Origin of the sequence: Halomonas getboli (assembly GCF_023094245.1) — a bacterium.
Taxonomy (GTDB): Bacteria; Pseudomonadota; Gammaproteobacteria; order Pseudomonadales; family Halomonadaceae; genus Halomonas; species Halomonas getboli.
Genome location: NZ_JALMEW010000007.1, coordinates 1 through 57,671, shown reverse-complemented (window position 1 = coordinate 57,671; position 57,671 = coordinate 1). Strand labels below are relative to the sequence as shown.

Here is a 57,671-nt window from a genome sequence, read left to right as displayed (position 1 = left end):
CTCGCGCACCACCAGGGCGCGGGCCGCCCGGCCCCGGGCGTCGCCGGCGCTATCCGCCGGGTGGTACTGCATCTCTCGGGCGATCTCGGCGTGGTCGATGGATGCCTCGCCGACCCGGATCGGGGGCGGCGTCGCGCCGCCCGGTACGGTCTCGATATCGATCTTCTGCATGATGTCGCCTCTCCCAGCAGTGTCGCTCAGGCCCGACGGCGCACGATCTGGTAGCGCCGCATCAGGTAGCCCAGCGGCGCGCTCCAGACGTGCACCAGACGGGTGAAGGGGAAGACCAGCACGATGGTCAGCCCCACCAGGATGTGCAGCTGGTAGATCAGGCCGATGCCGACGAGATGCTCGGCGGCGCCGCCCTGGAAGAACACGATGGCCTGGGCCCAGCTGGCGAGCCGGAGCATCACGCCGCCGTCCAGGTGGCCCAGCGCCGGGATGATGGTCAGCAGGCCCAGCGACACCTGCAGCACCAGCAGCAGGATGATGACGGTGTCCATCGGGCCCGATGAGGCCTTGACCCGGGCGTTGGTCAGGCGGCGCCAGGCCAGCATGGCGCCGCCGACCAGGCACATCACGCCGGCGATGCCGCCCACCACGATGGCCACCAGCTGCTTGGTGCCGGCGCTCATGAAGGGGGCATAGACCCAGTGCGGCGTCAGCAGGCCCACCAGGTGCCCGAAGAAGATCACCAGGATGCCGACGTGGAAGAGGTTGCTGGCCAGGCGCATGTTGCGTGAGCTGAGCATCTGGCTGGAGCCGGCCTTCCAGGTGTACTGGCCGTGGTCGAAGCGCAGCAGGCTGCCGATCAGGAAGACGCTGCCGGCGAGATAGGGGTAGAGCCCGAACAGCAGGGTGTGGACATAGCTCATGACGATTCTCCTTGTTGCCGCGGGGCGCCGGACTCGAGGATCCGGACCGCCTCGTCGTGCGTCACCTTCTTGCGTTCGGCCAGCCGCCGGCCCTCGGCCGACTGCAGGGCGCAGTCCTGGTCGGAGGCGGCAGAGAAGCGCACCGCCTCCTCTTCCCAGACGGCGTCCAGGGCCTCGGGGGTGTCGTCGCGCGCCTCGTTCTCCACCGGCTCGCGGTGCTCGGCGACATCGTCCTCGGCGCCGATCAGCGCCAGCAGGGCCAGGGGCGCCAGGGCGTGGTCAGCCTCGCGCTCCTCGAGGCGGGCGGTGAGCCGCGCCAGGATGTGGCGGATCTCGCCCAGCCAGCGGCCGATCTCGGCCTCGGGCCGGGTGGAGAGGTACTCCAGGAACAGCGGCAGGTGATCGGGCAGCTCCCGGGCGTCGAGCTCGAAGCCCGCGGCGCGGTACTCGGCCAGCAGGTCGACCATGGCCTGGCCGCGGTCGCGGGACTCGCCGTGGACGTGCTCGAAGAGCAGCAACGAGGTCGCCCGGCCGCGATCGAACAGCGCCACGTACTCGGCCTGCAGGTCCAGCAGCTCGCCCTCGGCCAGGCGCCGGCACCAGGCCGTCAGGTCGCCACGAAGCCGGGCCGGCAGCCGCCGTTCGGCGTCCAGGACTTCGCCGATCTCGACGGCGGCGGCCTGGAGTTCCTCGCCGGGATAGTCGAGCAGCCGGGCCAGCGCCCGCAGGCTCAACATGTCGTGCATCGTCTCGGGCAGGACTTGCGCCGCATCAGTCATGACGAGCCTCCTCGGCGCTGCCGCCATGCGGGTCGAAGACCTCGACGGGCTGGACCAGGGTGGTGGTGGACTTGCGGCCGCCGAACAGGCTGGCCTCGCTGTCGCCGCCGTGGCAGCCGTCGCCGAAGCTGAAACCGCAGCCGCCACGCTCGGGGAAGGCGTCGACGGCCAGCTCCCGGTGGGCGGTGGGGATCACGAAGCGGTCCTCGTAGTTGGCGATGGCGAGGTAGCGATACATCTCCTCGACCTGGGCCTCGCTGAGCTCGACCTCGTCGAGCACTGCGGCGTCGGCCGCGCCGTCCACGTGCTTGCCGCGCATGTAGAGGCGCATGGCCATCAGCCGCTTGAGGGCCAGCACCACGGGGGCCTCCTCACCGGCGGTGAGCAGGTTGGCCAGGTACTTCACCGGGATGCGCAGCGACTCGATCTTCGGCAGCACGCCGTCGTATTCCACCTGCCCCGCCTCGGCGGCGGACTGGATCGGCGACAGCGGCGGCACGTACCAGACCATCGGCAGGGTGCGGTACTCCGGGTGCAGCGGCAGCGCCAGGCCCCACTCCATGGCCAGCTTGTAGACGGGGCTCTGCTGGGCGGCGGTGATCACGCTGTCGGCGACGCCGTCGCGGCGAGCCTGGGCGATCACCTCGGGATCGTGCGGGTCGAGGAAGACCTCGCGCTGGCGATGATAGAGGTCGCGCTCGTCCGCGGCGCTCGCCACCTCCTCGATGCGGTCGGCGTCGTAGAGCAGCACGCCCAGGTAGCGGATGCGCCCCACGCAGGTCTCGGAGCAGATGGTGGGCTGGCCGGCCTCGATGCGCGGGTAGCAGAAGATGCACTTCTCGGACTTCCCGCTCTTCCAGTTGTAATAGATCTTCTTGTAGGGGCAGCCGGAGATGCACATCCGCCAGCCGCGGCACTTGTCCTGGTCGATCAGCACGATGCCGTCCTCTTCGCGCTTGTAGATCGCGCCGCTGGGGCAGGACGCCACGCAGGTGGGGTTCAGGCAGTGCTCGCACAGCCGCGGCAGGTACATCATGAAGGTGTTCTCGAACTGGCCGTAGATGTCGGCCTGCACCTGCTCGAAGTTGGCGTCGCGGCGGCGCTTGGCGAACTCTGTGCCGAGGATCTCTTCCCAGTTGGGGCCCCACTCGACCTTGTTCATGCGCTGGCCGGAGATCAGCGAGCGCGGCCGCGCGGTGGGCTGGTGCTCGCCCTGCCTGGCGGTATGCAGATGCTGGTAGTCGAAGGTGAACGGCTCGTAGTAGTCGTCGATCTCCGGCAGGTCGGGGTTGGCGAAGATGTTCGCCAGCACCCGCCACTTGCCGCCGATGCGCGGCTCGATGCGGCCGTCGCGGCGACGCAGCCAGCCGCCGTGCCACTTGTTCTGGTTCTCCCACTCCTTGGGATAGCCGATGCCCGGCTTGGTCTCGACGTTGTTGAACCAGGCGTACTCGACGCCCTCGCGGCTGGTCCAGACGTTCTTGCAGGTCACCGAGCAGGTGTGGCAGCCGATGCACTTGTCGAGGTTCAGGACCATCCCGACCTGGGAACGAATCTTCATTTCACGGCCTCCTGCTCGTAGTCGTTGCCTTCGCCGTCCAGCCAGTCGATGCGCTTCATCTTGCGCACGATGACGAACTCGTCGCGGTTGGAGCCGACGGTGCCGTAGTAGTTGAAGCTGTAGGACAGCTGCGCATAGCCGCCGATCATGTGGGTCGGCTTGGGGCACACGCGGGTGACCGAGTTGTGGATGCCGCCCCGGGTGCCGGTGATCTCGGAGCCCGGCATGTTCAGGATCCGCTCCTGGGCGTGGTACATCATCGCCATGCCGTTCTTGACCCGCTGGCTGACCACCGCCCGGGCGGCGATGGCGCCGTTGGCGTTGTAGAGCTCGATCCAGTCGTTGTCCTCGACGCCGATGGACCGGGCGTCGTCCTCGGACAGCCAGACGATGGGCCCGCCCCGGGACAGGGTCTGCATCAGCAGGTTGTCCGAGTAGGTGGAGTGGATGCCCCACTTCTGGTGCGGGGTGATCCAGTTCAGGGCGATCTCCGGGTTGCCGTTGCCCTTGTGCTCGGCGGAACCGGGCTCGGCCACCCTGGCGGCGGCCTTGGTGTCGATGGGCGGGCGGTAGACCAGCAGGCTCTCGCCGAAGGCGCGCATCCAGGCGTGGTCCTGGTAGAACTGCTGGCGGCCGCTGACGGTGCGCCAGGGGATCAGCTCGTGGACGTTGGTGTAGCCGGCGTTGTAGGAGACGTGCTCGTCCTCGAGGCCGGACCAGGTGGGGCTGGAGATGATCTTGCGCGGCTGGGCGACCACGTCGCGGAAGCGGATCTTCTCCTCTTCCTTGGGCTCGGCCAGGTGCCGGTGGTCGCGCCCGGTGATCGTCGACAGCGCGTCCCAGGCCTTCACCGCCACCTGGCCGTTGGTCTCCGGCGCCAGGGTGAGGATCATCTCGGCGGCGTCGATGGCCGACTCGATGCGCGGACGGCCCTTGGCCGGCCCCTCGGTCTTGACGTGGTTGAGCCTGCCGAGCAACTCGACCTCCTTGCCGGTCTGCCAGCCGATGCCCTTGCCGCCGTTGCCCAGCTCGTCGAGCAGCGGCCCCACCGAGGTGAAGCGCTCGTAGGTGGCCGGGTAGTCGCGCTTGACCTCGACCAGCGCCGGCATGGTCTTGCCGGGAATCGGCTCGCACTCGCCCTTCTTCCAGTCCTTCACGTCGGGCTGGGCCAGCTCGGCGGGGGAGTCGTGCTGCAGCGGCAGGGTGACCAGGTCGGTCTCCTCGCCCAGGTGCCCCACGCAGACCTTCGAGAACGCCCTGGCGATGCCCTTGTAGATCTCCCAGTCGCTGCGCGATTCCCAGGCGGGATCGGTGGCCGCGGTCAGCGGATGGATGAAGGGGTGCATGTCCGAGGTGTTGAGGTCGTCCTTCTCGTACCAGGTCGCCGTGGGCAGCACGATGTCCGAGTACAGGCAGGTGGTGGACATGCGGAAGTCCAGCGTCACCAGCAGGTCGAGCTTGCCCTCCGGGGCCTCGTCGCGCCACGTCACCTCCTCCGGCTTCTGGCCGCCAGCCTCGCCCAGGTCCTTGCCCTGGATGCCGTGGCGGGTGCCGAGCAGGTACTTGAGCATGTACTCATGGCCCTTGCCGGAGCTGCCCAGCAGGTTGGAGCGCCAGATGAACAGGTTGCGCGGGAAGTTCTGCGGGTCGTCGGGGTCCTCGGCGGCGAAGCGCAGCCCGCCCTTCTTGAGCTGGTCGACCACGTAGTCCCTGGTGGACTGGCCCGCCTCGGCGGCCTTGCCGGCCAGGCCCAGCGGATTGGTGGCCAGCTGCGGGGCGGAGGGCAACCAGCCCATGCGCTCGGAGCGCACGTTGAAGTCGATCAGGCTGCCCGAATAGTCGGCCGGGTCGGCCAGCGGCGAGAGGATCTCCTTGATCTCGAGCTTCTCGTAGCGCCACTGGCTGGAGTGGTTGTAGAAGAAGGAGGTGGAGTTCATGTGCCGCGGCGGACGCTGCCAGTCGAGGCCGAAGGCCAGCGGCAGCCAGCCGGTCTGCGGGCGCAGCTTCTCCTGGCCCACGTAGTGGGACCAGCCGCCGCCGCTCTGGCCGATGCAGCCGCACATGACCAGCATGTTGATCAGGCCGCGGTAGTTCATGTCCATGTGGTACCAGTGGTTCATCCCGGCACCGACGATGATCATGGAACGCCCGTGGGTCCTGTCGGCGTTGTCGGCGAACTCCCGGGCGATGCGCAGGCACTGCTCGGCGGGCACGCCGGTGATCTTCTCCTGCCAGGCCGGGGTGTAGGGCTTGAGCTCATCGAAGGCGGTGGCGCCGTCGTCCTCGCCCTCTCCACCAAACCCGCGATCGATGCCGTAGTTGGCGCACATCAGGTCGAACACGGTGACCGCCAGGACCTCGCTGCCGTCGGCCTTGGTCAGTCGCTTGGCGGGCAGGCTGTGGAACAGCAGCTCGTCGCTGGCGCCGCCGCTCTTCACGTGATCGAAATGCTCGTGGGCGATGCCGCCGAAGTAGGGGAAGGCGACTCGGGCCACCTCGTCGTGGGCCTCGGCCAGGCTGAGCCTCGGCTGGATCTCGGCGCCGTCGGCGTCGAGGGGTTCGAGGTTCCACTTGCCCTTGCCCTCGTCGCCGTTGTCTCGGGTCGCCTCGCCCCAGCGGAAGCCGATGGAGCCGCGCGGCACCACGAGGCGGTCCGACAGCTCGTCCCAGGCCAGGGTCTTCCACTCGGGATTGTTGGCCTGCCCGAGGTGGTCGGCGAAGTCGCTGGCGCGCAGCTGCCTGCCGGGCACGTGGCTGCCGTCCTCGCGGACCTCGAGCTCGACCAGGCAGGGCATGTCGGTGTAGCGCCGCACGTAGTCGGTGAAGTAGGCGCTGGGCCTGTCGAGGTGGAACTCCTTGAGGATCACGTGGCCCATGGCCATGGCCAGGGCCGCGTCGGTGCCCTGCTTGGCGGACAGCCACTCGTCGGTGAGCTTGGAGACCTCGGCGTAGTCCGGGGTCACCGAGACGGTCTTGGTGCCCTTGTAGCGCACCTCGGTGAAGAAGTGGGCGTCCGGGGTGCGGGTCTGGGGCACGTTGGAGCCCCAGGCGATGATGTAGCCGGAGTTGTACCAGTCGGCGGACTCCGGCACGTCGGTCTGCTCGCCCCAGGTCATCGGCGAGGCCGGCGGCAGGTCGCAGTACCAGTCGTAGAAGCTCATGCAGACCCCGCCGATCAACGACAGGTAGCGGCTGCCGGCGGCGTAGGAGACCATCGACATGGCCGGGATCGGCGAGAAGCCGATGATGCGGTCCGGGCCGTACTGACTGGCGGTATAGACGTTGGAGGCGGCGATCAGGGTGTTGAGCTCGTCCCAGTCGGCGCGCACGAAGCCCCCCATGCCCCGGGCGCGCTTGTACTGCTTGGTCTTGGCCGGGTCCTCGACGATGGACGCCCAGGCGTCCACCGGGTCGCCCTGCTCCTCGAGAGCCTCGCGCCACAGCTTGAGCAGCGGCTTGCGGACCAGCGGATGCTTGAGCCGGTTGGCGCTGTAGATGTACCAGGAGTAGCTGGCTCCCCGCGGGCAGCCGCGGGGCTCGTGGTTGGGCAGATCCGGCCGGGTGCGCGGGTAGTCGGTCTGCTGGGTCTCCCAGGTGACCAGGCCGTTCTTGACGTAGATCTTCCAGCTGCACGACCCGGTGCAGTTCACCCCGTGGGTACTGCGCACGACCTTGTCGTGCTGCCAGCGCTGGCGATAGCCGTCTTCCCAGTCGCGGGTCTCGTCGCGGGTCTCGCCGTGTCCCCCGGCGAAGTCGTCGGGACGGCGGGTCAGGTACTTCAGGCGGTCCAGAAAATGGCTCATGACAGTGCTCTCCTCAGCGGCTCGGCGACGCGGACGATGCCCGGGGCGCGCGCCCGGGGGCCGGCAGGCGGATCTCGGCGTTGGCGCGGTTGTAGTAGAACCAGGTCAGCCCCACGCAGATCGCGTAGAAGGCGATGAAGCCGTACAGCGCCAGCTCGGCCCCGCCGGTCAGGGCGATGGAGCTGCCGAAGGTCTTGGGAATGAAGAAGGCGCCGTAGGCGGCGATCGCCGAGGTGAAGCCGATGGTCGCCGCGGCTTCCTTCTCGCTCTGCTGGCGCTGGGCCGCCTCGTCGAGGGTCGGCATCAGCCGCGCCACCTCCTGACGGAAGATCTCGGGAATCATCTGGAAGGTGCTGGCATTGCCCACGCCGGTGAAGAAGAACAGCAGCAGGAACATGGCGAAGAAGCCCCAGAACGCACCCGGCTGGTCCTTGATCCCGAGGAAGAACAGCACCCCGGCCACGCAGGCGATCATCGCCGCGAACACCCACAGGGTGACCCGGGCGCCGCCGAAGCGGTCGGAGATCCAGCCGGTGCCGGCGCGGGACAGGGCGCCCACCAGCGGCCCCAGGAAGGCGAACTGCAGCACGTCGACCTCCGGGAACTGGTTGGACGCCAGCAGCGGGAAGCCCGCGGAGTAGCCGATGAAGCTGCCGAAGGTGCCGGTGTAGAGCACGCACATCAGCCAGTTGTGCTTGCGCTTGAAGATCACCGCCTGGTCCTTGAACGAGGACCTGGCGCTGGCGATGTCGTTCATGCCGAACCAGGCCGCCACGGCGCCGAGCAGGATGAACGGCACCCAGACGAAACCGGCGTTCTGCAGCCACAGACGCTCGCCGTCGCCCAGCGTCTGCGGCTCGCCGCCCAGGGCGCCGAACACCCCGGCGGTGATCGCCAGCGGGATCAGGAACTGCATGACGCTGACGCCCAGGTTGCCCAGCCCGGCATTGAGCGCCAGGGCGTTGCCCTTCTCGCGCTTGGGATAGAAGAACGAGATGTTGGCCATGCTCGAGGCGAAGTTGCCACCGCCGAAGCCGCACAGCAGCGCCAGGATCAGCATCACCAGGTAGGGGGTGTCGGGATTCTGCACCGCGAAGCCGATCCACAGCGCCGGCAGCGCCAGCGAGGCGGTGGACAGCGCCGTGAAGCGCCGGCCGCCGACGATAGGCACCATGAAGCTGTAGAAGATGCGCAGCGTGGCGCCGGACAGCCCCGGCAGCGCGGCCAGCCAGAACAGCTGGTTGGAGGTGTAGTCGAAGCCCACCTGGGGCAGCTTGGCCACCACCACCGACCACACCATCCACACCGAGAAGGCCAGCAGCAGGTTGGGAATCGAGATCCACAGGTTGCGGGTGGCGATGCGCTTGCCCTTCTCGGCCCAGAAGTCCGGGTCCTCGGGGCGCCAGTCCTGGAGCACGAAGCGGCTGGGGGTGGACAGCTCGGGCAGGTCGGTGACCTCCTGGCCGGCCCGCCACTCCTCGCGGCTGGCGCGCAGGATCGCGTAGTGCATCCAGGCCAGGGCCGCGGCGGAGACGACGAACAGCAGCATGAAGCAGCTCTGCCAGATGCCCACCACGTCGTTGAGCATGCCGAAGGTCAGCGGCAGGAAGAAGCCGCCCAGGCCGCCGATCATGCCCACCACGCCGCCGACCGCGCCGACGTGCTGCGGGTAGTAGCCGGGAATGTGCTTGAACACCGCCGCCTTGCCCAGCGACATGAAGAAGCCTAGCACCATGATCAGCGCGACGAAGCCGACCAGGTTCATGGCGAACGAGAATTCCAGGATGCCGTGCACGCCCTGCACGCGGTAATGGGTCGGCGGGTAGCTGAGCAGGAAGGTGCAGGCCGCCGAGGCGAACAGGGTCCAGTACATCACCCGCCGCGCGCCGTAGCGGTCGGACAGCCAGCCGCCGAGCACGCGGAACAGCGACGCCGGGATGGTGTACAGCGCGGCGACGATGCCGGCGGCGGTGATGCTCAGGCCGTAGACCTCGACCAGGTAATGCGGCAGCCACAGCGCCAGGGCCACGAAGCCGCCGAAGACGAAGAAGTAGTACAGCGAGAAGCGCCACACCCGCAGCTCGACCAGCGGCGCCAGCTGCTGCTTGAGTGGCACGGCCTCGGCCCGGCGCCGCTCGCTCTGCGGATCGGTCCGCGCCAGCAGCAGGAAGGCCACGCCCATGATCGCGATGACCGTGGCGTAGACCAGCGCCGCGCCCTGCCAGCCCAGCGCCAGCAGCAGGAAGGGCGCGCCGAAGTTGGTCACCGCCGCCCCGACGTTGCCGGCGCCGAAGATGCCCAGGGCGGTGCCCTGGCGCTCGGCCTCGAACCAAGCCGAGGTGTAGGCCACGCCGACGATGAAGGAGCCCCCGGCCAGGCCGACGCCCAGGGCGCCGAGCAGCAGCATGGGATAGCTGGTGGCGAAGGTCAGCAGGTAGACGCAGACGGCAGTGGCCAGCATCAGCAGGCTGAACACCCAGCGCCCGCCGAAGCGGTCGGTGAGGATGCCCAGGAACAGCCGGCTGATCGACCCGGTGAGCACCGGCGTCGCCATCAGCAGGCCGAGCTGGGTATCCGACAGGGCGAAGTCCTGCTTGATCTGCAGGCCGAGGATGGAGAACAGCGTCCACACCGCGAAGCACAGGGTGAACGCCAGCGTGGACAGGCTCAGGGCGCGATTCTGGGCGCGCCTCGGCGGATGTGTGGAATTGGCCATGGTCATGCCCTCAGGCTCGGTGAAGGATTCCGGGCGCGTCCGGCGATGCGAATCGCGCAAGCGCGTCGGAAGGAGCACTGAGGAGACCGTGCTACAACGGGACGGGAATCCCGTTGACATGGATCAAGGCATCTCGGCCGGCGATCGCCGACCCTGTGCCGGTCTACCTCTTTCGAGGTAGTACGAGAATATTCATAACCTGCTGATTAAAATCACTTTCCACGCTGCGACTCGGCCCGGCACCGCGCCGGACATCGACGACGATTCATTGGAGGTAGACGGCATCCGTCACGTCACGCCACGCTCCCTGTCATTCCGTGCCGGCCTGACGATGGCCGGCATCGTCCTGCTGGCGCTGACCAGCATGCTGGGCTCGATCATCATCGCCGATACCGCCAGCGGCGACGCGGCGGCGATCAACCGGGCCGGTGCGCTGCGCATGCAGGCCTACCGGCTGCTCGCGACCCGCCTGGGCGACGACGACACCGCCGGGCAGCGCACGGACCGGCTCGCCGAGCTCGACCGCAGCCTGGCCTCGCCGCTGATCACCGAACGCCTGCCCGACGATCCCCGGCATGCGCTGAACCGTCAGTACCGCACGATCGTCGAGCAATGGCGGGAAGCGCTCAGGCCGATGCTGCGGGGCGCGTCAGCGAGCCCGCCGGCCGCCATCGCCGCGCGGGTCGACGACTTCGTCGCGCGGATCGACCGGCTGGTCGGCCTGCTGCAGCGGGAGGCGGAAGCGCGCCTGCAGCGGCTGCGGCTGCTGCAGGGCATCATCCTGTTCCTGACCCTGGGGCTGGTCTTCCTGGCCATGTACCGCCTGGCGACCGAGGTCATCCCCCCGCTGCGCGACCTGCTCGATGTGGTCGACCGTTCGCGGCGCGGCGACTTCAGCGGCCACACCCGCTATGCGGCCGACAACGAGCTGGGGCTGCTGTCGCGCACCATCAACCAGATGAACGACAGCCTGTCGCGGATCTACGGCCAGCTCGAGGCCCGCGTCGAGGCCAAGACCGCCGAGCTCGAACGCAGCAACGAGACCCTCCGGCTCCTCTACCAGGCGGCGCGACGGCTCAACGGCGCACCGCCCGGCGACGCCAGCTATCGCGAGGTCCTCGACGCGCTGGCCGCCGTCACCGGCCTGGGGCCGATCACCCTGTGCCTGGCCCGGGCCGACGCCGAACGCGCCTACCTGCGGCTGTCCACGCACGGCGACGACTGCCCCGACTTCTGCCGGGCACCGGCCTGCAAGCCCTGCCTCGATGGCGGGCAACACGACGCCGCGCCCTGGGTATATCGGGTATCCGTGAGCGAAGCCGGGCGCGACTACGGCGTACTGCTGCTGCAGTACCCGCCCTCGACGCCACCCCAGCGCTGGCAGCGCGACCTGGTGGAAACCATCGCCGGCCTGATCGCCACCTCGATCTCGCTCTCCCAGGGCTACGCCGAACAGCGCCGGCTGGCGCTGATGGACGAGCGCGCGGTGATCGCCCGCGAGCTGCACGACTCGCTGGCCCAGTCGCTCTCCTACCTGAAGATCCAGGTCGCCCGCCTGCAGGCCCGGGCGCGGCAGACCGGCGCCGATGCCGACACCGAGGCGATCGTCGACGAGCTGCGCGGCGGCCTCAACGCCGCCTACCGGCAGCTGCGCGAGCTGCTCGGCACCTTCCGCCTGAAGATGACCGAGGCGGGGCTGGAAGCCGCCCTCGAAGAGACGGTGCGAGAATTCGTCCATCGCGGCGAGCTCGCCATTCGCCTCGACGACCGGCTCGACCACTGCCCGCTGTCGCCCGACGAGGAGGTGCATGTGCTGCAGATCGTGCGCGAGGCGCTGTCCAACGTCGTTCACCACGCCCGGGCGAGCCACTGCGAGGTCGGCCTGACCGCCGACGACGCGGGCCGGGTGACGGTCCGCATCCGCGACGATGGCATCGGGCTCGGCGGCCGGAGCGGCCAGCCCGACCACTACGGCACCATCATCATGCGCGAGCGCGCCGCCGGCCTCGGCGGCCAACTCGAGCTGCTCGAGCCGGCCGGGGGCGGCACCGAGATACGGCTGCGCTTCACGCCACGGCTCCATCGGGAGACGACGACCACCCCACGGCCGGGAGGCACGCCATGAGCAACACGATCCTGATCGTCGACGACCATCCGCTGTTCCGCCGCGGCGTCCGCCAGCTGCTGGAGATGGACCCCGAGCTGGCCATCGCCGGCGAGGCCGCCGACGGCGACGCGGCCCTCGAGGCCGCCACCCGCCTGTCGCCGACGCTGATCCTGATGGACCTGAACATGGCGCGACGCGATGGCCTGAGCGCCCTGCGCACGCTGCGCCAGGAAGGCGTCGAGGCCCGCATCGTCATGCTTACCGTCTCCGACGCCGAGGAGGACGTGGTCGCCGCCCTGCGCGCCGGCGCCGACGGCTACCTGCTCAAGGACATGGAGCCCGAGGACCTGCTGGCGGCGATCAAGGAAGCCGCCGAGGGGCGCATGGCGATCAGCCCGCGGCTCGCCGGCCTGCTGGCGAGGGCCCTGAGCGGCCCGCGAGAGGCACCGGGCGACGACGCGCTGGACGCACTGACCGCCCGCGAAGGCGAGATCCTGCGTGCCCTGGCCCGCGGCCTGAGCAACAAGCAGATCGCCCGTCGGCTGGCGATCAGCGAGGGCACGGTCAAGGTTCACGTCAGGAACCTGCTCAGGAAGCTCGGGCTGCGCTCCCGGGTCGAGGCCGCGGTATGGGCCGTGCAGGCGGGGGTGGACCAGTAGCCCGCCGCTCTCGCTAGCCTGGCCTGCCGTCGAGGCGCGCCGTGCTCAGCGGCACCGCGTAGTGCAGCAGGAAGATCGCATGGGCCAGGCACCACAGAAGGATGGTCAGGCTGTAGGTCAGGTGCGTGATGCCCGGGAACAGCGCCAGCACCGGCGCGCGCAGCAGGCCGGCCACGACCATCATGCCCAGCGCCAAGCCGATGCCCGGTCGGGTCTCGACAGGGCGTCCGGTGTGTCCCAGCGAGACCCGCGCCATCATCGCCAGCATCATGGTGCCCATGGCACCGATGGTCAGCGCATACACCGCCAGCTCGACGCGGAAGGCGCCGAGCGCCGCCAGGGCCCACATGCCCAGGCCCAGCGGGAGGGCGGCATAGCTGGCATGGAGCCCCCAGAGCAATGGCTCTCGCCACGCCTGCCGCCCGCCCCAGCGGGCCAGGCGCAGGGCATTGGCCAGCGCGGCCAGGGCCAGCAGCCCCGCCATCGCCGCGGCAGGCGGAACGGCGCCCAGCAGGGCGGCGAGCTGGGCACTCAGCACCGCCGCCGTGCTCGCCAGCGTCAGCCCCTCCAGCCAGCGCCAAGGCTCGGGCCGGGGGCGGCCCAGGCGGTTGGCGGTGAACAGCGGAATCACCCGCCCGCCCATCACCACCATCACGGCGACGATCAGCAGCACCGCCAGATGCGCCCCTCGCCGCACCAGCTCGCCGTTCCCCCACCAGACGCCCAGATGCATGGCCAGATCGGCCGCCGCCAGCAGCCCCAGCAGGGGCAGGAAGATCAGGTTGCGCCAGCGCCGGGCGGCGATGACCGTCTGCGCCATCACGCCCGCCACCGCGACCGGGAAGCCCGCATCGATCAGCATCGGCACCCAGGGCGGCAGGCCGAGGGGGAAGGCCAGCAGCACGCGCGCGGCGAGCCACAGCGCCACCAGGCCCAGCAGCGGCAGGCCGCTGAGGCCGGGCCGGCCGGTCCAGTTCTGCACCGCGGTGAGCAGGAACCCGGCGATGACGGCAACGGCGACGCCAAACAGCATCTCGTGCCGGTGCCACCACAGCATGCCGCCATGGGGGTGCAGCAGGACATCGCCCTGCCAGAAGCCCAGCCACACCAGCAATGCCGCGATGCCGAACAGGGGTGCCAGCAGGAAGAAGGGGCGAAAGGCCAGGCCCGCCACGGGCAGGCGTGCCGGAAGGGAGCGGGAAGCCGTCATGGTGAGATATCCGAGTGTGATGCTGGGTGATCGGCATGGTGCGTCGGGCCGGCCGGAGCGGACCATGACAGGCATCAAGAAGACGTCCTTATCCGCCGCATGCGTCGCTCTCGACCTGCGCATCGCCCACCGGCGTCTCGCGGTCGTAGTGGAACTTCATATAGGCGATGCCCGGTGCCATCACCAGCCGCCAGGCCAGCTCCTGCTCGTCGCCGCACTCGGGATCGTATTCGCGCAGCGTCACCATCATCGTCTCCAGCCAGCGATCGTAGAGCGCCGGGCGGATATCGAGGTGCCCGCGGCCGTGGCGAATCGCCACCCGCGCCAGGTAGTCGCCGTCGTGGCTGGCCGCATAGAGGCTCAGCAGGTGGTAGAACGACTTCTTGAGCATTGCCTGCTGGCGGTCCATGTCGATGCCGCGGAACTTCCCGGCCACCTCCGTCGAGCCCTCCTGGAAGCGTCGGTAGAAGGCCTCGAAGAAGCCCCGGCCCTCTACCTCATGGGCCATGACGCGCGCATAGCTGGCATCGAAGACCTTGACGATATCCATGCTTCTTCCCCCGCGGCAACGGCCTGTTCCCCAGCCTAGCCGCGCCTATGGGGGGCCCGGCCTTGATCGAGATCAAGCCAAGGCGCGACTGCGACAATATGGACCATCTCCCCGGGTAGTGGGCGGCGTCTTTTAGATGTACTTTAAATGCATCTTCAAGAGACACCGCCCATCGTCACCCAGGAGCCGTCCATGCTGACCCAAACCCAGGAAAGCCTGATCGCCGCCACCGCCCCGGTGGTCGCCGAGCATCTCGACGCCATCACCCAGCGCTTCTATCCGCTGATGTTCGAGCGCTATCCCGAGGTCGCGCCGCTGTTCAACCAGACCCACCAGGCCAGCGGCGGCCAGCCGCGGGCGCTGGCCGCGGCGGTACTGGCCTACGTACAGCTGCGCCAGGATCCCGAACGGGTGCGCGACGTGCTGGCCACGATCGTCAGCAAGCACGTTTCGCTGGATATCCGCCCCGAGCAGTATCCGATCGTCGGCGAGTGCCTGATGGCCGCCATCGGCGAGGTGCTGGGCGATGCCGTGACGCCGGAGATCGCCGACGCCTGGGGCGCCCTCTACGGCGAGCTGGCCGGCCTGCTGATCGAGCTGGAGGAGCAGCGCTACCGAGCCTTCGAGCATCAGGCCGGCGGCTGGCGCGGCCCGCGCGAGTTCCGCATCGCCGAGACGCGCCAGGAGAGCGCGGTGATCCGCTCCTTCGTGTTCGAGCCCTCCGACGGCGGTCCGGTGGCCGAGCATCTGCCCGGCCAGTACATCGGCGTGCGCCTGACCATCGACGGCCAGCCGGTGCATCGCCACTACAGCCTCTCGGCGCTGCCCGACGGCCGCCGCTATCGCATCTCGGTGAAGCGCGAGGCCGATGGCGTGGCCAGCCGCCACCTGCACGACGTCATGGCCGTGGGCGACACCCTCGAGCTGCTGCCGCCCGCCGGCGAACTGACCCTGGTGGCCGGCGACGAGCCGCTGCTGCTGGCCAGCGGCGGCGTCGGCCAGACGCCGATGCTGCCGATCGCCCGCCAGGCCCTGGCCGAGGGCCGCCGGGTGGTCTACCTGCACGCCGCCCAGGACGCCGAGCAGCGCGCCTTCGCCGACGAGCTCGAGGCCCTGGCCGCCGAGCACCCCGAGCGCCTGTCGGCCGTCAGCGTGCTCGAGCAGGGCGACGGCGCCGACCACGTCGACCACGTCGGCCGCGTCGACCGCGACCTGCTGGCCCGCTACCTGCCCGAGGGCGCGCGCTGCTACTTCGTCGGCCCCCAGGGCTTCATGTCCGCCATGGAACGCTTCCTCAAGGAGCTGGGCGTGCCAGACGAGCGTCGCCACTACGAGCACTTCGGCCCGGCGCGTCCCCTCGACGCCGCCTGATCGCTGCGGAAAACCAGAACGGCCCGGACGCCTTGGCGTCCGGGCCGTTGTCGTTGCTGCCCGGGTCTCGCTTAATGACCGAGGATCTGGCTCAGGAACATCTGCGTCCGGTCCGACTGCGGGTGGTTGAAGAAGGTCTCCGGCGGGGCCTGCTCGATGATCTGGCCCTGGTCCATGAAGATGACGCGATCGGCCACGGTCTTGGCGAAGCCCATCTCGTGGGTCACGCAGAGCATGGTCATGCCGTCCCGGGCCAGCTCGACCATGACGTCGAGCACCTCCTTGATCATCTCCGGGTCGAGCGCCGAGGTGGGCTCGTCGAACAGCATCACCTCGGGGCGCATGCACAGCGCCCGGGCGATGGCCACTCGCTGCTGCTGGCCGCCGGAAAGCTGCCCCGGGTACTTGTGCGCCTGGTCGGCGATGCGTACCCGCTCGAGGAACTCCATGGCGGTCTTCTCCGCCTCGGCCCGGGGCTTCTTCTGCACCCAGGTCTGGGAGATGCAGCAGTTGTCGAGCACCGAGAGGTGCGGGAACAGGTTGAAGTGCTGGAAGACCATGCCGACGTTGCGGCGGATCTGCTCGATGCGCTTCACGTCCTGGGTCATGGTCACGCCGTCGACGACGATGCGGCCCTGCTGATGCTCCTCGAGGTGGTTGAGGCAGCGGATCAGGGTCGACTTGCCCGAGCCCGAGGGCCCGCAGATGACGATGCGTTCGCCCTTGGCCACCGTCAGGTCGATGTCGCGCAGGACATGGAAGTCGCCGTACCACTTGTTGAGCCCCTCGACCGAGATCATCGGCTCGTCGGCGGGGGCGCTGGCCGTGTTGGTGGTCGCCATGCCGGTGTTTCCTCGTTCTTGAAAGCGTGTTGTTAGGTGCTTGTTATTCAATGCTTGACGCTCAGTTCCGGTGTCCCGTGTGCAGACGCCGCTCGATATACTGGCTGTAGCGCGACATGCTGAAGCAGAAGACCCAGAACATCAGCGCCGCGAACACGTAGCCCTCGGTGGCGAAGCCCAGCCAGTTGCTGTCGGTGAGCCCGGAGCGGATGATCGCCAGCAGGTCGAACAGGCCGATGATCAGCACCAGCGAGGTGTCCTTGAACAGCGCGATGAAGGTGTTGACGATGCCGGGGATCACCAGCTTCAGCGCCTGGGGCAGCACGATCAGCCCCATGCGCCGCCAGTAGCCCATGCCCAGCGCCTTGGCGGCCTCCTCCTGCCCCTTGGGAATGGCCTGCAGGCCGCCGCGCACCACCTCGGCCATGTAGGCGCTCCAGAAGAACATGATGCCGATCAGCGCCCGCAGCAGCTTGTCGAACTCCACCTCGTTGGGCACGAACAGCGGCAGCATCACCGAGGCCATGAACAGCACCGTGATCAGCGGCACGCCGCGCCAGAACTCGATGAACACCACGCATACGCCGCGCACCAGCGGCATCCGCGAGCGACGCCCCAGCGCCAGCACCACGCCCAGCGGCAGCGAGCCGACGATGCCCACGACGGCCACCGTCAGGGTCAGCATCAGCCCGCCCCACTCGCGAGTCGGCACCGCCATCAGCCCGAAGTGGCCGCCGAGCAGCAGCACGTAGGCCACCACCGGGAAGCCGACCAGGGCGAACAGCCCCACCCAGCGCTTGGCGGGCAGTCGGGGGATCGCCAGCCAGGCGATCAGCAGCCCCAGCATCATGAACACCGTGTCGACCCGCCAGCGGGCGGCCTCGGGGTAGAAGCCGTAGACGATGGTCTCGAAGCGGGCGCTGATGAACACCCAGCAGGCGCCCTCGCCGCTGCACGCCTCGCGGGTCGAGCCCAGCCAGTCGGCGTCGATCAACGCCCACTGCACCAGCGGCCACAGCCCCCAGCCCAGCACCGCCAGCACGCACAGGGTGATGACGCTGTTGCGCGGCCCGTCGAAGAGGTTGGCGCGCAGCCAGCCCAGCACGCCGCGGCGCAGGTCCGGCGGTCGGCGCGCCTCGATCATCTCGATTCGTGTCGCCATCTCGGCCATGTCAGCGCTCCTTCATCAGGGTGCGGGCGTTGTAGAGGTTCATCAGCGCCGACACCACCAGGCTGATCAGCAGGTAGACCGCCATGGTCATAGCGATGATCTCGATGGCCTGGCCGGTCTGGTTGAGGGTGGTGCCGGCGAACACCGCCACCAGGTCCGGATAGCCGATGGCCGTGGCCAGCGAGGAATTCTTGATCAGGTTCAGGTACTGGCTGGTGAGCTGGGGCACGATGACCCGCATCGCCTGGGGAATGACGATCTTGCGCAGGGTGATGTTGCCGGGAAGGCTGATCGCCCGGGCGGCCTCGACCTGCCCGCTCGGTACCGACTGGATGCCCGAGCGCACGATCTCGGCGATGAAGGAGGCGGTGTAGATCGACAGCGCCAGCCACAGCGCCATCAGCTCGGGGATGATCGTCACCCCGCCCTTGAAGTTGAAGCCGGCCAGTGCCGGCACGTCCCAGGCCAGCGGCCGCCCAGTGACCAGGAACACCGCCAGCGGCAGGCCGATCAGGATCAGTGCCCCGAGCCGGTAGACCGGCAGCGCCCGGCCGGTGCGGGCCTGCAGGCGCCGCGCGTAGAGCGAAAGCCCCACCACCGCGGCCACCGCCAGGGCCAGCGCCCAGAGGGTGGCGTCGAATCCCGGCTGGGGCACCGGCGCCGGCATCATCAGCCCACGCACGTTGAGGAACAGCGCCTCGAACAGCGACAGGCTCTGGCGCGGGCTGGGCAGCGCCTGGAGCACGGCGAAGTACCAGAACAGGATCTGCACCAGCAGCGGAATGTTGCGGAAGATTTCCACATAGGCGGCGGCCAGCCGGGCCAACAGCCAGTTGCTGGAGAGACGGGCGATACCCACCGCGAAGCCGATGACCGTCGCCGCGACGATGCCGAGGCCGGACACCAGCAGGGTATTGAGCAGCCCCACCACGAAGGTGCGACCGTAGGTGCTGTCGCCGCTGTAGGCGATCAGCGTCTGGGGAATGGAGAAGCCGGCCCGCTCCTGGAGAAAGCCCAGGCCGGTGGTGATGCCACGAGCCTCGAGGTTGGCCAGGGTGTTGGTCACCAGCATCACGATCAGCGCCGCCAGCCCCAGCAGCAGCAGGGCCTGGATCACCAGCGCGCGCACGGCGGGGTCACGCCACAGCGGCCCCCGCTCGGAAGAGGATGAACGCAGCATGTCGAGCCTCGAATGCGATGAGACGGCCCTCACCCCCGGGCGGGGGTGAGGGGGAACGGAGGGTCGAGGCCGATCAGCGGATGGGCGGCGCGTAGAGGATGCCGCCCTCGTTCCACAGCGCGTTCATGCCGCGGCCGATGGCGAGCGGCGAGTCGTCGCCCACGGTGGCGGAGAACACCTCGCCGTAGTTGCCCACCTGGGCGATGATGTCGTAGGCCCAGTCGTTCTGGAGGCCCATCTGCTCGCCGTAGTTGCCGTCGTCGCCCAGCAGGCGCGCGACCTGGGGATTGGGCGGGTTCTGCTGCATCTCGTCGACGTTGCCGCTGTTCACGCCCAGCTCTTCGGCGTTGACCATGGCGAACACCGTCCACTTGACGATATCCAACCACTGGTCGTCGCCCTGGCGCACCACCGGGCCCAGCGGCTCCTTGGAGATCAGCTCGGTGAGGATCTCGACGCTGTCCGGGTCCGGCAGCTGCAGGCGCAGAGCGCTGAGCTGGGAGGTGTCGGAGGTCAGCACGTCACAGCGGCCGCTGGCGAAGCCCTGGGCCGTCTGGTCCGGGGTATCGAAGGTCACGGTGTTGATGTCGATGCCCTTGGCCGGGAAGTAGTCGGCCAGGTTCAGCTCGTGGGTGGTGCCCGACTGGATGCAGATGGAGGCGCCGTTCAGGTCCTCCAGGCTCTCGATGCCGAGATCCTTGGCGACCATGAAGCCCTGACCGTCGTAGAAGGTGGTGGTGGTGAAGTTGAGGCCCAGGGAGTTGTCGCGGGTGGCGGTCCAGGTGGTGTTGCGCGAGAGCATGTCGATCTCGCCGGACTGCAGCGCGGTGAAGCGCTCCTTGGCGGTCAACGGGGTGAAGACCACCTTCTCCGGGTCGCCGAAGATGGCCGAGGACACCGCGCGGCAGGTCTCGACGTCCAGCCCCTGCCAGGTGCCGTTCTCGTCCGGCGAGGAGAAGCCGGACAGCCCGACGTTGACGCCGCAGCGCAGGTTGCCGCGCTCCTTGACCTCATCGAGGGTGGAAGCCGAGGCGGTGCTGGCCGCCGCCAGGCCGAGGGCCGCGACGGACAGGGCGATCAGCGTCTTGTTGTTGTTGCGCATGATCTTGACTCCATAGCTGTAAGTAGAAGGTTTGTGCTTGTTATTCGAAGGACGAACGTGTTCGCAGGAACGAACATAACAGAGCCGGGAGTCGGCGCACGGGCTTGCATTTAAACGTTCGATTCGCTCTCCCTTGCTGCGCCGCAACAAGGAAAGCCCCGGCATCGGCCGGGGCTGTCGTCTGTGTCGTGCCGGCGGGGGCTCGCCGAGCGTTGACCGGCGTGGCTGGCTAGCCACACTTTGACCAGCCGCAGCCCGAGTAGCAGGTCGGGCAGCCGTCCATCATCACCAGGTCGCCGCCGCACTCGGGGCACTGGCCGACCACGGCGGGGCCGCCCTGGCCGGCCTCGGCCGCGCGCTCGGCGTCGGCCTGTTCCTCGGGGCCGGGCGGCTGCCAGGGCCGGCCGGCCAGGCGCCGGGCGTGACGCGCCACCAGCTCCGCCACCGGCACCTGCAGGCCATCCTGGTCGAGGAAGCCGCGCCGGTAGAGAATCTGCTGGATCGACCAGGCGATGGCGGCAACCTCGGAGTCGTGGAACATCGGCTTGCCCCAGCGGTTCATGCCACAGCGCACCCGGCCCTTGTCCCAGGCCACCTTACGCAGGTCGGCCACCGCCTGGGTGACGTAACCGCCGCGGGCGGCCAGCGACAGGCTGCGCATGGTGGCGGTGATCCACTGGTGCTCGCTGGACAGCTGGCCGGAGGGCAGGAAGAACTCCACCGGCCGTTCGATGACCACCCGCTCGCCATTGAGCACGCCCTCCACCGGCATGAAGGACACCAGCAGGTAGACCTTGCGCCGGCCCTCGGCGCCGACATAGGAGATCTTCTCCGACACCGCCTCCAGAGTGCCCTCGGGGCGCGAGGGAATGCGCCGCGTCAGCGGGTCTTCGTCGGCCGGCGGCGGCACGTCCCGGGCCTGGCGGACGCGGGAGGAAACGATCTTCGAGGTGATCTCGACGCTCATGACAGGGCTCCTGTGAAAGAGGGTGGCATCGCATCTGATATCTGTGGTTTCCGCTGCTCGGCGCTGATCCGGCAACAAGTCCCGGGGTGCCGGACCAGCGAGGAGGCGCTGTAAATACCTCCCTGTACGCTACCGGCGCCCTGCGGCGCTCCCGCGTCCTGCTTCGCTTGCAGGGCCTGGGTTGGCCTTCCCTGGCCAACCCGTTCGGAGCAGTGCTCCTCACCCATGGCGCAGGACCTCCTCTTCGACTTGCCCCCGGCGCGCCTCGCAACAGGCAACTGAGCGAGCATCGGCCTACCACTTGCCATAGGTGCCTTCCTTGAGCGCCTCGTGCAGGTTCGCCGCGGTGTGCTCCTCGCCCTCGTAGATGACCGTCTCGTCGCCGGACAGCTCCAGGCGCTCGCCGTTCTCCAGCTCGAAGACGTAGACGGTGTTCTTGAGGTCGTCTTCACGCACCAGCACGCCCTGGAAGGCCTCGGGGTTGAAGCGAAAGGTGGTGCAGCCCTTGAGCCGGCTGTCGTAGGCCGTCAGGTAAAGGTTCTGGAAGTCCTCGTAGGCGAAGTCGGTGGGCACGTTGACGGTCTTGGAGATCGCCGAGTCGATCCAGGCCTGGGCCGCGGCCTGCACCGCCACGTGCTGCTCCGGCGAGACGCCGTCGGCGGTGACGAAGTAGTCCGGCAGGTCGCTCTCCACCGCCTCGGGCGCGACGACATGTCGATAGGCGGCCAGCTCGAAGGAGACCACCTCGATCTGCTCCTTGGTCTTGCGTCCGGCGCGGATGACGTTGCGGAAGTAGCGGTGCGAGAAGGACGGCTCGATGCCGTTGGAGGCGTTGTTGCCCAGCGACAGCGAGATGGTGCCGGTGGGCGCGATGGAGCTGTGATGGGTGAAGCGCGCGCCGTGCTCGGCGAGCTCGGCCACCAGCTCGGGCTCGACCTCGGCGACCTTCTGCATGTAGCGGCTGTAGCGGGCGTGCAGGATCCGCCCCGGCACCCGGTCGCCGGCCTGATAGCCGTCCTGCTTGAGCTCCGGCCGCTCGCGCAGCATGCGCGGCGTCAGCTCGAACGACTCGGCCAGCACCGGCGCCATGCCTTTTTCCTTGGCCAGCGCCAGGGCCTGCTTCCAGCCCTCGACCGCCAGCACCCGGCTGACCTCCTCGGTGAAGGCCAGCGACTCCGGCGAGCCGTAGGGCAGCTTGAGCATGGTCAACGCCGAGCCCAGCCCCAGGAAGCCCATGCCGTGGCGGCGCTTGGCCTCGATCTCGCGGCGCTGGCCGTCGAGCGGCAGGCCGCTGATCTCCACCACGTTGTCGAGCATGCGGGTGAAGATCGCCACCACCCGGCGGTAGCGCTCCCAGTCGAAGCGCGGCGCCTCGCCGAAGGGCTCGAGCACGAAGCGCGTCAGGTTGATCGAGCCCAGCAAGCAGGCGCCCTCGGGCGGTAATGGCTGTTCGCCGCACTGCCCTGTGACCAACCCATTGAAGATGACCGCATTCCTGTCGACCTGGGTGGTGTCGTAGACGTCTTCACGGCCCACGTGCTCGATGTCGGCGACCGTGGCCATGAAGCTCTGGGTCTTGAGCAGCCGCTTGTCCTTCACCCAGCTCCGGTACTTTTCGTTCTTGTCGTCGAGCAGGAAGCCCACGTCCTGCATGAAGCGTTCTCGCGACTGCCCGTCGATGATCAGCTCATGATCGGCCTGGCACTCATATTCCCGAGTGCCTCCCTTGCCATCCGGCAGCACGCGAGTCCCCGCCTCACGCCGCTGATGAATGCGGCTGAACACGCCCAGATTGGCGAGCAGGGCCTGGACGTCCTTCAGCAGGCTCGCCTGACTCGAGGCGAGCCGGATCGAGCAGCTGTTGCTCCTGGCAGAGATATTGACGGTGCCATCCGCCTGAAAGAGGCCTCTCAGATAGCCCTTGACGCATTCCTCGGTGCCTCGCCAGACCACTTCCGGCACCTTAAGCTTGGTATCGCGCGTGAAACCGTAATGCGCCAGCAGGCGCGCCAGAATCACCGAGCGAATGAAGACGTGGCGGCGTTCGGCCACGGCGACCGGCGCCACGCGATAGCGACGCGAGGTCTTGGCGGAGTCCGCGATCAGCTCGTTGATGTAGTCGGCCGTGATATCGGCCAGCGTGCGATCACTTTCCCAGAAATTGACGATCACCGCCTCGTGGCCGTTGCCACGATGCGTAAAGTGGCCGTCGCCGGCGATCAGGCCGAGCAGAACACCGAGGCGCTCGTCGCCCTGATCGCCGAACTGGCCCTTGCCGGACTGCACCCACAGCCGATCCTCGACCCTCAGGTCCTTCAACGGAATCTTGCCGCGCTGGGTATAGAACTCGTGCCATTCGGTGGCCTTGATCTCGTACCCCTCACGCGTCGTGACCCGGTAGACATCGGCCTGCCTCGCAGTCATGAAGGCCGGCACCGCCGGACGCGTCTCGACGCCTCGATCGCCGGTACATAGCGCTCGCTTGTCGACCGTCACCTGCAGGTCATCGCCGCGTCGGTACAGATCGCCGATGGGCACCTGGCCGAACTGGGTATGCAGCCGCGTATCCGCCGTGACACACGGGTTGGTGGCGCGGATCTCCTCGCAGAACCAGTTATTGTTCATGCGGTTGACCCGGTCGATCAGGATGAAGCCCGGCTCGGCGTAGTCGTAGGTGGAAAGCATGATGGTGTCCCACAGCTCGCGGGCGCGGATCGTCTCGACCACGCGGCAGGCCACCCGCCCCTCGGCGTCGAGGGTGTAGCCCTCCTCGATGGCCGGCCAGTCGCGGTAGACCAGCTCGCTGTCGTCGACGTCGTCCTTCTCGGCGGGATGCAGCGGGAAGGCCAGCGGCCAGTCGGCGTCGGTGCGCACCGCCTCCACGAACTCGTCGGTGATCAGCAGGCTGAGGTTGAACTGGCGCAGCCGGCCGGACTCGCGCTTGGCCTCGATGAAGCTCTGCACGTCCGGATGGCCGACGTCGAAGGTCGCCATCTGGGCGCCACGGCGCCCGCCCGCCGAGGCCACGGTGAAGCACATCCTGTCGTAGATATCCATGAACGCCAGCGGGCCGTTGGTGCCGGCGCCGGCGCCAAACACGAAGGCGCCGCGGGGGCGCAGGGTAGAAAAGTCATAGCCGATGCCGCAGCCCGCCTTGAGGGTCATGCCGGCCTCCACCACGCCCTCGAGGATGTCGCGCATCGAATCGTGGAGGGTGCGCGACACCGTGCAGTTGATCAGGCTGACCGCCGGCTTGACGGCCTCCGCCCCGGCGTTGGCGACGATGCGCCCGGCGGGAATGGCGCCGTTGTCCAGCGCCCAGCGGAACCGGGGCAGCCAGGCCTCGGCGTCTTCCTCCACCGCGGCCAGCGCCCGGGCCACGCGCTCCCGGGTGGCGGCGGGGTCGGCGTCTACCGGCCGGCCGTGTCGATCCTTGAGGCGATACTTGCTGTCCCAGATGTCGAGGGAAGGCGCCTGCATCGGCACCTCGTCGAGGCGGGCGGTTTCCCTGGCAGAGGTGGTGCGCATCGGATCTCTCTCGTGAGGTGAGAACGTTCGCGGTCGCGCGTCATCGGCGCCGCGCTCATGCCGGATCGAAGCTTCACTACCATATATAGAAGAAAACCATTCTCAACACACATGATATAGGTCATGGGCGCGAGCGGCGGGCCAAACGCAAGGCGCCCGACCTCGAGGGTCGGGCGCCACGTTGAACCGCGGGCCGCGCGCGTCAGAAGCCGCCGCCGGCGCCGCCTCCCGGACCACCGCCGGCCCCGGAGCCGGAACCGCCGGGGCCACCGCCCCCGCCGGCACTACCGCCGTTGCCGCCACCTCCGGAACCGCCAGAGCCGCCCCCGCTGCCTCCCCCCGAGCCACCGCCGGAACCGCCCCCGCTACCGCCACCGGAGCCACCGCCTGAGCCGCCTCCGCCCGAACCGCCACCGCTGCCTCCACCTGAGCCGCCGCCACCTCCGCCCGAGCCGCCACCGGAGCCACCTCCGCCACCGGTGGCATCATCGCCGGGATCGTCGCCGCCGTCGTCACCGTCATCCGTCGGCGTGGTGGGCGCGCTCGTCGGCGTGGTCGGAACGGTCGGCGCGGGAATCACCTCTGTCGCCGGCACCGTGACGACGGCATTCAGGAAGACGCCATCGCATCCTTCCAGCAGCCCGCCACCGCAGCCACCGCCGCCACCGCCCGCGGCCGGGGCCGGCAGATCACGGAGCAGCGCATCGAGCTCGTCGTCGGAGACCGCCTGCGGCGCGGCCGGCTCGGTCAGCCGGTCGTTGGCGATGCCCGACATTTCATTCTCCGAGAGTGGGCTGCCCCCGCTCTCGAGCTGCGACTGCGCCTGCACTCCGGCGGCTGACAGGCAGCCCACGGCGACGGCCAGGGCCGCCAACTTGAACCCTTGCATCTCGACCCCCTCCCCCGCCGCCGGCCGAGCCGTCGGCGCTGCATGATGCCAGACAACATTTTGTTACACTCGTCTCTAGCATCGTCACAGGGAGCGGGATTCACCATCGGAAGGCCTGCTGATTATCGGCGCGGCGGCATCAGCCATGTGCATGCCTCGCCGACGGCAGAAAAATCGTACCGGCTGATCACGGCGCCTCGACAAGCGCCTCAGACGGTCCGCGAGTAGCGCACCGCGCCGCTGCCCAGATAGGCGTCGAAGGCCATGGCCAAGTTGCGCAGCATCAGCCGCCCCGCCGGGCGCACCTCGAGGCGACGCTCACCCAGCGTGATCAGGCCGTCGTCGCGCATCGGCGCCAGCGCCTCGAGGGCGTCGGCGAAGTGGGTGGCGAAGTCGATGCCGTGGCACTCCTCGATGGCGTCGATATCGACGCGACCGTGGCACATCAGGGCGTGGATGACGTCGCGGCGCAGGCGATCCTCGTCGTCGAGGCGGTAGCCGCGCACCACCGGCAGCCGATCGGCCTCGAGCCGTTCGCGATAGGCGGCGATCTCCTTGACGTTCTGGCTGTAGCCGTCGCCGACCTTGCCGATGGCGCTGACGCCGAGCCCGATCAGGTCGCAGTCGGCGTGGGTGGAGTAGCCCTGGAAGTTGCGCTGCAGGGTGCCCCCGCGCTGCGCCAGGACCAGCTCGTCGTCGGGCAGCGCGAAGTGGTCCATGCCGATATAGACGTAGCCGGCCGCGGTCAGCCGGCGAATGGTCAACTCCAGCAGCTCGAGCTTGCGCTCGGGCGGCGGCATGTCCTCGTCGCGGATCAGTCGCTGGGCCTTGAAGCGCTCGGGCAGGTGGGCGTAGCTGTAGGTGGCGATGCGATCCGGCCGCAGGGCGACGATCTTGTCGAGGGTGGCAGCGAAGCTGGCCAAGGTCTGGCGCGGCAGGCCGTAGATCAGATCGACGCTCACCGAGTGGAAGCCGGCGTCCCGGGCGGCCGTCATCAGGGCGGCCACCTCGGCCTCGCCCTGGACGCGGTTGACCGCCGCCTGCACCTCGGGATCGAAGTCCTGCACGCCGAAGCTCAGGCGATTGAAGCCCAGCCCACGCAGCTCATGCAGCTGCGCCGGGGTCACGGTGCGCGGGTCCACCTCCAGCGAGAACTCCCGGGCCTCGGGCGGCGCGAAGCGAAAGGCCGCCGCCAGGGCGTCCATCAGCTCGCCGAGCTGGGCATTGTTCAGATAGGTGGGCGTACCGCCGCCCAGGTGCAGCTGGGCCAGCGCGCGCTCACTGTCGAAGAGCGCCGCCTGCAGGGCGATCTCGCGTTTCAGCAGGGCAAGATACTCCGCCGCCCGCTCGCGGCGATGGGTGACGATCTTGTGGCAGGCGCAGTAGTAGCAGAGGCGCTCGCAGAACGGCACGTGCACGTAGACCGACAGCGGCCTGGGCGCGGCGACGCGATGACTCTCCGCGGCCTGATCCCGATAGTCGTCCTCGGCGAAGGCGGCCTGGAACTGCGGTGCCGTGGGATAGGAGGTATAACGCGGCCCGGGGCGGTCGTACTTCTCGACGAGGGGACGGATGAACGGCTGGGGCTCGGACTGGGGCATGATCGGACCTCCGGAAACGCTGGCGACGGCCCGCGCCGTCGCCGCCTGCGCGCATTATGCCAGCCCCGTTCACGGCCGTTGACGCCGTCCGCCGCGATGTTGATGCCGGTCAAGCCGACGCCTCGCCCACGACCCGTTGCGGCAATCGGCCTCGCCGGAACCTCGGCATGGGCGTGATAGAATCACCCTGAAGCCCCTTCTGTCTGTCTCGCCGCGCCCGGAGAATGGTATGCGCCTGACCCACTTCACCGACTATTCCCTGCGCGTGCTGATCTACCTGGCCGTGAAGGGCGAGGAGCGCGCCACCATCGCCGAGATCGCCGAGCGCTTCGCCATCTCCCGCAACCACCTGATGAAGGTGGTGCAGGAGCTCAACCGGCTCGGCTATCTGCACGCCACTCGCGGCAAGCACGGCGGACTGCTGCTGAACCGGGCGCCCGACGAGATCCCCCTGGGCGGGCTGATCCGCGACATCGAGCCCGACCTTGGCCTGGTCGAGTGCTTCCGCGACGACAACGGCTGCGTCATCACCCCCGCCTGCCGGCTGAAGCCGATCCTCGGCGAGGCCCTGGCGGCCTTCGTGGCAGTGCTCGACCGCTACACCCTCGCCGACCTGCTGGGCCAGCAGCGCGCCGAGCTGATCACGCTGCTGAATATCGAGGACGCCGCCTCCTGAATGCGCCAGCGGGCGTCGACGCGCGGCGCGACTTCTCGGACAATGCCAGGCTCCGACACGCCACGGTCAGGGATGTCCGCATGCTCCTCACACGCCTTCTTCGTTCTCATCGGCCGCTCGCCGGCCTGGTCGCCCTGCTGGCCTTCGGCCTCGCCACCTCCGCGCCAGCCGGCAGCTTCAACGTCGGCGACGCCCGGGCCCACGACGACTGGCACTCACTGGTGCTACGGCTGGGCGACGAGCGCCACGCGCGCGCCATCGAGCAGCACAGCTACGCCGACAGCGTGTTCAGCGTCAACGCCACGCCGGGCGCATGCGACCGGCCCTGGCTGGCGCTGCGCGTCGAGCTCGGCGAGGTCCAGGCCGAGTCCGCGACCGTCAACCGGGTGCCGGCGGACCTGCTGATCGACCGGGGCTGGGTCCACCAGGGCCAGGCCGACTTCATCACCGAGCGCGGCGACAGCGGCTTCTACGTGCGCTTCACGCTGCCCGACACCGACGCCGTGCTCGACGAGATCCGCGACGGCGATACGCTTCGCCTGCGCATCCACCGCGCCGAGGACGACTACTGGTTCCTGGTCCTCAGTCTGAACGGCGCCGACGCCGCGCTGACCCGCATGGAGACGCTCTGCCGCGCGGAGTGAGGGCGCTCGGTATCCTGCCACCGATTCCTGCCACCGATGTCCTCTCGCCCAACGCAGAACGCCCGCGCCGCGGTACGGCGAGGGCGTCAGGCACGAACGGCGGGCGATCAGCTGCGGATCAGGTGATCGAAGGCGCCCAGGGCGGCCTTGGAGCCTTCGCCCATGGCGATGACGATCTGCTTGTAGGGCACGGTGGTGACGTCGCCGGCGGCGAAAATGCCCGGCACCGAGGTCATGCCGCGCTCGTCGACCACGATCTCGCCGCGCTCGGAGAGCTCGATGGGCGAATCCTTCAGCCACTCGGTGTTGGGCACCAGGCCGATCTGCACGAAGACGCCCTCGAGGGCCAGCTCGCGCAGCTCGCCGGAGGCGCGCTCCTCATAGGTCAGGCCCGTGACGCGGTTGCCGTCACCGTTGACCTCGGTGGTGCGCGCGCCCTTGATCACCTCGACGTTGGGCAGGCTTGAGAGCTTCTTCTGCAGCACCTCGTCGGCGCGCAGCTCGTCCATGAACTCGATCAGCGTGACCTCGCCGACGATGCCGGCCAGGTCGATGGCCGCCTCGACGCCGGAGTTGCCGCCGCCGATCACCGCCACGCGCTTGCCCTTGAACAGCGGGCCGTCGCAGTGCGGGCAGTAGGCCACGCCCTTGTTGCGGTACTCGGCCTCGCCCGGCACGTTCATCTCGCGCCAACGGGCACCGGTGGCCAGCACCAGGGTCTTGCTCCGGAGGCTGGCACCGGATTCGAAGCGCACCTCGTGCTCGCCGCCCGGCTCGCCCGGGACCAGCTCGACGGCGCGCTGCAGGTTCATGATGTCGACGTCGTATTCCTTGACGTGCTCCTCCAGCGCCGCGGCCAGCTTGGGGCCCTCGGTGTGCGGCACCGAGATCAGGTTCTCGATCGACAGGGTGTCCAGCACCTGGCCGCCGAAGCGCTCGGCGGCCACGCCGGTGCGGATGCCCTTGCGCGCCGCATAGACCGCCGCCGCGGCGCCGGCCGGCCCACCGCCGATCATCAGCGTATCGAAGGCCGGCTTCTCGCTGAGCCTGGCGGCCTCGCGCTCGACGGCGCCGGTGTCGACCTTGGCCAGGATCTGCTCGAGGCTCATGCGGCCCTGATCGAAGGTCTCGCCGTTGAGGAACACGCTCGGCACCGACATCACCTCGCGGGCCTCGACCTCGTCCTGAAACAGGGCGCCGTCAATGGCATCGTGGGAGATGCGCGGGTTCAGGATCGCCATCAGGTTCAGCGCCTGGACCACGTCCGGGCAGTTCTGGCACGACAGCGAGAAATAGGTCTCGAAGTGCAGGTCGGCGTCGAGGGAGCGGATCTGCTCGATGACCTCGTCACTGGCCTTGGGCGGATGGCCGCCCACCTGCAGCAGCGCCAGCACCAGCGAGGTGAACTCGTGTCCCATGGGGATGCCGGCGAAGACCACGCCGGTGGGCTCGCCGTCGCGATGCAGGGCGAAGGACGGAGAACGCTCGTCGCGGCCCTCGGTGGACAGGGTGATCTTGTCGGAAAGGCCCGCGATCTGCTCGAGCAGGGCGTGCAGTTCCTTGGACTTGGCGCCGTCATCCAGGGTGGCGACCAACTCGAAGGGGCGCGTGACCTTGCCGAGATAGGCTTTCAGCTGTTGCTTAAGAGAGTCGTCCAACATAACGGCGGCAATCCTTGATGATAAGTGACTCGTAGACACGACTTCCCCGGGCGGGTCGCGAAGCCTCGCGCCCGGGAGCGTGTCAGGAAAAACCGGAATCGGGCCCCGCCGGGACGATGTCCCGATCTCGCTTGCGCGACTGGTTGGGCGATCGAGGCACAGCGCCTCGGCGGGGTAAAGGGCGCGGAGACAGCTCCGCGTAACATCAATGCGTTTAAGGATGTGCTGATTTATGTCGCGAGCGATGAGAGGCTGGCCGTCGCCGGAGCGCAGGAACCGGAGTGTAGCCTGCTACATGAGGATTCCGAGCACCGCCGGCGGCCAGAATATCGAGCGCAGCAATAAATCGGCGTGTCCTTAGATCTTGCCGACCAGATCCAGCGAAGGAGCCAGGGTCTCTTCGCCTTCTTCCCACTTGGCCGGGCAGACCTCGTTGGGGTTGGCGCGGACGTACTGGGCGGCCTTGACCTTGCGCAGCAGCTCTTCGGCGTTACGGCCGATGTTGCCGGCGTTCAGCTCGATGATCTGGATCTTGCCGTCCGGGTCGACGACGAAGGTGCCGCGGTCGGCGATGCCGGCGTCCTCGATCAGCACCTCGAAGTTGCGCGATACGACGTGGGTCGGGTCGGCCAGCATCGGGTACTGCAGCTTGTTGATGGTCTCGGAGCTGTCGTGCCAGGCCTTGTGGGTGAAGTGGGTGTCGGTGGACACGCCGTAAATCTCGACGCCCAGCGCCTTGAAGGCCTCGTAGTTGTCCTGCAGGTCGCCGAGCTCGGTCGGGCAGACGAAGGTGAAGTCGGCCGGGTAGAAGAAGAAGATGCTCCACTGGCCCTTCAGGCTCTCTTCGCTGACCTCGACGAAATCGCCGTTGTGATAGGCGGTGGCGTTGAACGGTTTGACTTCGGTGTTGAGCAGGGACATCGCGTCTTTCTCCTGATTGAGGGGATGTGTGGTGAAGACGCGATCAGAATACCCAGGCCCCCTTCATTGGTTAAATTGAATAGGGCGATACAAGTGATAGCCAAGGGCTAATCGATGGCCGCCGCACGGTCAGAGATCGCCTCAGGGCCGGGCTCGGGCGCCCGCCATACCAGCTCGACGCGGCGATTGGCGGCCCGCCCCTCGGCGTCGTCGTTGGCCGCCAGGGGCCGGGTATCGGCGTAGCCGATGGCCCGCAGGCTGTCCCGCGCTACGCCCGCTTCAGCCAGCGCGCGCACCACGGCGCTGGCGCGCCCGGTGGAAAGCTCCCAGTTGGAGGGGAAGCGCGAGGTGGCGATCGGCAGGCTGTCGGTGTGGCCCTCCACCGAGATCTCGCCGCCGAGGTCGACCAGCCGCTCGGCCAGGCGCGACAGCACTTGCCGGCCGCCCTCGGTCACCCGGGCGCGGCCGCTGTCGAACAGCAGCCGGTCCTCGATACGCAGCGTCAGCCCCTGATGGGTGCGCTCGACGCTGACGCCGTCCATGCCGAGCCCCTGGAAGCGTGGCTGTAGCCCCGCATGGCGAGGCTTCAGGCCCTCGCCCACGGCCAGCGCGGCGCGCATGGCCGGCGCGGCGACCTCGCCGTCGCCCTCACCGTCGGCCGTGGACAGGCTGCTCATGGACAGCAGCAGCACGAACAGGGTGATCAGCAGGGTCAATACATCGAGATAGCTCATCAGCCAGCTCTCGCCCTCCTCGCCGCCCTGCTCCGGCGGCGCCAGCGCCTGGCGGGTGTCGCGGTCAAGCACGCTGCCCGGCCTCCTCGTCGTCCGGCATGGCCGGCCGCGCCGCATCGCGGATCTCGTCGTGATAATTGGCGACGAAGGAGTTGAGCGTCTCCTCGATGAACGACGGCAGGCGCCGCTTGGTGATCAGCGAGATGCCCTCGAGCACCATGTTCATGGCGATCAGGCGCTCCTCGGTGCGCCGCTCGAGCTTCACCGCGATCGGCTTGAACACCAGGTTGGCCAGCAGGATGCCGTAGAAGGTCGTGAGCAGCGCCACCGCCATGCGCGGGCCGATGACATCGAGGTCGCCGGCCTGCATCACCTCGAGCATGTTCACCAATCCCACCAGGGTGCCGATCATGCCGAAGGCCGGGGCATAGGTGGCCATGGTGCGGAAGATCTGCGCCTCGGCGTGCTCGCGGGCCTTGAGCCGGGCGATGCGCCAGCGCAGCAGGTCGAAGATCTCCTCTTCCTTGGTGTTGGCGATGACCAGCTGGATGCCGGTGCGCAGGAAGGGATTGCGGGCCTGCTCCAGGGCCGCCTCCACGGCCCGCACGTCGCCCTTGAACCACAGCCGCGACATGTCCACCAGCTCCTTGATGTCGTCGCGGATGTAGGTGTTCTCGCGGCGGAAGACGATACCCACCAGGCGCACCACCCGCACCACCTCCTTGAGCGGATAGCTGATGAAGGTCGCGGCCAGGGTGCCGGCCAGCACGATGGCCAGGCCCGGCAGGTTGACGAAGCTCTGCGGCGACTCGGCGGTGAACAGCAGGACGCTCGCCAGCATCACGATGCTGGCCAGGATCCCGATCAGCGTGGACGGATTCATGAAGGCTCCCTGTCGCGTTTCGACGGTTGTAGTAGGTGATGCACAAGCCGGGGCGATGAGCGCCGGGGACAGGCCGATGCGAGGGGTTTTTGCCATGGATGGCAAAAGTTAGCGCCCAGGGAAGGGTTCACAGCGCCCTCGCAGCGGTCTGGCGTCGGGAAAGCTCATCGCCTCCGTGCCGTGTCGCCATCCCGATGGATGGCTATCGGCCCGAGCCGGCCGATATTGATGCGGTCAGTTGTCGCGCAGCTTCCCGCGCAGTCGCCCCACCGCCTGGCTGTGCAGTTGGCAGACCCGGGACTCGGTGACGCCGAGCACGGCGCCGATCTCCTTGAGATTGAGCTCTTCCTGGTAGTAGAGCGCCATCAGCAGCTTCTCGCGCTCCGGCAGCGCCTCGATCGCCTCCACCAGCTGGGTGCGCTGCTGGTGGTCGATCAGCCGGGCGAAGGGCGTCTCGGCGACGCCGTCCTCCAGCAGCCGGCCCTCGCCGCCCTCGGCCATCAGCTCCTCGAAGGGCAACAGCTGGCCGCTGTTGGTATCGCTGAGCAGCCGGCGATAGCTCTCGAGGTCCATCTCCAGGGCCGCGGCGATCTCGCTCTCCTCGGCCGGGCGCCCCAGCTCCTGCTCGAGCCGGCGGGCGGCCTCGTCGGCGGCCCGGGCGTTACGCCGCACGCTGCGCGGCAGCCAGTCGCGGCTGCGCAGCTCGTCGAGCATGGCGCCGCGGATGCGCTGGCTGGCGAAGGTGGCGAAGCTCGCGCCCTGGGCCGAATCGAAGCGCCCCAGCGCCTCCAGCAGGCCCACGGTACCGGCCTGGATCAGGTCGTCCAGCTCGATGCTCGCCGGCAGGCGCACCTGCAGCGCCAGCGCCTGACGGCGCACCAGCGGCAGGTAGTCATTCAGCAGCGCATCCTGTTCGATCTTGCCTTGTGCTGTGTACATGGCTCAGCCTCGCCTCTCTGCTCTCACGGGCCTTCGGCCTTACTGGAAGTTCACGATCACCTGCAGCTCCTCGACCGCCAGCGGGGCCTGCCCCGGCAGCGGCGAGAAGCGAAATCTCAGCGGCTCGCCGGCGGGCAGTCCCGCCAGGACCGAGCTGCGCCCGCGGGCGGCCGGCAGCGCCACGCAGCCGGCCGGGTGACAGAGCCGCGCCTGCCAGCCCTTGCCGGGCGGCGTGCGGAAGCGCCAGCGCACCTCGCGGATGCGGCCCTCGGTGCCGGCGGGCGGCGTCAGCGCCTCGCTGGCGGCCTCGCGGCCGACGATCGCGGCGCGCACCGCGGGCGCCTCGGCTACCCAGCTGCCGCCGGCCCAAGCCGCCGGCGTCAGGTCGGACAGAACGCTCAGCAGCAGACCGGCGAGAAGGCCGGGCGCGGCGCGGCGTCTCATGCCACCACCAGCAGGTCGATGCCGAAGTAGTGCCGGGCGGCCTGGCACAGGTTGTCGAGCAGCCCGCGACGCGGCATCCCCGGCGGATGCACGGCGATCAGCCGCCGCGGCCCACCGCCCTCCGCCAGCCGGCCGAGCACGCCCAGGGCGCGGCGAAAGGCCTCGCCGTCGGGGCCTACCCACAGCGCCCAGCGCGGCTGCTCTTGCGCCAGCACCGCCAGGTGCGGGCTCGAGGCGGCCAGCGGCACCACCTTCCAGCCGCGCGGGTCGCCAACCCAGCGCCGGCCCCGTTCGGCCCAGTGGTCGAGCAGCGCGGTCACGCGCTCGGCCTGTTCCGGCGCGGTGCTCGGCAGCCCCACCACCATCAGGGTGGTCAGCGGCGCCTCGACCGACTCGATCCGAGATGCGCCGATGTCCGATGCCCCTGTGTCTGACGTCACGGCGGTCGCCGGCTCAGGCACGGGGTCGCTTCCGGCCTCGGCGGCCGGGCGCTCGAGACTGGCCGCCCAGGCGCGCAGCCCCGCGGCCTGGTCGCCGGCCATCACCGCAGCCCCTCCAGGCCGGCGGCGCCGACGTGGCGAATGGCATCGCGCGCGGTCAGCAGCTGCAGCAGCGCCTCCAGCAGGGCGCTCTCGCGGCGACGGCGACGGCCGCCCAGCAGCGCCAGCAGGTCGCCGCGGACCTCCTCGGCCTCGTCATCGGAGGACTGGTCGAGATGGCCGGCCGCGGCTGCCAGGCCGGCGGCCAGCAGCTGGCGCACCTCGCGGTCGGTGTCGGCCGGCAGCAGCGTCGTCAGCCGCTCCCAGGCGCGGCGCGCCTGTCGCGGCAGGGCCTCGCCGTGGAGCTGGGCGATCAGCAGCGGCAGCACGTCGGCGGTGGCCGGCAGCGGCGTCAGCCACAGGCGCCGCGCCAGCACGCGGCCGCTTTCCGGGTCCACCAGACCGGCGAACCAGGCGGTCATGGCGCAGGAAGCGGCGGGGCCGCGGCGGCCGCCGGGGCCGCCGGGGCCGCCGGGGCCGGCCTCCACCGCCAGGCGCGCGAAGTGGACGCGCACGGCCTGGCCGCGGAAGCGCGCATCGCGGGTCTCGGCGGCCTCGGCCAGCGGCTCGAGGCTCGACAGCGAGCGACGCTCGCCGTCGTGGACGACACGCTGGGCGGGGCGCACCTGGCCGAGCCAGGGTGCGCGGGCCTCGTCCAGCCACAGCCAGGACTCGGCGTCGGGCAGGCCGGGCAGCAGATGCACGGCCACACCCTGCCGCTCCCGCGCCTGGCCGAGCCGCGCCGGCCAGCCCGCCGGCTGGCGATGCTGCAGGTCGGGCAGCACCACCCAGCCGCCGCGGTCGTCGATGCCCAGGTCGGGCATCGCCCAGTCGGCGCCGGGCAGCGAGCGGCGCGCCGCCCACAGCATGCCGGCGCGCTCCGGCGGCGCGTCCAGCAGGCGCGTGAGGTGGTCCTCCTGCAGGCAGACGGGCAGCGCGCTCAGGTCCCAGGCGGCCTCGAGGGTGGCGAAGCCGGTCAGCCGGCGACGCAGCGTGGCCAGCAGGGCGCCGAGGCGGCGGCCCTGGCCGAGCAGCGCATCGGTGTCGGGGCGAGCGCTCTTCACGCTGGCCGCGGGCAGGTCGTCGCCGGGCCGCGCCGCCGCCAGGGCGGCCTCGACCAGCGGCGCGGCCTCGGCGGGCGCCAGGTCCTCCGGCACCCGCTGGCCGGTGGAGACGTAGCGCAGCCGCAGGCCGTGGCGAATCAGGGTGTCCAGCGCCGGGCCCAGCTGGCCGGCCTCGTCCTGCTTGGTCAGCAGGCAGTCGTCGAGGGCCACGCCCGCGGCCCGGGCGGCCTGTCGATAGTGAGTGACCACTTCCTCCAGCGTGCCCGGCTGGCTGGCGGCGTTGAGCACCAGCAGCATGCGCACCCGCTCGGCGCCGCCCTGCAGCTGGGACGCCTGGGCGATGATGCGGCGGTCGCGCTGGCTCATGCCGACGGTGTCGATGATGATCCAGCGCCGGCCGGCGAGCTCGGCCAGCAGCGCGTCCATGGACTGCTCCGGCGACAGCGCGTGCAGCGGCACCCCGAGCAGCTCGGCGTAGATGCGCAGCTGCTCGTGGGCGCCGACGCGGAAGCCGTCGGTGGTGACCAGGGCGACGTGCTCGGCGCCGTGGCGCTGCACGCAGCGCGCGGCCAGCTTGGCGGTGGTGGTGGTCTTGCCGACCCCGGTGGGGCCGACCAGCGCCAGGATGCCGGGCGCGTCGAGGAAGGTCTCGGGGTCGATGCCCACCGGCAGGCGGCCGGCCAGGCGGCGGCTCAGCCAGGCCTGGGCCTCGGCGGGATCGGCCTCGGCACCGGTCAGCTCGGCCGGCAGGCCCTGGAGCAGCTCGTCGATCACCACGCGGCCGAAGCCGGCATCGCGCAGGGTCCCGGCCAGCGCCTCGCGGCCGGCGGCCGGCGATGTCGCCGGGGCGGCGGGCGGCGCGGATTCTCGGGCCAGCAGCGCACGCATCTCCTGCATCTCGCGCAGCAGCCGCTCGCTCATCGCCTCCAGGCCGCCGCCGCTGCCTTCGGGGGCGGCGGGCGCCGACGCGGGAGCCGGCTCGCTCGCCGGACGGGCCGGCGACGACACCGGTTCGGCCGGCGCCATGGCCTCGACCGTGTCATCGGCCATGGCCAGGATCTCGACGCCCGTCTCGGTGGGCCGGTTGGCCAGGATCAGGGCCTCGTCGCCCAGGGCGCTGCGCACCTTGCGCATCGCCTCACGGCTGGTCTCGCCGACGAATCGCATGACGCTCATGTCGCTCACTGTCCTCCGATCAGGGTGGTGACCCTCAGGGTCCGGTCATCGGGAATCTCGGCCTGGGACATCACCACCAGGTGCGTCAGGCGGCGGCGCAGGAAGCGCGCCAGCACCGGGCGCAGCGAGTGCTGCACCACCAGCACCGGCGGCTCGCCGCTGGCCTCGTGGCGGCTCAGCGCCTGCTCGGCCTGATCCATCAGCGTCTGGGCCAGGCCCGGCTCCAGCGCGCCGCTGCCGTTCATGGCCTGGTGCAGCACCTGCTCGAGCTGGCCGTCCAGGCCCAGGACGTTGAGCGTCTCGTGGCCGGCGAACCACTGCTGGGTGATGGCGCGGCCCAGTGCCACGCGGACCACGGCGGTGAGTTCGCCCGGGTCCTGCTGCTGGGGCGCGTGCTCGGCCAGGGCGTCGAGGATGGTACGCATGTCGCGGATCGAGACGTCCTCGTCGAGCAGGTGTTGGAGGATGCGCTGCAGCACGGTGAGCGAGATCGCCTTGGGCACCACTTCCTCGACCAGCGACTTCTGATCCTCTCCCAGCTTGTCGAGCAGCTTCTGCACCTCCTGGCGGCCGAGCATCTCGGCGGCGTGGCGGTGCAGCAGGTGATTGAGGTGGGTCGCCACCACGGTGCTGGCGTCGACCACGGTGTAGCCGTAGACCTGGGCGTGCTCGCGCTGCTCGGTATCGATCCACACCGCCGGCAGGCCGAAGGCCGGGTCCTGGGTCGGGGTGCCGGACAGCTCGCCGGAGACCTGACCCGGGTCGATGGCCAGCCAGCGGCCCGGATAGGCCTCGGCGCGGCCGATCTCGGCGCCCTTGAGGCTCAGCGAGTAGGCGTTGGGCGCAAGCTCCAGGTTGTCGCGGATGTGCACCACCGGCGGCAGAAAGCCGACCTCCTGGGCGAACTTCTTGCGCACGCTCTTGATGCGGCCGAGCAGCTCGCCCTGCTGTTGGGCATCGACCATGGGAATCAGCCGATGGCCGACCTCGAGGCCCAGGGTGTCGACCAGCTGCACGTCGTCCCAGCTGGCCTCGGGCGCCTCCGGCGCCGGCGGCGGCGCGGCCTGGGTCTGCTCCTCGACCAGCTGGCGCTCCTGCTGGCGGGTCATCCACCAGGCCAGGCCGCCGAGCAGCGCGGTGAACAGCAGGAACACCAGGTTGGGCATGCCGGGTACCAGGCCCAGCAGGCCCATGATGCAGGCGGCCAGGATCATGACCTTGGGATTGACGAACAGCTGGCTGATCATCTGCTGGCCGACGTCCTGGTCGGTGGTGACCCGGGACACGGTCACGCCGGCGGCGGTGGAGATCACCAGCGCCGGGATCTGCGCCACCAGACCGTCGCCGATGGTCAGCAGCACATAGGTGCGGGCGGCGTCGCCGAAGGCCATGTCGTACTGCAGCAGGCCGATCAGCAGGCCGCCGATGACGTTGACTACCATGATCACCAGGCCGGCCATGGCGTCGCCGCGCACGAACTTGCTGGCGCCGTCCATGGAGCCGTAGAAGTCGGCTTCCTGGGAGACGTCGGAACGCCGCTGGCGGGCCTCGTCCTCGCCGATCAGGCCGGCGTTGAGGTCGGCGTCGATGGCCATCTGCTTGCCGGGCATGGCGTCGAGCATGAAGCGAGCGCCCACTTCGGCGATGCGTCCCGCACCCTTGGTGATGACCATGAAGTTGATGATCACCAGGATCGCGAACACCACCAGGCCGACGGCGAAGTTGCCGCCGACCAGGAACTGGCCGAAGGCCTCGATCACCTTGCCGGCGGCGTCGCCGCCCTCGTGGCCGTTCATCAGCACCACCCGGGTCGAGGCCACGTTGAGCGACAGCCGCAGCAGGGTGGTGAACAGCAGCACCGCGGGGAAGGCGGCGAAGTCCAGCGGCTTCTGGGTGAACATGCTGACCAGCAGCACCATCACCGCCATGGCGATGTTGAAGGTGAACAGCAGGTCCAGCGCGAAGGGCGGCAGCGGCAGGATCATCATCGACAGGATCATGATGATCAGCAGCGGGCCGGCCAGCAGCTTCATCGGCACGTCGGCCATCAGGTTGCGTCGCGGCAGGTAGTGGCTCAGGGCCTTCATGCTCGTGCCTCGTCGGTGTCATCGTCCGGCCCCGGCGCCGCCACGGCGTCCGGAATCGGCAGGTTCTCGGGGGTCGGCGGGGCCTCGCCGCCCTCCTCGGCCACGCGCTTGAGGCCGAAGGCCCAGGCCAGCACCTCGGCCACCGCGGTGTAGAGGTCGGCCGGAATCTCGGCCTCCAGGTCCACGTGGTGGTAGAGCGAGCGCGCCAGTGGCGGCGCCTCCAGGCGCGGCACCCCGGCCTCCTCGGCCACCTCGCGGATGCGCGCCGCCACGGCGTCGGTGCCCTTGGCCACCACCCGCGGCGCGCTCATGCCGGTCTGTTCGTACTTCAGCGCCACGGCATAGTGCGTGGGGTTGGTGATCACCACGTCGGCCTCCGGCACCTGGCTCATCATCCGCCCGCGGGCCATGGCCTGCTGCTGCTGGCGGATGCGGCCCTTGACCTGAGGATCGCCCTCGGACTCCTTGTGCTCGCGCTTGACCTCGTCCTTGGACATGCGCAGCTGCTTGGCGTGGTTCCATAGCTGGTAGGGCACGTCGATCAGGATCACCACCAGCAGGGTCAGCACCATCAGCCCGCAGGCCTCGGCGGCCATCCACATGGCCCGCGCCAGGGCCTGGTGGACCGGCATGCTCATCAGCGCCATGAAGTCGCCGCGATGCAGGTAGAGGTAGGCCACGCCCACGCTGCCCACCAGCAGCGCCTTGGCGATGGCCTTGGAGAGCTCCACCAGCGCCTGGACGCCCAGCATGCGCTTGAGTCCCTTGAGCGGGTTGAGCTTGCCGAGCTGGGGCTTGAGCGACTTGGCCGAGATCACCCAGCCGCCGAGCAGCGCCGGCGCCACCAGGGCGATCACCGCCAGCAGCAGCAGCAGCGGCAGCAGGCCGACCAGGGCGCGCTGCCCCAGCGTCAGGGCCTGGACCAGCATCGGTATGGTCTGCATGGCCTGACGGCGCTCGAACAGGAAGGCCTGCTCCATGATGCCGCCGAGCAGCTCGAAGAGCGTGCTGCCCAGGGTGCCGAGACCGATCACGCCGCCGAGCAGCAGCAGGAAGGTGGCCAGCTCCCGGGAACGGGCCACCTGGCCCTCCTCGCGCGCCTTTTCCAGGCGTCGGGGCGTGGCGTCTTCTGTCTTCTCGTCGTCGCTGCTGTCGTCGGCCATGGCCATTCACCGGGCACTCGTGCGCACCCTGGCCATTATCCGGGGAGGAAGGAAGGAACGGTCAGGCGAAAAGGGCCGATTTTCGTGGGCTTATCCACGCGCCTCGGCCGCTTGCCGGAAAGGGGAAGCGGGAAGAAAGCACGGCGGAGGGAGCGCCAGGGCGCTCCCATCACCTACCGGTCATCGGCCGAAAGGCCGGCGCACGCAGGCCTTTTCGGCGATGACTCAGAACCCCAGCTGGTCGAGCAGGTCGTCGACCTGATCCTGGTCGGCCACCACGTCCTCGGCCTCGGGCTTCATCTGCGGGCCGTTGAGCAGGCCGTCCTCGCTGCGCTTGCTGGCCTCGTCACGCTTCCTGGCCTCGGCCTCGCGCTGGCCGTCGGCGCGGCGCTGCATGTCGTCGCGGGTCTCGCCCTGGGGCACGCTGTCGATCAGCACCTGCACCAGCTGGCTCTCGATCTCGCGGATGACGTCCATCATCTTCTTGATCACCTGGCCGGTCAGGTCCTGGAAGTCCTGGGCCATCATGATCTCGAGCAGCTCCTTGTGAGTGGCCTGGACCGTCTGGGGCACCTCGGCCAGGTAGCCGCGGGTGTCCTTGACCAGCTCGCGGGCCTCGTCGAGCTCCTTGGGCTCGGCGAACCACTCCGCCCAGCGCGCATCCAGCGCCTCGGCGCCTTCGCTGAGGCGGTCCTGCAGCGGCTGGGCACGATCGATGGCGTTGAGCGCTCGCTCCGCCGCCTGCTCGGTCATGGTCGCCACATAGCTCAGGCGATCGCGAGCGTCGGGAATCGCGTCCGCGGCCCGCTCGATCTCCTTGTCCAGCCCCAGCTCGCGCATGCTGTCGCGCAGCATGCGCGTCAGGTGGCCGATGCGCTGGACCAGTTCGTCTCCGTTCGCCTGATAGTCGCCAGGCTGCGTCTCGCTGCTCATCATCGCCTCTCCTGCTTGCCGGGCCCGTGCGAGCGGGCCCGGCCGGTATCACATGCCCAGCTTCTCGAAGATCTTGTTGAGCTTTTCCTCGAGGGTCGCCGAGGTGAAGGGCTTGACCACGTAGCCGCTGGCCCCGGCCTGAGCGGCGGCGATGATGTTCTCCTTCTTGGCCTCGGCGGTGACCATCAGCACCGGCAGCTCCTTGAGGCCATCGTCGGCGCGGATCTGCTTGAGCATCTCCAGGCCGTCCAGGTTCGGCATGTTCCAGTCGGAGACCACGAACTCGAAGCCGCCGCCCTTGAGCTTGTTCAGGGCATCCTGACCGTCCTCGGCCTCCTCGACGTTGGTGAAGCCCAGTTCCTTGAGCAGGCTGCGCACGATGCGGCGCATGGTCGGGAAGTCATCCACCACCAGGATGCTCATGTTCTTGTCCGCCATCGGGGATCCTCTCTTGACTCGTCGTGACGATTGCGTTGCGGAGCCGGCGGCTCGCCGCCGGCCGTGATCAGAATTCTTCCCAGTCGTCCTCGGCCGTCGCCGCCGCGCGCGGCGCGGGGCGAGCGGGCTGGGCCTGGGACTGAGGTGCGGCCCCGGCGCGCGGCGCCGGTGTCTGACGGGGCGGTGCGTCCTGGCCGGCCGACGGCAGCGCCGCCGCCTGGCCGCCGCTCAGGCGGAACACCGACACGGCCTGCTCCAGGCGCGTGGCCTGGGCCTCGAGCTCGGCGGCGGCGGAGGCCGCCTCCTGCACCAGGCTGGCGTTCTGCTGGGTGACCTGGTCCATCTGGCCGACGGCCTGGCCGACCTGCTCGATGCCGTCGCTCTGTTCCTGAGAGGCGGCCGAGATCTCGTCCATGATGTCGGTCACCCGGCGCACCGAGGCGACCACTTCCTGCATGGTCGAGCCGGCCTGCTCGACCAGCGCCGAGCCCTCCTGCACCTGGGCCACCGAGCCGTCGATCAGCGCCTTGATCTCCTTGGCGGCGTCGGCGGAGCGGCTGGCCAGCTGGCGCACCTCGCCGGCCACCACGGCGAAGCCGCGGCCCTGTTCGCCGGCCCGCGCCGCCTCCACCGAGGCGTTGAGCGCCAGGATGTTGGTCTGGAAGGCGATCGAGTCGATCACGCCGGTGATGTCGGCGACCTTCTGCGAGCTGCCGGCGATCCCGTGCATGGTCTGCACCACCTGCTGGACCACCTCGCCGCCGCGCTCGGCGGTGCCGGTGGCCTCCTGGGCCAGGCCGCTGGCCTGACGCGAGTTGTCGGCGTTCTGGCGCACCGTGGCGGTGAGCTGTTCCATGCTGGAGGCAGTTTCCTCCAGCGAGGCCGCCTGCTGCTCGGTGCGCGAGGACAGGTCGGCGTTGCCGCGGGAGATCTCCCGGGCCCGGCCGTGGATGGCGCCGCTGCCCTGGCGCACGTCGCCGACGATGGCGGCCAGGTTGCCCTGCATGTCGCGCATGGCGGCGAACAGCTGGCCGATCTCGTTGCGGCCCAGCACCCGGATCTCCGCGGACAGGTCGGCCTCGGCGATGCGTTCGAGGTTGCCGACCGCCTGGCGCAGCGGCAGCACCAGCAGCCGGCGCAGCGCGAGATAGATCAGCCCCAGCATCACCGCGGCCAGCGCCAGGATGGCCAGCCCGATGAGGCTGAAGCGCTGCTCCATGGCGGCATAGTCGGCCATCAGGCTGTTGCCGCGACCGCCGGCGTAGTGGACGAACTCGGTCAGGGACTCTTCCAGCGCCTGCTGGGGCTCGGCCATGCGCTGGCGCAGCTGGGAGAAGCCCTGGGTATCGACCTGGTCCAGGGTCTCGTAGCCCTGGCGAACCAGCGCCAGCACCGCGCCGAAGTTCTCCTCGACGCGCGCGCCGAGGGCCTCGCCCTGGGGCGTGCGCGGCACGCTGGCGTAGTGTTCGTAGCGCGCCTCGGCGCGATCGATCTGATCCCGGGCCGAGGCCAGGCTGTCATCGGCCTGGCTGGTGCGGCCCATCAGGAAGTGGCCGGAGGCCGTCTGCAGGTCGACCAGGGCGCCGGTCAGCAGGGCGTCGGCGCGGTTGATCTCGTTGAGCTGCTCGATGTTGATCCGATCGAGGGTGCTCAGGGTCTCGCTGGCCGAGCGGCTGGCCATCCAGCCCAGCCCGGCCACCACCACCAGCAGCAGCAGGAAGCAGGCCAGCACGCCGTTGACGACCCGGCTGATACGGAAGTTTCGCAGTACGTTGAGCATCGTGACGGCTCCTGTGGCGATGAGTCGTGGAGAATCGGGGTCAGACCCGCTGGGCGCGGCCCGAGGCGGCGACCAGCGTGAGCAGCCGCGGCGCCACCTCGTCCAGGGCGACCACCTCGCCGGCCCCGCCCAGGGCGATGGCCTCCCGCGGCATGCCGAAGACCACGCAGCTGGCCTCGTCCTGGGCCAGGGTCGGCGCGCCGGCCTGGCGCATTTCCAGCAGCCCGGCGGCGCCGTCCTTGCCCATGCCGGTCAGCAGCACGCCGATGGCGTTGCGGCCGGCCTGGGTCGCCGCCGAGTGGAACAGCACGTCCACCGACGGGCGGTGGCGATTGACCGGCGGCCCGTCGTCCAGGCGCGCCACGTAGTTGGCGCCGCTGCGCGCCAGCCTGAGGTGGGTGTCGCCCGGCGCGATGTAGGCGTGCCCGGGCAGGATGCGCTCGCCGTCCTGGGCCTCCTTGACCGTGATCTGGCACAGCCGGTCGAGGCGCTCGGCGAAGGAGCGCGTGAAGCCGCCGGGCATGTGCTGGGTGATCAGGATCGCCGGGCTGCCCGCCGGCAGCGGCTCCAGCACGCTGCGGATCGCCTCGGTGCCGCCGGTGGAGGCGCCGATGATGATCAGCTTCTCGCTCGACACCAGCGGCGCCTTGAGCATCTTCGGCGCCGGCGCATCGCGGCGGCGGGCGCGCTGCGGCCGCGAGCGCGCGGCGGCGCGCAGCTTCTCGGCGATCTCGTCGGCATAGGCCTGCATGCCGTGGCGGATGCCCAGCGACGGCTTGGCCACGAAGTCCAGCGCCCCGAGCTCCAGCGCGCGCAGCGTGACCTCGGAGCCGGCCTGGGTCAGCGACGAGACCATCAGCACCGGCATCGGCCGCAGCCGCATCAGCCGCTCCAGGAAGTCGAGGCCGTCCATGCGCGGCATCTCGACGTCCAGGGTGATGACGTCGGGGTCGTGACGCTTGATCAGGTCGCGGGCCACCAGCGGGTCCGGTGCCACGGCCACCACTTCCATATCGGGCTGCTGGTTGATGATCTCGGTCAGCAGGTCGCGTATCAGCGCCGAATCATCGACGCACAGCACCTTGATCCTGGGTGCACTCAAGGGGCATCTCCTCTCCATGCGGGCGGGCGGCGGATGACGTGCCGCCCGATCGCCTGCCAATGAGCAAAGCTATCGGCCGGCGCGGCGGGTTCTTTAGCGCACGTTCACGGGCGAGGCTGACGCACGTAGACCGTCTGCCCCCGCAGCCGGAAGGCCTGGGTGGTGTAGGAAAAGTTCTCGGAGTGCCCGGCGAACAGCAGGCCGTCGGGCTTGAGCAGCGGGGCGAAGCGCTCGAGGATCCGCGCCTGGGTCTGCTTGTCGAAGTAGATCATCACGTTGCGGCAGAAAATGGCATCGAAGGGCCCCTGCAGCGCCCAGGAAGGCGCCAGCAGGTTGAGCGAGCGGAAGTCGACCATCGTCTTGAGCTCCGGGCGCACCCGAGCCAGGCCCTCGTGGGCGCCGCGGCCGCGCTGGAAGAAACGCTTGATGCGCGCCTCGTCGAGCTTGTGGATCTGCTCCAGCGAATAGACCCCGGCGCGGGCCTTCTCCAGCGCCTCGGTGTCGATGTCCGTGGCCACCACCTCGGCGTCGCCGGCTCGCGAGCCCAGCGCCTCGGTCAGCGTCATGGCGATGGAATAGGGTTCCTCGCCGGTGGACGCCGCCGCGCTCCACACCCGTACCGGCCCGCGCCGCTCGCGCACGTGCTCGGCCAGCAGCGGGAAGTGGTGCGCCTCGCGGAAGAAGGCCGTGAGGTTGGTGGTCAGGGCATTGGTGAAGGCCTCCCACTCGCGGGCATCGGGATGCTGCTCGAGGCGCGCCAGGTAGTCGCTGAAGCGCGTCAGGCCATGATGGCGCAGCCGCTTGGCCAGCCGGCTGTAGACCATCTCCCGCTTGTGCTCGGCCAGCACGATGCCGGCCCGCTGGTAGATGAGCTGGCGGATGCGGCCGAAGTCGGCGTCGGTCAGGTCGAGGTCGCGCTCGAACTGGCCGACGCCCGCCCAGCTTCCCGGCCCCGGCATGGGCAGGTCCTGTGTCACGTCAGAATTCCTCCCATTCCTCCACGGCCGCGTCCTGGGCCGTGGGGGGTTGCGTCGGACGGGCCGGCGCCTCGGCGCGCGACGCGGCAGCCGCCGGCAGCGTCTGGCGCGTGGCCGCGCCGCGACGCTCGGCCAGCGCCGGGGCACGCTCCATGCCGGCGCCGCGTAGGCGGAAGGCGGCCACGGCCTGGGCCAGATCGGCGGCCTGCTGGTCGAGATCGGTGGCGGCCTGGGCGGAGGCCTGCACGCGCTCGGCGTTCTGCTGGGTCACCCGATCCATCTCCATCACCGCCTGGTTGATCTGGCCGATGCCGTTGCTCTGCTCGGTCGAGGCCGAGGTGATCTCGCCCATGATGTCGTTGACCCGGGTCGAGGCCTCGAGCACCTCGGACAGCGCGCTCTCGGCGCGCTTGACCAGCGCCGCGCCGCCCTCGATCTGGCGGGCCGAGCCGTCGATCAGCGCCTTGATCTCCTGGGCGGCGGACGCCGAACGGCTGGCCAGCTGGCGCACCTCGCCGGCCACCACGGCGAAGCCGCGGCCCTGCTCGCCGGCCCGCGCCGCCTCCACCGAGGCGTTGAGCGCCAGGATGTTGGTCTGGAAGGCGATCGAGTCGATGACGTCGATGATCTCGGTCATCTTCTTCGAGCCCGTGGTGATCTCGCCCATGGTGCCCACCAGCTGCTGCATCAACTCGCCGGTCTCGGCGGTCTGGGAGGCGTTGTCCGAGGCCAGGCCGCTGGCCTGCTGGGCGTTGTCGGAGTTGTGCTGCACCGTGGTGGTCATTTCCTCCATGCTGGAGGCGGTCTGCTGCAGCGAGGCGGCCTGCTGCTCGGTGCGCGAGGCCAGCTCCTCGTTGCCGGAGGCGATATCGCGGGCCGCCGGCGCCACGCGCTCGACGCCCTTGCTGACGTCGCCGACGATGCTGCCCAGGCTCTTGCGCATCAGCTCCAGCGCGCCGAGCATGCGCCCGACCTCGTCCCGGCCCCGGCGCGGCGGGGTGGCGGCGAGGTTGCCGGAGGCGATCTGCAGGGTGAACTGCTCGGCCGAGCGCAGCGGCCGGATCAGCGCCCGCAGCTGCAGCCAGCCCAGCGCGATCAGCGCCAGCAGCCCGAGCCCCATCATCACCGCCAGCGTCAGCACCATGCGCCGCTCGGCCGCCTGGGCCTGGTCGGCCAGCGCCGTGGCCGCCTGCTGTTCGGCGGCGATCAGGTCGTTGACCTCGGTCGACAGCCCGTCGCCCCAGTCGCGCATCTCCTTGGCGTGGGGCGGAAGCTCCGAGAACACCTTGAAGTTGTCGTCGGCGTTGAGCAGTTCGATGGCATGATCCAGCCCCGCCTGACGATAGTGGGCGAGGTCTTCGCCGAAGGCCTCGGCGGCCGACGTCGCGTTGCGACCGCCGTCACGATACGCCTGCCACAGCGCGTCGAGCCGCGTCTCGGCCTGCTCGAGGCCGGCGATCACCTCGTCGCGCTGGTTGATCAGCTCGAACGGCTCGCGGCTGGTCAGTTCCTGATGGCTCTGGGTCACCACCTGATCGATCTGCTGCAGCCGCGCCACATCCTGCAGGCCGTCGCGATTCAGGCGCTGCAGGCGCTGGCCGGCATCGTCGATGCCGAACAGCCCCAGGCCGCCGGCCACCGCCAGCAGCATGCCCGCCACCAGCACCATGGCCACCAGCTTGGCGCGCATGCTGCTCAGGTTCAGCCGCGCCAGGCGGCCGCGCAGGCCGCGCCGTACCAGGCGCCCCCTGTCGAGGCGATAGCCGGTCCTGTGGCCCTCGCGCATGCGCGCATAGACGGCCTCGGCCAGCTCGATCTCGGCCGGATCGGCCTTGGTGCGCATGGAGGCGTGGCCCACCACCTCGCCGTCCTCGACGATCGGCGAGACGCTGGCGTCGACCCAGTAGTAGTCGCCGTTCTTGCAGCGGTTCTTGACCAGGCCGTGCCAGGTCTCGCCGGCCGCCAGGGTGTCCCACAGGTCCTGGAAGGCCGCCGGCGGCATATCCGGGTGGCGCACCAGATTGTGCGGCGCGCCCACCAGCTCGTCACGGGGGAAGCCGCTGACCTCGATGAAGGCCGGGTTGGCGTAGGTGATGCGCCCCTTGAGGTCGGTGCGCGAGATCAGGAAGTGATCGTCCTTGAGGACGACTTCCCGCTGGGTGATCGGCTGGTTGTTTCTCATCGTCTGTTCCCTACGGCGTGTCTTGGCGCTGGCCATTTATTGTCGATATGCGGAGCGGCGGTCAGAACGACTCCCACTCCTCGTCCTGGCCTTGATCGTGTCGCTGCCGAGCGCGCGGCGCGTCCTCGGACGCCAGCGACGGCATCCAGCGCGCCAGGTCGGCGTCCTGCCGGCGGGCCGCCGGCGGCGCGAGGCTCGCCGAGGCGTCGCCCTGGCGCAGGCGGAAGCGCCCGGTGGCGTCGCGCAGCCGGCCGGCCTCGGCCTCGAGCTGGGTGGCGGCGCTGGCCGCCTGCTGCACCAGGGCGGCGTTCTGCTGGGTCACCTGGTCCATCTGGGTGACGGCGTCGTTGACCTGGCTGATGCCGTTGCTCTGCTCGCTGGAGGCGGCGGCGATCTCGTCCATGATGTCGCTGACCCGCTGCACGGCGGCGACGATCTCGGTCATGGTCCGGCCGGCCTTGTCGACCCGCTCGGTGCCGGCCTCGACCTGATTCACCGAGGCCTCGATCAGCCCGCGGATCTCGCTGGCGGCGTCCGCCGAGCGGCTGGCCAGGCTGCGCACCTCCTGGGCCACCACCGCGAAGCCGCGACCGTGCTCGCCGGCCCGGGCCGCCTCCACCGAGGCGTTGAGCGCCAGGATGTTGGTCTGGAAGGCGATGGCGTCGATGGTGCCGATGATCTCGGCGACGCGGCGCGAGCTGCCCTGGATCTCGTGCATGGTCGAGACCACCTCGCCGACCACCTGGCCGCCCTCCTCGGCGGTGCGCGTGGCCTCGACGGCGAGCCGGCTGGCCTGCTGGGCGTTGTCGGCGTTCTGCCCCACGGTGGAGGACAGCTCCTCCATGCTCGAGGCGGTCTCCTGCAGCGATGACGCCTGCTGCTCGGTGCGCGACGACAGGTCGTTGTTGCCGCTGGCGATGCTGCGGGAGCCCTCGAAGATCGACTCGCCGCTGGCCCGCACGCTGCCCACCGTCTCGGCCAGGCCCTGCTGCATCTTGTCCAGCGAGCCGTAGAGGCGGCCGATCTCGTTGTTGCCGAGCCGCGGGATCTCCTGGGACAGGTCGCCCTGCTCCATGCGCTCGAAGTAGCCGACCAGCCGGCCGAGCGGGCGGATGACGTTGACCGTCACGCCCCACAGCACCAGCACGATGATCAGGGCGGCGACGACCAGGGCGCCGATCATCAGCCCCTTCAGCAGGCCGGACTTGTCGAAGAAGCCGCTGTAGAGGGCGGCGCCGTTGGCCTCCGAGGCCTCGAAGAAGGCGACGGCGTCGTCATAGAAGGTGGCGGTGAGACGATCGACCTCATCGTTCAGGTCGGCGAAGGCCTGGGCGCTGCCCGAGGCCAGGGCCTGCTGCTGGGGCCTCAGCCCATCGTTCATCAGCGCGGTGAAGCTCTCATCGATCGGCGCGATCAGCGCCGCCTGGCCCTCCTGGGTCGGCAGCGCCAGGAACTCGTCGAAGGACGCCTCGACCCGGTCGAAGGTCTCGCTCAGCGCGGCGGCTTCCTGCTTGACCTCGTCCCGCTCCTCCGGCCATACGGCCTCGGCCAGACGCGCATGCAGGTTGCGCAGCTGCATCTGGGCGAACAGCATCTGGGAGTTGGCGCGGTTGAGGGTGGACTGCTGGTCCACGTTGACCTGGTTGAGCGTGCGCAGCGACGACTCGCTGTAGCGCACCGAGTAGAGACCCAGGGCGCTGAGCACCAGGATCAGCGCGGCGAACACCGCCAGCACCAGGCTCCAGCTGACCCGCACGGTCATGTTGTCGAGAAGCTTCCTCACCACGTACTCCCTTTTTCTGGAGGGGCGATCCCTGCCGCCCCGAATCACGAATATCGCCGTCAGGCCATGGCCGGTTCGGCCTCGCGCGATGACGGCGCGGCCGCCGGCAGCGCGGCGGGCGCCTCGGTGCCGGCTTCCGCCACGAAGCGGAAGTGCGCCACCCGCTCGCGCAGGTGCCGGGCCCGTGCCACCAGCCGCCGCGAGGCGTCGTTGTTGCCCTCGACCAGGCCCGCGTTCTGCTGCGTCATGCGATCCATCTGGGTGACCGCCTCGCCGACCTGCTCGATGCCCTGGCGCTGCTCCCCGGTCGCGGTGGAGATTTCCGCCACCAGGCCGGTGAGGCGGCGGATGTCGGCAACCATCCCGGCGATCACCTCGTCGGTCTCCTTGACCCGGCGGCTGCCCTCGACGACCTGGCCGTCGGCGCGCTCGATCAGCGCCTTGATCTCACCGGTCGCCTCGGCCGAGCGGCTGGCCAGCTGGCGCACCTCCTCGGCCACCACGGCGAAGCCGCGGCCCTGTTCGCCGGCCCGCGCCGCCTCCACCGAGGCGTTGAGCGCCAGGATGTTGGTCTGGAAGGCGATCGCATCGATGGTGTCGACGATGCCGGTCATCTCGCTGGCGCTGGCATTGATCGCCTCGATGGCGTTCACCACCTCGGCCATCGCCTGGCGCCCGCGCTCGGCGCCCTGGGCGGTCTCGCCGGCCACGGCATGCGCCTGCTCGGCGTGTTCGGCGTTGTGGCCCACGGTGGTGGTCAGCTGCTCCATGCTCGAGGCGGTCTCGGCCAGCGCCGCGGCCTGCTGCTCGGTGCGCGTCGCCAGCTCGTCGTTGCCCTCGCCCAGCGACTCCACCTCCTGGTGCACCGCATCGCTGTCGCGATGGATGTCGCCGATGGTGCCGGCCAGGGCCCGACGCATGCGCTCGACGTCGAACAGCAGGCTGTGCTCGTCGCCGCCGCGCAGGCGTACCGTTTGCGTCAGGTCGCCGTCGGCGATGGCCCGCACCGAGGCCGCGGCATAGCGCGGGTCGCCGCCCAGCGCACGGGTCACGCCGCGGATCACCCAGCCCATCAGCAGGCTGACCGGCACGCCGATGATCAGCAGCGCCATCAGGGAGCGGGTCAGGGTGGCCAGGAAGGCGGCGTCGACGTCGTCGATGTAGACGCCGGTACCGATCGTCCAGCCCCAGGGCGCGAAGCGCTCGTGGTAGGACGACTTGGGAATCGGCTCGCTGCCCTCGGTGTGCGGCCACAGGTAGTCGACGTAGCCGTCGTCGTTGGCCACGTCCTCGGCGAACTCGCGGAACAGGGTGCGTCCCTCGACGTTCTGGAAATCGCCGACGTCGGTGCCCGCGGCCAGGCGCGGGTGGCTGATCATCGCGAAGTCGTCGTCGAAGACGTAGAGATAGCCGCGCCCCTCGTCGTACTGCATGCCCTTGATCAGCGCCGCGGCCCGGGCCTTGGCCTCGGCCGGCGTGATCTCGCCGGAAGCGGCTCGCTCGGCCTGGCCGGCGATCAGGCTCTTGGCCAGGTGAACGGTGTCCTGGAGAGCGCCACGGCGCTCCTCCAGCATGGTCTGGCGGTTCTCCCAGGCGCTCCAGGCCATCATCAGGCCCATGGCGAGCCAGATGATGCCCAGGGAAGCCCAGAGTTTTCTTGTCGTTGTCAGCTGGCGCACGCGCTACCTCACGATCGAGTCGTTGTGGTTATCGACTCCGCTCCCTGTCGGTGAACGGGACGCCGTCCCGGCATCCCGCTGTCGGCGCCTTGCCGGCGCTCTTTTCATGACGGGTCGATTCACTCGCTGACGCTGTCGACCAGGGCCATCTCCTGGCTGGTCAGCAGCTTGTCGATGTCGACCAGCACCAGCATGCGGTCCTCGAGGCTGCCGAGGCCGCTGAGGAAGTCGGAGGACAGGGTCACGCCGAACTCCGGCGCCGGCTTGATCTGCTCGGGCGTCAAGGTCATGACGTCGGAGACGCCGTCGACCACGATGCCGACGATGCGCTCGCCGACGTTGAGCACGATCACCACCGTCTGGCCACCGTACTCGACGTTCTCCAGGTGGAACTTGATGCGCAGGTCGACGATCGGCACGATCACGCCGCGCAGGTTGGTCACGCCCTTGATGAACTCGGGCGCGTTGGCGATGCGGGTGACGTTCTCGTAGCCGCGGATCTCCTGCACCTTGAGGATGTCGATGGCGTATTCCTCGTCGCCCAGCGAGAACACCAGGAACTCGCGGTTCTGGGCTTCGGTGGCGGCCAGGGCGGCGTCGGTTGTCTCGATGGTCATGACGGCTCTACCTCCTTGGGATTCGGGGTCGTGGGCGCGGTCGTGCGGGAGTCGCGCCGGGCTTCTTTCTTGGCTCGGTTGAGGCGGTGCAGGTCGGTGATGTCGAGGATCAGCGCCACGCTGCCGTCGCCGAGAATGGTGGCCGCGGACACGCCGGGCACCTTGCGATAGTTGGTCTCGAGGTTCTTCACCACCACCTGCTGCTGGCCGACCAGTTCGTCCACCAGCAGCGCGTAGCGACGCCCCTCGCCCTGGACGATCACGGCGATGGTCTCGGCCAGCTCGGTGCGCGCGCCGGTGACGTCCAGCGCCTCGTGCACCGGCACCACCGGCAGGTATTCGTCGCGCACCTTGAGCACCACGTCGTCGCCGGCCATGGCGTAGAGGTCGTCGGGGCTCGGCTGAAGGGACTCCAGCACCGCGGACAGCGGCAGGATGAACACTTCCGCGCCGACCTTGATCGACATGCCGTCGAGGATCGCCAGGGTCAGCGGCAGCACGATGCGGATGGTGGTGCCCTCGCCGGGCGTGGACATGATCTGGACGTTGCCGCCCATGCCCTGGATGTTGCGCTTGACCACGTCCATGCCGACGCCGCGGCCGGAGACGTCGCTGACCTCCTGGGCGGTGGAGAAGCCGGGCGCGAAGATCAGCTGCCAGACCTCGTCGTCGCTCATGCTGTCGGAGACGTTGAGCTCGCTCTCCCGCGCCTTGGCCAGGATCTTCTCGCGGTTGAGGCCGCCGCCGTCGTCGATCACCTCGATCAGGATGTTGCCGCCCTGGTGCTTGGCCGAGAGGGTCAGCTTGCCGGTGCGCGGCTTGCCGGCGGCCTCGCGGGCGTCCGGCGCCTCGATGCCGTGGTCCAGGCTGTTGCGCACCAGGTGGGTCAGCGGGTCGATGATGCGCTCGGTCAGGCTCTTGTCGAGCTCGGTGGCCGCACCCTCGGTGACCAGCTCGATGTCCTTGCCCAGCTTGCCGGCGGTCTCGCGCACCACGCGGGGGAAGCGGCTGAACACGAAGTCCATGGGGATCATGCGCACCGACATCACCGCTTCCTGCAGGTCGCGGGCGTTGCGCTGCAGCAGGTTCATGCCGTTGTGCAGGCCGCTGTGGTTGACGTTGTCGAGTTCGCTGACGGTCTGGTCGAGCATCGACTGGGTGATGATCAGCTCGCCGACCAGGTTGATGATCTGGTCGACCTTCTCCACCGAGACGCGGATCGAGGAGGACTCGCCACCGGACTTGGCCTTCGGCTTGGGCTTGTCGGCTTTCGCCGCCTTGGCCTTCTCTGCCTTGGGCTTCGCCGCCGGCAGCGGCGCGTCCTGGCCGGAGCCTTCCGGCTCGGCCGCCGCCGGCGTCTCGGAGGCAGCCGGTGCCGTGGGCGCGGGCGCCGACTCGGTCTCCCGCTCGATCTTCAGCTGGTCGGGCTCGACGATGAAGCCCATCACCGCCTCGATGTCCTCGGCGCCGACCGAGGTGGACAGCGTCACCCGATAGCAGGCCTCGTCGCCCGACTGCGCCTCGACGCTGCCGAGCTGCTCGAGCTCCTCGATCAGCAGGGCGCGATCCTTGTCGCCGACGTTGAGCAGCGACACGGTCAGCCGGCTGCTGCCGTCCGCCGGGGCGGCGGCCGATGGCTCTGCGGCCTCCACCTTCAGCTGATCGGGCTCGACGATGAAGCACATCACCGCCTCGATGTCCTCGGCGCCGACCGAGGTGGAAAGCGTCACCCGATAGCAGGCCGCATCGCCCGACTGCGCCTCGACGGTGCCGAGCTGCTCGAGCTCCTCGATCAGCAGGGCGCGATTCTCGTCGCCAACGTTGAGCAGGGAGACCGTCAGGCGGCTCTCGCCCTCGGCGATGGGCGCCTCGGCGGGCGTCGGCTGGGTCTCAGGGGCGGGCTCCGGGGCGGGCTCGGCGGCCTTGGGGGCGGGCTCGCCGCCGTCCAGCGACTGGCCGATCTCCTCCAGCGCCAGGCGCTTGAGGGTCTCGCAGATGCGAGCGAAGGCCTCCTGGTCGGGCTCCTCGCCGTTGCGATAGGCGTCCATCTGGTCGTGCAGCATGTCCTTGGTTTCCAGAAAGGTGTCGACGATGTCGCGGCGCAGCGTCAGCTCGCCCTGGCGGGTGTGATCCAGCAGGTTCTCCAGCAGATGCGTGGTCTGCTGAAGGACGTCGAAGCCGAAGGTGCCGGCGCCGCCCTTGATCGAGTGCGCCGCCCGGAAGATGGCGTTGAGCTGCTCGGCGTCCGGATCATCGACGTCGAGCTCGAGGAGATGGCGCTCCATGTCGGCCAGCAGCTCCTCGGCCTCCTCGAAGAAGGTGTCATAGAAATCGGTGATATCCATGCGGTTCTCTACCCAGGATGTATGGCGCCTCTCAGGGCGATGATGCCGGGCCCAGGGCCTCGTTGAGTCGTTGGTTGAAACGCTCCATCGGCGACTCGGCGGGCGACGACTCGCGGCCGCCCCCCAGCGTCGATGGCAGGCCGATGCCGTCGACCACCCGCGGCGAGCGGATGCGTTCGGCCACGGCCTCGAACAGCACCAGCAGCTCGATGCGGCGGTTGATCGGGTCGCTGGGCACGGTGTCGGGCATCGTCACCTGATCGGCGAAGCCCGCCACCCGCAGCAGCTTGTCGGCGTCCAGGCCGCCGGCCACCAGCTCGCGGCGCGAGGCGTTGGCGCGGGCGGTGGACAGCTCCCAGTTGCCGTAGCCGCGATGGCCGTTGAGATAGGCCAGGCTGTCGGTGTGGCCGCTGATGCTGAGATCGTTGTCCAGTTCGTTGAGCAGCGGCGCGATCAGGCGCAGCAGGTCGCGCATGTAGGGCGCCACCCGGGCGCTGCCGAGCTCGAACATCGGCCGCTGCTCGGTGTCGAGCAGCTGGATGCGCAGCCCCTCGGGGGTCATGTCGAAGCGCAGCTGGTCGCGCAGCTCCTTGAGGTCCGGGTCGGCCTGGATCGCCGCCTCGATGCGCCGCTGCAGGTCGCGAAAGGCGCGCCGCTGCCGCTCGCTGGGGCGGGTCTGCTGGCGCAGGTCGATGCGCGCACGCTCGCCGTCCTGATAGGTCGGGTCCGGCCCGCCACCGGGAATCACGTTCTCGCTCACCGCCGCCCGGTCGCCGCTGGTGATCGCCGCCACCAGCGGGGTGCTGAAGTACTGGGCCACGCCCTCGCGCTGCTCGCGGCTCGAGGTGGAGAGGATCCACATCACCAGGAACAGCGCCATCAGGGCGGTCATGAAGTCCGCCAGGGCGATCTTCCAGCTGCCGCCGTGGTGGCCCTTGACGACCTTCTTGCGCCGAATGATGATCCGCCGGCGGTTGTCCCCCTGGCTCATGCGCTCCCCACACCCGCCTTGGATTCACGCACGTACTCCTCGAGCTCGCTAAAGCCGGGGCGCTCCTGGCTGTGCAGCGCCTTGCGGCCGAATTCCACCGCCAGCTGGGGCGCGTAGCCGTGCAGGCTGGCCAGCAGCGTCACCCGCATGCACTGCAGTACCTTCTCGACCTCCTTGGCCTGGCGCTCGATGCGGCTCGACAGCGGCATGATGAAGCCGTAGCCGAGCAGGATGCCGAGGAAGGTGCCGACCAGCGCGTGGGCGATCATCACGCCCATCTGCTCGGGATCGGCGTTGGAGGTGCTGAGCGCCTTCACCACGCCCATCACCGCGGCGACGATACCGAAGGCCGGCATGGCGTCGCCGGCCTTGTGGATGGCGTCGGCGGGGATGTGCGCCTCCTGCTCGAAGGCCTCGATCTCGTGGAGCATCAGCTCGTCGATCTCCATCGGATCCATGCTGCCGCTGATCATCAGCCGCAGGTAGTCGGTCAGGAAGGTCATGATCGTCGGATCGGCGAGCACCTTGGGATGCTCGTTGAACAGCGCGCTGTCCTGGGGATTGTCGATATCGCGCTCGATGCCGAGCATGCCGTCGCGGCGGATCTTGGTGAGGATCTTGTACTGCAGCGCCATCAGCTCCATGTACAGCGCCTTGTCGTACTTCTTGGAGCGGCGCAGCCGGGGCAGGATGCGCAGCGACGCCTTGAGCGCCTTGCCGTTGTTGGCCGCGATGAAGGCGCCGAGACCGCCGCCGCCGATCATCAGCAGCTCGGTGGGCTGGAACAGCGGGCCGAGGTGGCCGCCGGCCAGCACGAAGCCACCGAAGACCGACAGCAGGACGACCAGATAACCAAGGGGGATCAGCACAAGCGAGTTCCTTCGCCGACACGTGAATGACGTTTCTGACGAAGGCTATCGGCCGATAGGCGCGGGGACTTGAGGGCGGCGGGCGAGAAAGTTGGCGCCGGGGCGGAAGACTTCCACCCCGGCGAGACGGCGTCAGGCCTGGCGAGCGGCGATGGGCGGCTCGACGGCGGCCATCGCCTTGGCGGCGGCCGGCTTGGCGCGCGACTTGCGGGTCTTGCCGGCCCGGGAGGGCGGCTGACAGATCCCGCAGACGTAGTCGTGGGCGGGGCTATGGGCGTGGGCCACGAAGTGGCCATGGCAGCGGCCGCACTCGGAGAGCTGCAGCTGGTCGCTCTCGAAGAAGCGCACCAGGGTCCAGGCGCGGGTCAGGCCCAGCACGGCCTCGGCGCCGTCGATCTCCACCTGCTCCAGATACAGCCGATAGGCCTTGATGAAGGCCTCCATGCGACCGCAGCCGAGATCCACCAGCAGGCGCTGATAGATGTTGTAGAACAGCGAGGAGTGGACGTTGGGCATCCAGGTGATGAACCAGTCCGTGGAGAACGGCAGCATGCCCTTGGGCGGCGACATGCCGCGCACTTCCTTGAACAGCCGGATCAGCCGCGCGCGGCTGAGGTCGGTCTCGGTCTCGAGCACCTGAAGGCGGGCGCCCAGCTCGATCAGGTCGATGGCGAGCTGCACCTGCTCCAGCTCTTCCAGCAGGCTCTTAGCCGACATGATCGCCTCCTTCCGCCGGCATCGAGCGCGAGGCCATCAGCAGCGAGGAGTGAATGTGGGCGAGCCCCTGGTCGCGGGGGTTATCGACGACCTGACGCAGCTGGTCGGCGCTCTCGGCACCGAAGTGGCACATCAGCTGGTTGGTGTTGGCCAGGCGGGAGAGCTGCTGAACGTTCAGCGAGACCAGCAGGTCGGCCATCTCGTCATCGATCTTGAGCCGGAACATGGCCTCGGCCCTGTCATGGTTCAGCAACCGCTGGGCGAGCAGAAGATAGCCGAGATTCAGCTCGCGAATCTCGGCGACATGCGGATTGGTTTTCATAGTTCCCTGCTTTTATTGGCATTTCCACGTCACGGTCTTACGCCGCGTTCACGGTGGCGACTGTCGCTGCACAGCGGCAGCGTAGCGCCCCTTGTTTTCATTTTCGTAACACTGCCCACATCGGCGGGCTTCTTCAACGTGTAGTCTCTAACGCTTAACGGCGCAATACCATTGACTCAGATCAATGTCAGACAAAAGTGCTAGAAAGTCATCATCTTGAGACGGGGCAGGATCGTTGATTGAACGCTCAAGAAAGCCGCTATTTCTTGACGCCTTGGCGCCCCTCGGGATCGCCGGACGACTCGGCCATCTCGCGCACCCAGACCAGCAGCTCGGCGATCACCTGATACAGACGCGGCGGAATCTCCTCGTCCAGATCGAGCTGCATCAGCAGCCCGACCAGCTCAGGCGAGTCGTGCACGTAGACGCCCTGCCGCCGGGCCTCCTCGACGATACGCCCGGCCAGTTCGCCGTAGCCCTGGGCCACCACTCGCGGCGCGCCCCTGGCCTCCTGATAGGCCAGCGCCACCGCCTGGCGGCGCGGCTCGCGGGCTCGCTCGCTCATGAATCCACCTCCCTGGCCAGCGTCAGGCGCAGGCGCACGTCATCGAAACCGTGCCCCGCCAGGCGGTGGCGCAGCGTTTCCAGGCCGTCTTCCAGCCGTGAGCGCACGTCCGCGCCCGGCACCTGCACGTCGATATCCAGGCGCACCTCGCGCATCCAAAGCGAGACATCCAGCGGCCCGAGGCCGGCGACGTCCAGCGTCAGCCGCGAACGCCAGCCGTTCGACTCGTCGCGCCGCGAACCGCCACTCTCCTCGCTCTCCTGACGCTCGTCGCGCCGCCCCTGGGGCAGCTGGATCGCCAGCGCCATGAACAGCCCCGACCAGACGTCGCCCTCCCAGCGCAGCTGGGGCGTGGCCAGCATCTCCAGCTGGTGGCGCACCAGATGCTGCAGGCCGTCGGCGACCGGCTCGCGACGCGCCTCGGCCTGCGTCGCCTCGCCGAGCTGGGCGGCGGCCCGCGCGGCCTCGGCCGTGACCGCCCCGCGCGAAGACGCCGCCGACGCCTCGCTACCCACCGGCACGCCGGCTG

At 69.3% G+C, this 57,671-nt stretch carries 47 protein-coding genes (1 of these 47 running past the window's edge); 5 read left to right on the top strand and 42 right to left on the bottom strand.

What is annotated here, in order from left to right; translation table 11 throughout:
• The 6 genes in view from MYL53_RS14250 to MYL53_RS14225 are tightly spaced (at most 26 nt apart) and all read right to left on the bottom strand, a layout consistent with a single transcriptional unit that may run on beyond the window.
• Positions 1-171: the 5' portion of a peptidylprolyl isomerase gene (locus MYL53_RS14250; protein WP_247854610.1), read on the bottom strand. It extends 642 nt beyond the left edge of the window; the window shows 171 of its 813 coding nt (coding positions 1-171); it begins with the start codon at positions 169-171; its stop codon lies off the left edge, out of view.
• A gap of 26 nt (positions 172-197) precedes the next feature.
• Entirely contained in the window at positions 198-875 is a 678-nt protein-coding gene (gene narI / locus MYL53_RS14245) for a respiratory nitrate reductase subunit gamma (RefSeq protein ID WP_247854609.1), read from the bottom strand.
• The gene (narJ, locus tag MYL53_RS14240; RefSeq protein WP_247854608.1) at positions 872-1,654 is read right to left on the bottom strand and encodes a nitrate reductase molybdenum cofactor assembly chaperone; all 783 of its coding nucleotides are present in this window, start codon (positions 1,652-1,654) and stop codon (positions 872-874) included. The genes narI and narJ overlap by 4 nt, the downstream gene beginning before the upstream one ends.
• A complete protein-coding gene (gene narH, locus MYL53_RS14235) occupies positions 1,647-3,215 on the bottom strand; it encodes a nitrate reductase subunit beta (protein ID WP_247854607.1) in 1,569 nt (522 codons plus the stop codon). The genes narJ and narH overlap by 8 nt, the downstream gene beginning before the upstream one ends.
• Positions 3,212-7,018 (bottom strand): nitrate reductase subunit alpha, encoded by a 3,807-nt coding sequence (locus MYL53_RS14230; protein WP_247854606.1) that lies wholly within the window; start codon positions 7,016-7,018, stop codon positions 3,212-3,214. The genes narH and MYL53_RS14230 overlap by 4 nt, the downstream gene beginning before the upstream one ends.
• Before the next feature lie 13 nt (positions 7,019-7,031).
• Positions 7,032-9,734 carry a nitrate/nitrite transporter gene (locus MYL53_RS14225; RefSeq protein WP_247854605.1) on the bottom strand — a complete coding sequence of 901 codons (2,703 nt, stop codon included), beginning with the start codon at positions 9,732-9,734 and terminating at the stop codon, positions 7,032-7,034.
• Between the two features lie 331 nt (positions 9,735-10,065).
• On the opposite strand from MYL53_RS14225, the gene MYL53_RS14220 reads away from it, so the two are divergent.
• Positions 10,066-11,859: a type IV pili methyl-accepting chemotaxis transducer N-terminal domain-containing protein gene (locus tag MYL53_RS14220; protein WP_247854604.1), complete on the top strand. Its 1,794-nt coding sequence runs from the start codon at positions 10,066-10,068 to the stop codon at positions 11,857-11,859.
• The gene (gene narL / locus MYL53_RS14215) at positions 11,856-12,500 is read left to right on the top strand and encodes a two-component system response regulator NarL (protein ID WP_247854603.1); all 645 of its coding nucleotides are present in this window, start codon (positions 11,856-11,858) and stop codon (positions 12,498-12,500) included. The genes MYL53_RS14220 and narL overlap by 4 nt, the downstream gene beginning before the upstream one ends.
• A gap of 13 nt (positions 12,501-12,513) precedes the next feature.
• On the opposite strand, the gene MYL53_RS14210 is transcribed toward narL, so the two are convergent.
• Together MYL53_RS14210 and MYL53_RS14205 are read right to left on the bottom strand one after the other, a co-directional pair.
• Positions 12,514-13,710 carry an NnrS family protein gene (locus tag MYL53_RS14210; protein WP_247854602.1) on the bottom strand — a complete coding sequence of 399 codons (1,197 nt, stop codon included), beginning with the start codon at positions 13,708-13,710 and terminating at the stop codon, positions 12,514-12,516.
• An 88-nt stretch (positions 13,711-13,798) separates the two neighbouring features.
• On the bottom strand, positions 13,799-14,260 hold the full coding sequence (locus tag MYL53_RS14205) for a globin (protein WP_247854601.1): 462 nt from the start codon (positions 14,258-14,260) through the stop codon (positions 13,799-13,801).
• A gap of 192 nt (positions 14,261-14,452) precedes the next feature.
• Here MYL53_RS14205 and hmpA point away from each other — a divergent pair, with 192 nt between their 5' ends.
• Positions 14,453-15,631, top strand: a complete 1,179-nt coding sequence (hmpA, locus tag MYL53_RS14200; protein ID WP_247854600.1) for an NO-inducible flavohemoprotein — start codon at positions 14,453-14,455, stop codon at positions 15,629-15,631.
• A gap of 71 nt (positions 15,632-15,702) precedes the next feature.
• Here the strand turns inward: hmpA and MYL53_RS14195 are convergent, their stop codons facing one another.
• The 8 genes from MYL53_RS14195 to hemN all read right to left on the bottom strand — a co-directional run bounded on the left by MYL53_RS14195 (position 15,703) and on the right by hemN (position 26,911).
• Complete coding sequence (locus tag MYL53_RS14195; RefSeq protein ID WP_282103598.1) at positions 15,703-16,473, bottom strand: amino acid ABC transporter ATP-binding protein; 771 nt, start codon at positions 16,471-16,473, stop codon at positions 15,703-15,705.
• 61 nt (positions 16,474-16,534) lie between these two features.
• Positions 16,535-17,644, bottom strand: coding sequence for an amino acid ABC transporter permease (locus MYL53_RS14190; RefSeq protein ID WP_425591761.1), 1,110 nt, complete (start codon positions 17,642-17,644; stop codon positions 16,535-16,537).
• 1 nt (position 17,645) lies between these two features.
• A complete protein-coding gene (locus tag MYL53_RS14185) occupies positions 17,646-18,824 on the bottom strand; it encodes an amino acid ABC transporter permease (protein WP_247854599.1) in 1,179 nt (392 codons plus the stop codon).
• A gap of 73 nt (positions 18,825-18,897) precedes the next feature.
• Entirely contained in the window at positions 18,898-19,926 is a 1,029-nt protein-coding gene (locus MYL53_RS14180; protein WP_247854598.1) for an amino acid ABC transporter substrate-binding protein, read from the bottom strand.
• Between the two features lie 229 nt (positions 19,927-20,155).
• On the bottom strand, positions 20,156-20,893 hold the full coding sequence (locus MYL53_RS14175) for a ribonucleoside-diphosphate reductase (protein WP_247854597.1): 738 nt from the start codon (positions 20,891-20,893) through the stop codon (positions 20,156-20,158).
• 294 nt (positions 20,894-21,187) lie between these two features.
• Positions 21,188-24,421 carry an LAGLIDADG family homing endonuclease gene (locus tag MYL53_RS14170; protein WP_247854596.1) on the bottom strand — a complete coding sequence of 1,078 codons (3,234 nt, stop codon included), beginning with the start codon at positions 24,419-24,421 and terminating at the stop codon, positions 21,188-21,190.
• Positions 24,422-24,623: 202 nt separating this feature from the next.
• Entirely contained in the window at positions 24,624-25,310 is a 687-nt protein-coding gene (locus MYL53_RS14165) for a hypothetical protein (protein ID WP_247854744.1), read from the bottom strand.
• A 209-nt stretch (positions 25,311-25,519) separates the two neighbouring features.
• Complete coding sequence (hemN, locus tag MYL53_RS14160) at positions 25,520-26,911, bottom strand: oxygen-independent coproporphyrinogen III oxidase (RefSeq protein ID WP_247854595.1); 1,392 nt, start codon at positions 26,909-26,911, stop codon at positions 25,520-25,522.
• Positions 26,912-27,140: 229 nt separating this feature from the next.
• Here hemN and MYL53_RS14155 point away from each other — a divergent pair, with 229 nt between their 5' ends.
• Both MYL53_RS14155 and MYL53_RS14150 read left to right on the top strand, forming a co-directional pair.
• Positions 27,141-27,587, top strand: a complete 447-nt coding sequence (locus MYL53_RS14155; protein ID WP_247854594.1) for an Rrf2 family transcriptional regulator — start codon at positions 27,141-27,143, stop codon at positions 27,585-27,587.
• Between the two features lie 80 nt (positions 27,588-27,667).
• Positions 27,668-28,231 carry a DUF1176 domain-containing protein gene (locus MYL53_RS14150; RefSeq protein WP_247854593.1) on the top strand — a complete coding sequence of 188 codons (564 nt, stop codon included), beginning with the start codon at positions 27,668-27,670 and terminating at the stop codon, positions 28,229-28,231.
• Between the two features lie 107 nt (positions 28,232-28,338).
• Here the strand turns inward: MYL53_RS14150 and ahpF are convergent, their stop codons facing one another.
• The 26 genes from ahpF to fliK form a co-directional block, all read right to left on the bottom strand.
• Positions 28,339-29,892: an alkyl hydroperoxide reductase subunit F gene (ahpF, locus tag MYL53_RS14145; RefSeq protein WP_247854592.1), complete on the bottom strand. Its 1,554-nt coding sequence runs from the start codon at positions 29,890-29,892 to the stop codon at positions 28,339-28,341.
• 357 nt (positions 29,893-30,249) lie between these two features.
• On the bottom strand, positions 30,250-30,813 hold the full coding sequence (ahpC, locus tag MYL53_RS14140; protein WP_247854591.1) for an alkyl hydroperoxide reductase subunit C: 564 nt from the start codon (positions 30,811-30,813) through the stop codon (positions 30,250-30,252).
• Between the two features lie 107 nt (positions 30,814-30,920).
• Complete coding sequence (locus tag MYL53_RS14135; RefSeq protein ID WP_247854590.1) at positions 30,921-31,619, bottom strand: OmpA/MotB family protein; 699 nt, start codon at positions 31,617-31,619, stop codon at positions 30,921-30,923.
• Positions 31,612-32,430 (bottom strand): motility protein A, encoded by an 819-nt coding sequence (locus tag MYL53_RS14130; protein WP_247854589.1) that lies wholly within the window; start codon positions 32,428-32,430, stop codon positions 31,612-31,614. The genes MYL53_RS14135 and MYL53_RS14130 overlap by 8 nt, the downstream gene beginning before the upstream one ends.
• Positions 32,431-32,664: 234 nt before the next feature.
• Positions 32,665-33,369, bottom strand: a complete 705-nt coding sequence (locus MYL53_RS14125) for an RNA polymerase sigma factor FliA (RefSeq protein WP_247854588.1) — start codon at positions 33,367-33,369, stop codon at positions 32,665-32,667.
• Positions 33,370-33,408: 39 nt separating this feature from the next.
• Complete coding sequence (locus MYL53_RS14120; protein WP_247854587.1) at positions 33,409-33,813, bottom strand: flagellar protein FlhE; 405 nt, start codon at positions 33,811-33,813, stop codon at positions 33,409-33,411.
• The gene (locus tag MYL53_RS14115; RefSeq protein WP_247854586.1) at positions 33,810-34,355 is read right to left on the bottom strand and encodes a hypothetical protein; all 546 of its coding nucleotides are present in this window, start codon (positions 34,353-34,355) and stop codon (positions 33,810-33,812) included. The genes MYL53_RS14120 and MYL53_RS14115 overlap by 4 nt, the downstream gene beginning before the upstream one ends.
• Entirely contained in the window at positions 34,355-36,592 is a 2,238-nt protein-coding gene (gene flhF / locus MYL53_RS14110; RefSeq protein ID WP_247854585.1) for a flagellar biosynthesis GTPase FlhF, read from the bottom strand. The genes MYL53_RS14115 and flhF overlap by 1 nt, the downstream gene beginning before the upstream one ends.
• Before the next feature lie 5 nt (positions 36,593-36,597).
• Positions 36,598-38,679 carry a flagellar biosynthesis protein FlhA gene (flhA, locus tag MYL53_RS14105; RefSeq protein WP_247854584.1) on the bottom strand — a complete coding sequence of 694 codons (2,082 nt, stop codon included), beginning with the start codon at positions 38,677-38,679 and terminating at the stop codon, positions 36,598-36,600.
• The gene (flhB, locus tag MYL53_RS14100; RefSeq protein WP_247854583.1) at positions 38,676-39,842 is read right to left on the bottom strand and encodes a flagellar biosynthesis protein FlhB; all 1,167 of its coding nucleotides are present in this window, start codon (positions 39,840-39,842) and stop codon (positions 38,676-38,678) included. The genes flhA and flhB overlap by 4 nt, the downstream gene beginning before the upstream one ends.
• A 225-nt stretch (positions 39,843-40,067) precedes the next feature.
• Complete coding sequence (gene cheZ, locus MYL53_RS14095) at positions 40,068-40,775, bottom strand: protein phosphatase CheZ (protein ID WP_425591760.1); 708 nt, start codon at positions 40,773-40,775, stop codon at positions 40,068-40,070.
• A gap of 48 nt (positions 40,776-40,823) precedes the next feature.
• Complete coding sequence (cheY, locus tag MYL53_RS14090) at positions 40,824-41,213, bottom strand: chemotaxis response regulator CheY (RefSeq protein WP_247854581.1); 390 nt, start codon at positions 41,211-41,213, stop codon at positions 40,824-40,826.
• Positions 41,214-41,280: 67 nt separating this feature from the next.
• A complete protein-coding gene (locus MYL53_RS14085; RefSeq protein ID WP_247854580.1) occupies positions 41,281-42,993 on the bottom strand; it encodes a methyl-accepting chemotaxis protein in 1,713 nt (570 codons plus the stop codon).
• Between the two features lie 40 nt (positions 42,994-43,033).
• Positions 43,034-44,095, bottom strand: a complete 1,062-nt coding sequence (locus tag MYL53_RS14080; RefSeq protein WP_282103592.1) for a protein-glutamate methylesterase/protein-glutamine glutaminase — start codon at positions 44,093-44,095, stop codon at positions 43,034-43,036.
• Positions 44,096-44,199: 104 nt separating this feature from the next.
• Positions 44,200-45,054 carry a protein-glutamate O-methyltransferase CheR gene (gene cheR / locus MYL53_RS14075; protein ID WP_247854737.1) on the bottom strand — a complete coding sequence of 285 codons (855 nt, stop codon included), beginning with the start codon at positions 45,052-45,054 and terminating at the stop codon, positions 44,200-44,202.
• 19 nt (positions 45,055-45,073) lie between these two features.
• Positions 45,074-47,254: a methyl-accepting chemotaxis protein gene (locus tag MYL53_RS14070; RefSeq protein ID WP_247854578.1), complete on the bottom strand. Its 2,181-nt coding sequence runs from the start codon at positions 47,252-47,254 to the stop codon at positions 45,074-45,076.
• Positions 47,255-47,315: 61 nt separating this feature from the next.
• Positions 47,316-49,037, bottom strand: a complete 1,722-nt coding sequence (locus tag MYL53_RS17285; RefSeq protein WP_345740382.1) for a methyl-accepting chemotaxis protein — start codon at positions 49,035-49,037, stop codon at positions 47,316-47,318.
• 59 nt (positions 49,038-49,096) lie between these two features.
• Positions 49,097-50,716 (bottom strand): methyl-accepting chemotaxis protein, encoded by a 1,620-nt coding sequence (locus tag MYL53_RS14055; RefSeq protein ID WP_247854577.1) that lies wholly within the window; start codon positions 50,714-50,716, stop codon positions 49,097-49,099.
• 119 nt (positions 50,717-50,835) lie between these two features.
• Entirely contained in the window at positions 50,836-51,333 is a 498-nt protein-coding gene (gene cheW / locus MYL53_RS14050; RefSeq protein WP_247854576.1) for a chemotaxis protein CheW, read from the bottom strand.
• Positions 51,330-53,678, bottom strand: a complete 2,349-nt coding sequence (locus MYL53_RS14045) for a chemotaxis protein CheW (protein WP_247854575.1) — start codon at positions 53,676-53,678, stop codon at positions 51,330-51,332. The genes cheW and MYL53_RS14045 overlap by 4 nt, the downstream gene beginning before the upstream one ends.
• Positions 53,679-53,709: 31 nt before the next feature.
• Positions 53,710-54,669 (bottom strand): flagellar motor protein MotB, encoded by a 960-nt coding sequence (gene motB / locus MYL53_RS14040; RefSeq protein ID WP_247854574.1) that lies wholly within the window; start codon positions 54,667-54,669, stop codon positions 53,710-53,712.
• Complete coding sequence (motA, locus tag MYL53_RS14035) at positions 54,666-55,538, bottom strand: flagellar motor stator protein MotA (RefSeq protein WP_247854573.1); 873 nt, start codon at positions 55,536-55,538, stop codon at positions 54,666-54,668. The genes motB and motA overlap by 4 nt, the downstream gene beginning before the upstream one ends.
• A 132-nt stretch (positions 55,539-55,670) precedes the next feature.
• The gene (flhC, locus tag MYL53_RS14030) at positions 55,671-56,255 is read right to left on the bottom strand and encodes a flagellar transcriptional regulator FlhC (protein ID WP_247854572.1); all 585 of its coding nucleotides are present in this window, start codon (positions 56,253-56,255) and stop codon (positions 55,671-55,673) included.
• Positions 56,245-56,577, bottom strand: coding sequence for a flagellar transcriptional regulator FlhD (gene flhD / locus MYL53_RS14025; RefSeq protein WP_247854571.1), 333 nt, complete (start codon positions 56,575-56,577; stop codon positions 56,245-56,247). Before flhD ends, flhC begins: the two co-directional genes overlap by 11 nt.
• Before the next feature lie 259 nt (positions 56,578-56,836).
• Complete coding sequence (locus MYL53_RS14020) at positions 56,837-57,142, bottom strand: EscU/YscU/HrcU family type III secretion system export apparatus switch protein (protein ID WP_247854570.1); 306 nt, start codon at positions 57,140-57,142, stop codon at positions 56,837-56,839.
• Positions 57,139-57,671, bottom strand: a 533-nt coding sequence (gene fliK / locus MYL53_RS14015) for a flagellar hook-length control protein FliK (protein ID WP_247854569.1), incomplete at its 5' end; no start/stop codon positions are given. The genes MYL53_RS14020 and fliK, both read right to left, overlap by 4 nt.

Excerpts from the sequence above, each read along its gene's own strand:
- narI (WP_247854609.1), bottom strand. The coding sequence starts at position 875 with ATGAGCTATGTCCACACCCTGCTGTTCGGGCTCTACCCCTATCTCGCC.
- narJ (WP_247854608.1), bottom strand. The coding sequence starts at position 1,654 with ATGACTGATGCGGCGCAAGTCCTGCCCGAGACGATGCACGACATGTTG.
- narH (WP_247854607.1), bottom strand. The coding sequence starts at position 3,215 with ATGAAGATTCGTTCCCAGGTCGGGATGGTCCTGAACCTCGACAAGTGC.
- MYL53_RS14230 (WP_247854606.1), bottom strand. The coding sequence starts at position 7,018 with ATGAGCCATTTTCTGGACCGCCTGAAGTACCTGACCCGCCGTCCCGAC.
- MYL53_RS14225 (WP_247854605.1), bottom strand. The coding sequence starts at position 9,734 with ATGGCCAATTCCACACATCCGCCGAGGCGCGCCCAGAATCGCGCCCTG.
- MYL53_RS14220 (WP_247854604.1), top strand. The coding sequence starts at position 10,066 with ATGGCCGGCATCGTCCTGCTGGCGCTGACCAGCATGCTGGGCTCGATC.
- narL (WP_247854603.1), top strand. The coding sequence starts at position 11,856 with ATGAGCAACACGATCCTGATCGTCGACGACCATCCGCTGTTCCGCCGC.
- MYL53_RS14210 (WP_247854602.1), bottom strand. The coding sequence starts at position 13,710 with ATGACGGCTTCCCGCTCCCTTCCGGCACGCCTGCCCGTGGCGGGCCTG.
- MYL53_RS14205 (WP_247854601.1), bottom strand. The coding sequence starts at position 14,260 with ATGGATATCGTCAAGGTCTTCGATGCCAGCTATGCGCGCGTCATGGCC.
- hmpA (WP_247854600.1), top strand. The coding sequence starts at position 14,453 with ATGCTGACCCAAACCCAGGAAAGCCTGATCGCCGCCACCGCCCCGGTG.
- MYL53_RS14195 (WP_282103598.1), bottom strand. The coding sequence starts at position 16,473 with ATGGCGACCACCAACACGGCCAGCGCCCCCGCCGACGAGCCGATGATC.
- MYL53_RS14190 (WP_425591761.1), bottom strand. The coding sequence starts at position 17,644 with ATGGCCGAGATGGCGACACGAATCGAGATGATCGAGGCGCGCCGACCG.
- MYL53_RS14185 (WP_247854599.1), bottom strand. The coding sequence starts at position 18,824 with ATGCTGCGTTCATCCTCTTCCGAGCGGGGGCCGCTGTGGCGTGACCCC.
- MYL53_RS14180 (WP_247854598.1), bottom strand. The coding sequence starts at position 19,926 with ATGCGCAACAACAACAAGACGCTGATCGCCCTGTCCGTCGCGGCCCTC.
- MYL53_RS14175 (WP_247854597.1), bottom strand. The coding sequence starts at position 20,893 with ATGAGCGTCGAGATCACCTCGAAGATCGTTTCCTCCCGCGTCCGCCAG.
- MYL53_RS14170 (WP_247854596.1), bottom strand. The coding sequence starts at position 24,421 with ATGCGCACCACCTCTGCCAGGGAAACCGCCCGCCTCGACGAGGTGCCG.
- MYL53_RS14165 (WP_247854744.1), bottom strand. The coding sequence starts at position 25,310 with ATGCAAGGGTTCAAGTTGGCGGCCCTGGCCGTCGCCGTGGGCTGCCTG.
- hemN (WP_247854595.1), bottom strand. The coding sequence starts at position 26,911 with ATGCCCCAGTCCGAGCCCCAGCCGTTCATCCGTCCCCTCGTCGAGAAG.
- MYL53_RS14155 (WP_247854594.1), top strand. The coding sequence starts at position 27,141 with ATGCGCCTGACCCACTTCACCGACTATTCCCTGCGCGTGCTGATCTAC.
- MYL53_RS14150 (WP_247854593.1), top strand. The coding sequence starts at position 27,668 with ATGCTCCTCACACGCCTTCTTCGTTCTCATCGGCCGCTCGCCGGCCTG.
- ahpF (WP_247854592.1), bottom strand. The coding sequence starts at position 29,892 with ATGTTGGACGACTCTCTTAAGCAACAGCTGAAAGCCTATCTCGGCAAG.
- ahpC (WP_247854591.1), bottom strand. The coding sequence starts at position 30,813 with ATGTCCCTGCTCAACACCGAAGTCAAACCGTTCAACGCCACCGCCTAT.
- MYL53_RS14130 (WP_247854589.1), bottom strand. The coding sequence starts at position 32,430 with ATGAATCCGTCCACGCTGATCGGGATCCTGGCCAGCATCGTGATGCTG.
- MYL53_RS14125 (WP_247854588.1), bottom strand. The coding sequence starts at position 33,369 with ATGTACACAGCACAAGGCAAGATCGAACAGGATGCGCTGCTGAATGAC.
- MYL53_RS14120 (WP_247854587.1), bottom strand. The coding sequence starts at position 33,813 with ATGAGACGCCGCGCCGCGCCCGGCCTTCTCGCCGGTCTGCTGCTGAGC.
- MYL53_RS14115 (WP_247854586.1), bottom strand. The coding sequence starts at position 34,355 with ATGGCCGGCGACCAGGCCGCGGGGCTGCGCGCCTGGGCGGCCAGTCTC.
- flhF (WP_247854585.1), bottom strand. The coding sequence starts at position 36,592 with ATGAGCGTCATGCGATTCGTCGGCGAGACCAGCCGTGAGGCGATGCGC.
- flhA (WP_247854584.1), bottom strand. The coding sequence starts at position 38,679 with ATGAAGGCCCTGAGCCACTACCTGCCGCGACGCAACCTGATGGCCGAC.
- flhB (WP_247854583.1), bottom strand. The coding sequence starts at position 39,842 with ATGGCCGACGACAGCAGCGACGACGAGAAGACAGAAGACGCCACGCCC.
- cheZ (WP_425591760.1), bottom strand. The coding sequence starts at position 40,775 with ATGAGCAGCGAGACGCAGCCTGGCGACTATCAGGCGAACGGAGACGAA.
- cheY (WP_247854581.1), bottom strand. The coding sequence starts at position 41,213 with ATGGCGGACAAGAACATGAGCATCCTGGTGGTGGATGACTTCCCGACC.
- MYL53_RS14085 (WP_247854580.1), bottom strand. The coding sequence starts at position 42,993 with ATGCTCAACGTACTGCGAAACTTCCGTATCAGCCGGGTCGTCAACGGC.
- cheR (WP_247854737.1), bottom strand. The coding sequence starts at position 45,054 with ATGCCGGGGCCGGGAAGCTGGGCGGGCGTCGGCCAGTTCGAGCGCGAC.
- MYL53_RS14070 (WP_247854578.1), bottom strand. The coding sequence starts at position 47,254 with ATGAGAAACAACCAGCCGATCACCCAGCGGGAAGTCGTCCTCAAGGAC.
- cheW (WP_247854576.1), bottom strand. The coding sequence starts at position 51,333 with ATGACCATCGAGACAACCGACGCCGCCCTGGCCGCCACCGAAGCCCAG.
- MYL53_RS14045 (WP_247854575.1), bottom strand. The coding sequence starts at position 53,678 with ATGGATATCACCGATTTCTATGACACCTTCTTCGAGGAGGCCGAGGAG.
- motB (WP_247854574.1), bottom strand. The coding sequence starts at position 54,669 with ATGAGCCAGGGGGACAACCGCCGGCGGATCATCATTCGGCGCAAGAAG.
- flhC (WP_247854572.1), bottom strand. The coding sequence starts at position 56,255 with ATGTCGGCTAAGAGCCTGCTGGAAGAGCTGGAGCAGGTGCAGCTCGCC.
- flhD (WP_247854571.1), bottom strand. The coding sequence starts at position 56,577 with ATGAAAACCAATCCGCATGTCGCCGAGATTCGCGAGCTGAATCTCGGC.
- MYL53_RS14020 (WP_247854570.1), bottom strand. The coding sequence starts at position 57,142 with ATGAGCGAGCGAGCCCGCGAGCCGCGCCGCCAGGCGGTGGCGCTGGCC.